Consider the following 55,263-nt stretch of genomic DNA (forward strand, 5'->3'; position numbering starts at 1 on the left):
CACCTGATGTCCCATCTCCTGAAGCTGAACTTTCAGGTGATGACGTAGCAATGCGTTATCCTCAACAACCAGTACGCGCATCATCTCTTCTCCCTAAATATTTGGTATGAATAGTTTAACGCTGATTATGTAGTTTGAAACCAGCGTCATGAAATTAAATGACTTTTTTAATGCTACCAATGCCTTGGGGGCGTCTTGGGGGCATTGCAGTCGGCATCTGATTATTCAGCATGTTGACCTGATCCTGGTTCATATCTCCGATCCACTTCGAATAAACCTCGTACACCATACGAGCATCCTCATGGCCCATCTGGCTGGCGATAAAGGAAGGGTTAGCACCGGCCATTAGCGTCCAGCAGGCGTATGTGTGACGGGACTGATAGGGATTTCTTTCACGTATCCCGGATAGTTTAGTGCCCCGTTTCCACCCATACGAAATCGAGTTCTTCGAAAAATATCGGTTCTTGCCCGACGTGCACCTCTCAGGAGAAAAAACGAAACGTAGATTTTGCGTTTCGGTTTTGCCAAGCTCCCGATGATGGAAGATGATTTGCTGTCTGGGATTATTGCCGGTGATTTCGTACTGCTCTTTCAACGCATCAAGGGCAGGCTTCAGCAGAGTGATCGTTCTTATCCCGGCATCAGTTTTAGGCGGCACAAACAACCCTTTATTCGTCAGGCTTCTGGATACGTGAATTTCACCTTTCTTCAGGTCGATATCCTCCCATGCCAGAGCACAAACCTCACCTGGTCTCATTCCTGTATGGACAGACACAATAATGATTAAAATCCACTTGCGAGGGAGGAGAGCAATTAACGCATGATACTCATGAAGTAAAAGCGGATCAGGATCTGCCTTTGATAGCTTGAGCCTCGATACTCCCTCATAAGGGGCGTGTAATATAAACTGGCTTCTGTTCGCAAGCTTCAGCATTTCTGATAAAACAGCCATCTGTTTATTGACTGTTGAAGGCGCGCGACCTTTTTTGCTCCGATTGGGCATCGAAGGATTAACAACCTCCCCGGTCAGCAGCTCTTTACGGTAATTCAGTACATCAGCGTGCTGAATATCAACCAGGCGAGTGTTTTCGCCCACGACACGCTTAAGGGTATTAACAACAGAGACAATAGAATGCAATGTAGCCTCTGAGACCTCCAGAGCCTTAGTATCTATAAAAAATTCACATAGATCGTTGAACGTGCCGATTCGTTTAGTTGATGAGAATTTTTTAAGAGCCTTTGACTCAGGGAAGCGCGCCGCGTAATCGAACTGGCCGAACTGGATCTCACTCACGATGACGGCGCGAAGGTTTCCCGCCTTCTTGATGTTGCTGCTGTTAACCACCCAGCCACGGAGAACTTCGCGGCAGCGAATGCCGCGATAGGTAAACGTGATCCTGATTTTTCCGTTATGAAGTTCAACGCCGGTTGGAAAGTTCATCATGCTTCCTGAATAAATCTATTAATCAGCGGAAAGTTGTACCAGACCAAAGCGCGTTTGCTTTCTCCACCGGGTACCGCGGGTACTCGCTTAAAATGAACCCCTTCAATCCAGCATCCGAGGCGATAAGCTTTTATTTGCCTGTCATCCAGCCCCGTTTTTTCAGTTAGCTTTCCCGCCACCATCCACTCTTCATCAAAAATGATTTGCGCCATGCTTAACTCCATGACGCCGCCACGATACCGCAGCGGCAGATAGTATATTGATTGTCAAAAATCACCGACCAAGGCCAGGGAGGCACCGGAGATGCCTGGCACCGATCATTGCCGTGGCCACGTAACTACGGGGGCGGTTAACAACCTCAACCGTAATTTTTCTCCCTTGGAACTTGATGGTGTAAAAAGTCTGTTTGTCGCTGCGACCATGCTCGCCATATTTCTCAAAATGGCATTTAAGCGCGGCGGCGCATGCTGGCCCGCCGATGCTGTCTCCCTTGCTTCGGTTAATCAGACGCACAGGAGCCTTCCTGATGGTTGATAACGCTACGGGCAAGCCCGGCGGCCATAGCCGGTAAGTCCTCATATTGATTGCAATAAGCCGGGTTGGAACATAAGCCCTGTAGTGCTGCAATGGTCAGCTGTTGCAGATAGGTGACAGACGAAAGCGGCGCGTTTGCATCAGGTGATGGTTCAGGCTCTATCTTCGGCTTTACGGTAAGTACTGGCGGATCAATCACTACCGCTTTCGGCAGCTCCGGGCGGCGGTACTCAACGATCGCTTCAAGGGCAATTTTCAGACGCACGCTGATATCGTCGGACCAGCTATCCAGCATGGTTGTTGCTACATCGTGGATCTCTTCCTCGGTGAAGTCAGGAGACAGGCTATATTCTGTGGTGATGATATCTGCCATTAGTAGCGGGATAACATCGGAAATGAGGTGGCCGGTGCATGCCACCACGCCCTCGGCCTCTTCTTTTGCCATGAAGCCGGAGCGGCCAGAAATCAGGTCATTCAGTGCATGCAAAATTGAAATTTCGCGTTCGCCTGGTGCTGGTGGCAATTCCTGTTTTTCACCTCCATTTGAGGCTGTGGGGGTTAACAGCGTATCGACAGAGAAGACTCCGCCGCCCAGGTTCTCCACCCGCGGCTGATCACTGGCTTGGTTTTCTGGTGTTGGGCTCTGAGCGAATGCCTCGTTGAGTTCTTTGTCGAGTTGCGCAGCTTTGCTAGGGCAAACTGCTGGTGGCAGAGTTTCGCCAGATACAGGCGGTTTGGCTTCATCATTTTCGATTTCCTCAGGGTTAGCGCGAGGTTTTGGGCGGCAAGCCGTATCAACCGTTTTCTGATCAGGGTGCGCGTGGTCAGCTTCAACCAACTCGCGATTGATGTACTCACGCAAGGCAACAGGATCCATCCAGAGGTCTTCCGGAGCGGATTTAATCAGAGCGATAATGGCTGCACGGGAATAGTCCAGAATGCCCGGGGTGCCGCGCAGCTTTTTCCACCAGGCTGTGAAGCGGGTGTCCTGATCAGCTTCGGCCATGGCTTTTGCGGGAATGAAAAACTTGTTTGGAATTGAGTAAATATCGATTTCGTCGAAGGTGCTCAGAATCGCAACAGCAACCTCTATCTTGAGCGTAGACAGGTTGTGTACCAGATCCGGGCTACGGTCTGTTTTGTTGCCACCTCCCAAGCTTGAGCCGGTGTCTGTAAGATTTTCTTCGGTAGTGGTGGCAGCCTGCGGTCGCTTGCCTGAAGGAGTGTCAATCCATTTGGCGATCTGCTTTTTAATGTCAGGCCATTGTGCAGAATCTTTCGTGTTCTCACGTACCCACGCGAGCAACTGCTCCTGCCGTTCTGGCGCCAATGCCAGCGCTCGGGTTTCTTTCGCCAGTGCTTCTGCCAGCTCGCGGGTAAAGCTGCCAGCATCATCGTTAACCAGGTCAACGATTTGGCCGTATTGGGCCGTAGTGATGCCAGGGACCGGGCCGAACAGTGCCAGGCAAGCAGCTCGGGATGACTGGTCGAGCTGCGCAACAGTTTTAATTTCTTCCTGTGCCTTGTTTTCGTCCCATTCCATCTTCTCTTCAGATTCAGGCTGTGGTGCCGCAGCTGGTTCGCCAGCATTCACATTCCATACTGCCACACTGTCGAAAAACTCAGGTGAGAAAACATCAAGATCAGGGCAGGGAATACCTTCGCGGTGCTCCCAGATTTTCACCTTAAAGAAATCATCAATATGTTCAGGATGTTCAGCCGCCAGTTTGCCGAAAATAACGGCTTCAGCGATGGCTTTCGTGGCCGCATTAACTGCGGTTGCAAGCGGTTTTAAATCTGGGTGTTTTTTTAATGCTTTATCTTTTGGAAAATAAGCTCCGCCAAACACTTTTAACTCAACAGACATAAGAACCTCTATTAATATTTGAAAGATGATTTTGAATGAAACGGTTTGCGCTTGGCGCGCCTTATCATTTTTAAAGCGTCTCGCCTTTCTCTTTTTTCATTGCATTGCTCACACAAATAAATCGTGCGCTTATACGGATATACCTCCGTTTTCCTTTCATGCATTTCCGATTTTTTATATTCGTGACTGCAAACAGCGCAATGACAGATGATGTGATCCATCTCAGTTAAGATGTTGGCGTTTGTGGTCGTAATAGGACATGCCACAGGCGTTCTGTGCTTCGGCAAAATTAACAGCCAGCAAGCTTATGTCCTTAACAGCACAAACCGGGCAATGAAACTCGCCGAGAACGTAGCCACCATCAAGCACGACGGTGACAGGGCCTGGTGATGGCAAATGAACCACACCTGAAATGGCACCGTTAATATTAAATGTCGCGATTTCTTTATTTACGATTACCAGACCCATTTCAACGGTTGTTACTTCTACTTTCATATCAAATTCCTTATTTTCAGGGTGAGAGAATCCCTGCCACTTAAGGCATCGATTCTTAACAAGAATGAATTAAATAACTTTTAAACTATTTCGCCATTCCTGGTGAGGTTGGCGATGCACAACGAAATTTCTGTATTTCCGTAATACTTTCCATGCTGCATTACATCCGGCAACATCACGAAGAAATACTGAAGTAACGAGTTTTCCCTGTGCCCAGGCAATTTGTTGTTCCGGTGTTAATTGCGTTTTATCCATTTCTGAATACCCCACTATAAACTCAGCCTAAAAAGGGTGGTATATGCATGGACCACGGGAAACGCATATACCACCAAAACTACACTCAGCCTAATGTTGCGATTACCCACAACTGGAAGCGCACTCAATCAATTTTGACTTAACGACAAAGCTTAAATTGAAGAGGCGAGTGCGCTCTCATGTTGTGGACGATTCATCTGCCCTGGTCCGGCGGCGCCACCTCGCCAGGGCAGATGTAAAGGGCAGTTACGCTGCCATTCGGCTTATTGGTCTGTGCAGGTATTTCAAGCCCTGCATTGCGGGGTTTGCTCTCCGCCCCAGGTTCTCCCCGCTATGCTTTAGCGCGCAACCTGAGAAAACCGCCTTCAAGTCTTTCGGCTTTCGCCATGTTCAAGATACTGCCTGGGCGAATTCGGCAAAGCTCAGTGCTTCTTCACGCTCCGCCAGACTGTTGAAATACTCTTCGTATGCTTTTTCCATCTCGAACCCCTGTTTGCTGCATTGCTTGGTTAATCACCCTTATCGCCGGGTAGGCGGAACGTTTACCTGTCGCACCTGTTGTGCTTCGATGAGTAGAGAATACAACATAAAGTAGATGTGTCAACGCTAAAAGTAGAAAATCAAGAGGGGTGAGCTACTTATGGTAGTGATGAAAGGCGTAAAAAAACCCGGCATGTGCCGGGCTCTTTGGGATTTTTTTACTTCTGCGGGGTGTTGGCGTACTTCAGAAAGAAATCATAAAGCTGTTTATACCGCATTTCGAAAGCCAGTAGCATGTTTTTGGCTTCAACACTTGGGAACTGTCGATACACTCGAACCAGTCGCTTTTCGTCTTCACTTAAATCACTGAATTCTGCATCACTGCCAGCGTCTGATTCTGTCGCAGCGAAGCCCGGCAACTCCGTTTCCGGAAGCTTAACTGGCGCGCTTTCCCCTTCGCCGTAATCCAGCCATGCCGCTTGGACATTTAGCCAGTCAGCTATCTTTTGTAGTTTCTCATCGCGTGGTTTGGCCGTGCCCAACGTATAACGACGAGCCATTTCGTAAGTGACATCGCAAGCCTGACTTAAATCCTTTACAGAACGGCGCTGTCTGCGCATTTCCTCGGTCAGTCGGTTGGCGAAATCTTGATGTTTATTCGCTTTTTCTACCATAGGTAGAAGAGTAAGGCACGGCGCGTTTATAGTCATTTCTATTTTTCGTAGTTGTGTATTCTACTTTATGTAGTATATTGCAGTCGTTGGCTCATTCAGGAGAACACGATGACTGCTTCATACAAGAACATAACTGAAAAGGCTGTGAGGTCGATTGGTACGGTTTCGGCCGTCGCCCGTAAATTCAACTTTAAGTCCTCACAGTCAGTTGCAAACTGGATCATCCGAAACCGAGTTCCAAGTGAGCGAGTGATAAAGCTCTGTGAATTTGGCGGCTGGAGTGTCACCCCGCATGAATTACGTCCGGATTTGCATCCAACCCCTACCAGCGGAATTCCTGTTCAGGATATCCCACACGCGCAAAAGGGGTCTGACTGATGGAAATCAAAAAATTGGCATGTGAGCTGGAGTCCTGGGCACAGGAAAGGGGCTGGAAGACGGTGACGCAGCTGATAACCCCACATCACTTTGGCGATCTGCTTCTTCCACTGGATAACGTAACGGATCCGGACGAGTACGCGCGCCGACTGCACAACAACAAGCAGATTATTCAGCGGGCATTTCGCAACGATACGCCTAACTACCTGAAACAGGCTGAAGCGCTGAGCTATGCCATCCGTACCGCCATTGATAACGAACTCGCGCAGAAGGACTGCCTGCACTACCGGGCGGCCAGGGTTAACAAGGAGTGTATCGAAGCCACCAACGCGGTATTCACCGGCAAACCGCAACCGGTAATCCGGCGCGAGACTCTGGAAGCGATCGACGCGCTGGCGCAGATGGTGGGCGTCAAAGTGAAGCTGATTTCGACTTGTTCGAACGCAGCCTAGTTCAGTTGTATCGAGGTGTTCTATGAGCATGGAACTGATGGTTCAGGCGATGAAGGTCAAGGTGGGAAACCCGCTTCGTAAGCTGGTCCTGCTTAAGCTGGCCGATAACGCAAGTGACCAGGGCGAGTGCTGGCCGAGCTATCAGCATATCGCTGATCAGTGTGAGATCAGCCGTCGTTCAGTCATGAATCATGTTGCCGCGCTTTGCGAGTCTGGACTGATGCGGAAAGAGACCAGATCGGGGCCGAAAGGCAATGGCAGCAATTTTTACCGACTCACTCTAAGCGGCGCAAATACCAGCGTCGTGGTAGTGCAGGAGATTCACCAGGATGGTGAAGCAAATTCACTAGGGGATGGTGCAGGAGATTCACCAGATGGTGCACCACATTCACCAGGGGATAGTGAAGGAGATTCACCCAGAATCAGTCACTCTTCTGAACCAGTCAAAGAACCAGAAAATACTTCTTGTCCGGACGCTTCGCTGTCCGACGGGAAGATTTCAAAAGATGAATTTTTAAAACGTCATCCGGAGGCTGTGGTAGCCCATGCAGGAAAACGGCAGTGGGGCAGCAAAGAAGATCTTACCTGCGCCCAGTGGATGTGGAATCGCATCGTCAAGCTCTACGAGAAAGCCGCAGAAACCGACGGGGAGCTGGTGCGACCAAAAGAGCCGAACTGGGCATTGTGGTCCAACGAAATCCGCCTGATGTGTGCCATTGACGGCAGAACGCATAAGCAAATTTGTGAATTGTTTTCGCGTGTACAGCGTGATCCGTTCTGGTGCCGGAACGTGATGTCACCGTCCAAACTACGCGAAAAATGGGATGACCTGGTTCTTCGTCTTCCGTCGCAGGGGGCTGCGCATTACCAGGCTGGTGGTCGGGATATAAATCAAATTTCCCGCCCGGATAACACTGTACCGCCAGGATTCAGGGGGTAAGCATGCAAAACGCAGGTTCGATTCTTGATCGCCTTCGCCGTGTGATTCCGGCAGGCATTGAACCCAAATTCAACAGTGCAGCTGAGCTGATGGCTTGGCAGCGCGAAGAAGGGCAAAAGCGCGCGGCTGAGATTGACAAGATCAACCAGCAGGCGCGGGCAGAGAAAATTTTCGGGCGATCCGGGATCCAGAACCTGCACCGCAGCTGCAGCTTCGCAAATTACGCGGTGGAAAGCGACGGCCAGCGCCATGCGCTGAGTATGGCAAAGAGCTACGCGCAAAATTTTGGTACCGGGTTTGCCAGCTTCGTCTTCACCGGGAAGCCGGGCACCGGCAAAAACCACCTTTCAGCGGCCATCGGCAATTATCTGCTGAAGCAGGGGCGAACGGTTCTGATCGTGACGGTGCCCGATCTTACCCTCCGCGCCCGGGCCTGCTACGACGAAGGGCAGTCTGAAGCTGCGCTGCTGGATGACCTCTGCAAGGTTGATCTGCTGGTGCTCGACGAAGTTGGCATTCAGCGTGACAGCCGCGGCGAGAAAGTTTTGTTGAACCAGATTATCGATCGCCGCCTGGCCGCAATGCGCCCGGTTGGCGTTCTGACCAACCTGAATTACGGCGCGCTGGTAGAAACCCTGGGTGAAAGGGTTGTTGACCGCCTGCGTATGGATAACGGCATTTGGGTGAACTTTGACTGGGAGAGCTATCGCGGAAATGTTAGCCACCTGAGACCTGTTAAGTAAATTATGAGGAGAAAATTATGGAAACCGTACTGGATGCACTGAAAGCCATGAAAAAAGCGACATATCGCGAAGTTGCTGCCCGTCTGGATATCGAGCCCGTTGAAGCGCTTAATATGCTGCGCGAGCAGAAAGAACAGGGTTTATGTGATTTTTACGATGGAGCATGGTCTCTCGGTACCGCGAAAGAGCAAAAGCCGAAGCGTATCAGACCCAAGCAGCCATCGCCGCTGGTGGAGAGGGTGTTATCAGCAATGCAGGGGCAGGGATATATGAGCGCCAACCAGGTCGCTGAAAAGCTGGGTAAAAGCCCGCGAGCCCTGAATGCATCGCTGGGCGCAATGTGCAAGGACGGTCTGGTCCTGCGCCATGTGGACGGGAAAAACATCACCTGGAGCCTGGCAGGCGAACCGGCAATACAGGAGGAGCCGCAGGAGCCAGCGCCAGAGGTTAGCGAGCAAGCAGCAGCGCCAGCCAGCAAATCCACCGCCGAAATTATTCAGGATATCCCGGCTTTCGCCAGCCGTCCGGATGATCTGATTATTCCGTCATCGCGTTTTATCTCGACTGAAATCCGCCGCACGAAAGCGAAGCTGTCGAATCTGCAACGTCTTCAGGCTGCCGTTCGCGAGCTGCGTCGCCACAAGCATCTGCTGCAGGGGTTGGGAAATGACTGATTTACCAAAATGCCCTGACTGCGGCTTGGCTCCTTCACTGAGGGTTCGTAGCAGGGGAATGAACTGGGGTTCGGCAGAGGTGCGCTGTTCGAACGGATGTCCCGGCCGCCGCGCGGGCTTTTCATTCCCGTCTGGCGGTGAGGATGCAGCCCGTCAAACTCTGAAAGAAAAATGGAAGAAACTGGTGGAGGAGAAAGCCCAATGAGCAACATCGACGGACGTGCATTATTAGGCGTGCCGAAACACGCGAACCAGCACCGCCTTTCACGCCTGACTATGGAAGTGCATACCGATGAGCTTCGTATTATGGTGTCAGCAGTAGAGAGCTATACCAACGAGCTGATAGCAGCGCTGGAAACTGCAGAGAAGCGTAACGAACGCGCATTGGCACTCCTGAACGATGCCAACACTGAAAACATCTGGGAAATCATTGGTCGACTGAAGGTTGTTATTAGTGGCGATTATAGCAGTGAAGCTGAAATAGCCTCCGGCGCGCCATGTTTCAGGATGCCAAACCTTCCAGAATGAGCGGCATCATGCCTGACTACGAAGGTGGCACTCTGACTCAGCGTGAATTATTCCAGGCGGGATGGGAAGCTCATCATACTGCAATGCTGCAGTCAGGTGCTCCGGTGCAGTTTGGGTGGTCAAAAGGGCATTTCGGCTACAACGCCCTTTTCAACGCAATATCTAAGGCAGTGAACATTCAGGGTAGCGCGCTATCAATCTCGGTGAATGCGTTCGAAGATGCCATGCTCGCAGCAGCACCGCAGCAAAAGATAGAAACGTGTACCTGATGGAGCTGTTATCAGCGGTAGCTTGGCTGGTGGTTTTAATCCTGCTGGTGGTGCTGGCTGTGAGAAGAATTGATTACTGATTAAGCACTTACCCGCCTCGGCGGGTTTTTTGTGCCCAAAATCTTGACCCTCATTTTTTTGGTGTTACTGTATAAATATACAGTTAATTGGCGGGGGCATAATGGGTTTTCCATCACCAGCAGCAGACTACGCAGATCAGGCGCTCACTATCACCAGCCTTTGCGGCTATGACGGTAACTGCCGCACCATCGAAATATCAGCCGGGTACGCGATTATCAACGTTGCCAGACAACCCGAAATTGGTGACAACGTTCTGATCTCATTCTGCGGGGGGCTGGACTTTGCATCTTTCCAGGGTAAGGCTCTCATCACACAGGATGGGGAGGCGATAGAGGGGGATGCTTTGGACGATGCGATGGTGATGGGTGTAGTAACGCATTTACTGAGCCGCGTAACTGATACTGATAACAGGCCAGTGATATAAGCGCCATGATTCCTGTGCATTAAGGACCGTTCGGTTACACAGATCAATTACAGTTAATTGATCTATCTAACCTATTAGACGTTCGATGGAAGGGCTGGCTTAAGTTACATTCAGCGCGCAGGGAGAAAAGGGACGGCCCCGATTTATCGGGGGAAGCTGATTTGAATAGGATTTTTGGTTATGAATGAGCAAGAGTTGATCGCTGCCGTTCGCCCTGCTGGACGTTATGAGGTAGTGAGCCAGGAGGATGGCTCATTTGTTGTTGTCCCGGTACCTGCCGAAGCAATACTCATCACCAGGGAAGCACTCAGACAATGCCTTGAGCGCTTCCGCAACCCTGACAACTGATTTATAATAATCAAGCTGGCCTGAACAACCAGCACCTGTCGCACCATCACCGGAGAAAAGTGATGGCGCAAAGAACCACCCCGAATTACCCACACCGCCCGTTAATGCGCGGGGTTTCTGCTTGTGCTGGTGGTCCAGCATGAAGAAAGCAGATAACCTCCATCTTTCGCGTGTGGCCGCACTTGGCTGCATCGTGTGCAGAAATCAGAACCTGGGCGAAACGCCTGCGGAAATCCACCACATCCGGACCGGGCAGGGCACAAGCCAGCGCGCTGACCATCGGAAATCAATTCCCCTGTGCCATTTGCACCATCGCAACGGCGGTTATGGTGTGGCGATTCATGCTGGCCGTAAGCAATGGGAGAGAAACTTCGGTACCGAGTTGCAGCTGCTGGAGCAGATCCAGTTAGAGCTGGGGGTGTTCTATGCCTAAATACATCATCACCCCAGTCGGCAAACCCCGCATGACACGCCGCGATAAGTGGAAGCAGCGCCCGCCGGTGATGCGCTATCGCATGTTCTGCGATGAAGCTAGGCTGCATGGAATCCAAGTACCGGAGAGCGGCGCCCATATAACTTTCGTTTTGCCGATGCCAAAGAGCTGGAGCAAGAAAAAGCGCGCAGCTATGGACGGCCAACCCCATCAGCAAAAGCCCGATCTGGACAACTTAAAAAAATCTCTGTTGGACGCCTTGTTTGAGGATGATTCCCACATTTGGGACGCCCGGACATCAAAAGTATGGGGCGAAACCGGAATGATAATCATCGAAAACATTGGAGAGAAAAATGCGTGACATGTACGAGGTAATGGACCGCTGGGGAGCCTGGGCGGCGGCTGATTGTAGTGGCGTTGACTGGCAACCTATTGCAGCCGGGTTTAAAGGTCTGTTACCACACGGGAAAAAGTCGCGCCTGCAATGTGATGATGATCAAGGGATCTTGATTGATGGTTGTGTAGCTCGTCTGAAGAAATATAAGCCGGAAGAGTATGAGCTAATTATCTCTCACTTCGTTATTGGAATTTCACTTCGTTGTATCGCTAAAAAGCGGAAATGCTCTGACGGTACAATACGAAGAAAGTTGCAAGCAACTTTAGGTTACATAGATGGTGTCATGTCTATGCTAAATTAAAAAAGGGGGCTCCCCCCCTTTTATGTTAACGACTAAAGAAACTCTGTTGAAGATATTTATTACTGGTTTTATCTACAGTGGTGCGCTTCGCCGTAGGAGTTATAGTCTTAACAGGTTGAGAAGGGTTAAATTTTTTCTGCCATTCTCTTAACTCAAGGTTGGATTGGAGCAGCGTAGCCATGATTTTCCTCATTAGTTTCTTTTAAAGTACTGATAGTTAAGCTCTTTATCAAAATAATGCTTTCGTTTCACCCAAACAAAGCCATCTCCTTTTGATATTATAGCAACATCTATCGGACCACCAACAGTTTCACTGTCATTTGAGATCTTTCTCTTGAAAGCTGTTAGGTTAACTAAGGATTCAGCCATGTAGCCCAAGTCCTGTTTTGGTAAAAACTCAATCATTTCAACAACCTTACCTACATGGTTGTTAATTATATATTCACGGATGTCACTAGTAGTAGTCGACCAGTTAGACTCAGCAAAATCATAAATACTCGTTATTAACGCCTCGCATTCTTTAGGAGGTAATGAGGATGCTTTTATTTTTTCTGCCACATCACTCAATATTTTTTCCGCGCCCTTTTCAATTTGTGGAAACATATACTCTTGAAGCTCTCCACTGATGCCAGTCATGAATGCACTTACTTCATCTTCTTGTGCATAGGCAGTGACACCGCTTTCGCCTCCACTAGTACTTTTGTCCATATTTGGCGAATATCTTAACTTCTCACCGAAAAAACCTATTACATCATAAGCTAAAATACTTGGGAAATATTCCTTGTCACCATAACCTGCTATAACTAGTCCGGTATTTGTTCCGAAGGGGGATTTTCTACATATAATATGGGCAAACATCGTTGAAAGTGCGTCAATCAAAGTATTTGGAATGACTATGCCTTCTTCACGATATAAAATTGACTCGCATGCTTCGTTGGCAATTGGTTTTGAAAATGCTATGGCTTTACTAAGGTCACTATCATCAAACCCTTTGTAGAATTCGCTTCCATTAAAGTTATTAACGAACTCCTTACAAGCAACTTCAATAATGTTATAGGTCTCGAGTGTGTTAGGATGACGCTGATTTTCTTCAATAAACATTTTCACCGGATAATCTTGAATGTGCTGCATCAACCCGGGTAGGACATTATAAAGAAGTATTTCCTCTAAGTGATTATTTTTAATGTCGTCTGGTATTATGTGATTACTGTCGCACAAGAAATTCCAAAATTTCTCTGCATACTGCTCAACAGTATCGTAACAGACATCACCTAGCTGCCTTCTATATTCCTTTATAATCATTTCCCAAGGTACGCCACACAAACTACCTGCACCGTAAACCATTAGGCCAACAGGATGGTGTTTACTTAAGGCAAATAATTTCTCAGCGCCATTGTTGATTTTAACAGTATTACCGCCTGTAATGGTCACAGCGGAATCGGCTGCTAACGATACTGCAAGTTTATTATAAACCGCGATTTCTGCCGTCATAGTCTCATTCTTCAATAAAAAGATTGCATTATTTTTATGCATTATTATAAAAATAAAATCAATAAAAAATGTTAACGCGTACGCAAAAAACACCGTACTCTGTTAAGAGTGCTAACTTCGTCACACCGCTTAAACATCGAAATCCTGCCTGAAGAGGTGGGATTATAGTCTTGAGGCTGCCTACGTGAAGTGAACCCCATATATTGGACACTTTCTTAACTGGCGGCTGACATAGCCTGAGTTCGGTATTGTACTGGACTCAGGCCGTTTAGTTTTAGCTTGATTCGTTCGTTGTTGTAATAATGGATGTACTCTTCCACTACTTTTCGTAGATGGTCCGTATTTTCATACTCTTCGTGGTACCAACATTCTGTCTTCAACAGACCAAAAAAGTTTTCTATCACTGCATTGTCCAGACAGTTTCCTTTGCGCGACATGCTTTGCTCTATACCTTTAACCTTAAGCTTTTCCTGATACCGTGCCATCTGATATTGCCAGCCCTGATCAGAGTGCAGTATCGGTCTTTCATCTGGCTTTAGCCGCTGTATGGCCTTGCTGAGCATGTTGTCGACCAGGTTCATTCCCGGATGCGTCGTCATATGCCAGGCTATTATCTCGCTGTTATACAGATCCAGCACTGGTGACAAATATAGCTTTGTCCCTTTTACGTTGAACTCGGTCACGTCTGTAACCCATTTCTGGTTTGGACTGCTGGCCTTAAAATTACGAGACAGGATGTTTGGTGCGATTTTACCGTAGGTACCTTTGTATGACTGATACTTCTTGCTTCTCAGGCATGAGGCCAGCCCCATCTTACGCATCAGTTTTCGTACTGTTTTATGATTTATGCCGTAGCCTTCATTGCGCAACGCCAGGGTAATGCGGCGGTAACCATATCGTCCTTTATGATAATGAAACAGTGCGGCTATTCTTTGCTGTTCGCCCTCATAGCGCTCTCCACTGTCCTCCGCCCTAACGTGCCAGTAGTAAGTGCTGCGAGGCAATCCTGCTATATGAAGCAGCATCCTCAGGTTATGGTTTTGCCTCAATTCGGTAATTATTTTTGCTTTGTCTTCTGCTTTTCCCGAATCAAGGCCTGAAGCTTTTTTAGGTAGGCATTTTCCGCCCTCAAGTATTCAAGCTCTTCTTCAACGCTCTGAAACGCTGGAGGGGAATTTTTAAGTTTTTTATCTGACGTTTCGTTCTTACCAGACTTCACCGGACGCCCTCTGGGTTTATCTTGTAAGGCAATAACACCGCCTTCACGGTAAAGGCGCTCCCACTTGCTGACAGTATAAGCGGTTGCGATGCAAAACTCCGCCGCAGCTTTCCGGGATGACTTGTTATGTTGCTGCATCCAGAGCACAACAGACTCTTTGAACTCAGCAGAGTAAGCTCTGGTAGGAATGGAAAAACCGTTCACCCCGTTCACTTTCCAGTGTTCAGTCCAGCGTCTGACCGCTCCGTGATCGACGCCGAACAGCCTGGCCGTTTTCTTTGCACCGTCACCACTGTTCAGATAGTGGAGAACAACTTGTTGCTTGAATTCAGATGAATATTTTTTTCTGCCCATTGAAACGCAAAACCCCTAATCGTTGGATGTCCAACTTTCGGGGTTCACTTCATACGGGCGGCCTTTTTTATTTCCCCTCAAACATTCTGAGAGGATCAATAGCAATAAGAGGGGGCTGAATGTCCGCAGAACCAATAACTGCAACGATAACGGCGGGCGTGGCTGCTGGTACAACCGGAATCACCTTCGCCACGCTTTTTCCAGAGGCTACGCCAGCAGTGATGGTCTGCTCCCTCGCAGGGGCTGCGCTATATATCCTCAGCTCTGAGGACCACAAAATCTGGAAGCAGATTCTTTTTGCGCTCATTTCGTTTATCGGTGGCATTTACTGTGCCGGTACTGCTTCAGAAATTATCGCCGCCCTTATCAACGCCGGCCTGAATCAGCTTAGCCCGCCAGTCACTATCAAGGTTTCGCCAGCGATTGGCGCACTGGCGGCTTCAACGGTTTCCGTGACAATTCTGCTGCGCATTCTTGCCCGCTCAAAAACAGGCAATCTGCCCGGCGTGAAGGGGGAAGAATGACGTGGCTGCTGCTGAACTTTCCATGGCTGTTGCTTCACCTTAATGCACTGGCCTGCATCATGATTTCGTTCCGCCTGATGTTTTTCCGTAAGCGCAGTATGCGGCGCCGCCGGGTAATGGAGTTTCTGGCGTATGGGCTGATTCTGGCTCCTGCATACACGGCTTTCCGCATCTGGCACGGCGATTATGTGCAGGTCGATTACGGTGAAATCCTCATTAATCTTGTTGTCTGCGTGGCTGTCTGGCGTGCGGGCGGCAATATCGCTCGCATTACGGGAGAGAGCACAACGTGAACCAAACACAATTTCAAAAGGCGGCAGGTATCAGCGCCGGGCTAGCCGTGCGCTGGTTTCATTACATCGATGCTGCAATGAAAGAATTCGGCATTACCGCACCGCTTGACCAGGCCATGTTCATCGCACAGATAGGGCATGAGTCCGGAGGGTTCACCCAGTTGGTGGAAAACCTGAACTATGCGGCGGAAAAACTGGTTCCGACGTTCGGCAGCCACCGCATTACCCCCCAGCAGGCCGCCGCACTCGGCAGAACGGCAACTCAACCGGCCAACCAGAAAGCGATCGCCAATCTGGTTTACGGCGGTGAGTGGGGTAAAAAAAACCTGGGCAACCAGACCGCTGGTGATGGCTGGAAATATCGCGGACAGGGACTAAAGCAAATCACCGGTCTGAACAACTATCGCAGCTGCGGCCAGTCGCTAAAGCTTGACTTGGTGTCGCACCCCGAATTGCTGCAGGTGGATGAGCACGCCGTCCGTTCTGCTGCGTGGTTTTATGTGTCCCGTGGTTGCCTGCTTCACTCCGGCGATGTTGAGCGCGTAACGCTGCTTATCAATGGCGGTAGTAACGGGCTGGATAAACGCCGCGCGCTGTTTAACCTGGCGAAATCCGTAATGGTGTGAGGTGGAATGTCCCGTGAAATTGGCTCCTTTCCCAATAGCAGTAGTAATTATTGCGGTTCTCTCAATAGCGCTCGTTAAAAGTTGCTCATACGCCAGCAGCATACAGAGTGATAACGATGTTCTACGGAGTGACAACTCTTTGCAGGGGCAGGTGATTGCCACTCAGGCCTTCAACTTCAATCGGTTCAATCAGATCGTAGAACACGCCAACAGGTTGAATTCACTTATTGACGTCAGCACTGAAAAAACTGTCATCGAATACCGGGAGATTCTCCGCCGTGAAAAAACCTGTGATCTGCCTGTTCCTGCTGATATTGCTGGTGGGCTGTACGAATACGCGTACCGTTTACGTTCAAGCGCAATGCACGCCGATACCGACACAGTTGACGAAGCCGATGATCGTGCCGCTGCCACCAGCGCAATGACATATTGCCAGGCTGTTCTCTGGATTAAGCCTCTGTTGGCCGTTATTGAGAAGGGTAACAATAACCTGGCGGGTATACGAGAGATTGAGAAGTTACGAAAATGAATAATGTCCGTTGACATTGTTAGCGTGATTCTCATTAAACAACCTCAACTGCTACATTACAGTGCTTCATCATGCAATTAGCTTTTTCACCAATGGCTTAGATCCAGAGAAAGTTACTGACGTTATCTAATGACAAGATGAACGTAGCTTTTGTGTAGTTTTTCAGCGAATAGGATTATCTGAATTTAGCATTTTTGGCTTGTATAAACTGTGGGTAAGTAGCTATAGTCACGTCATAGATAGTATTTTTGCATCTTTTTCAAGCCTCTTTTGAGGCTTTTTGCACATTTAAATATGACAACAATGGCACATATAGTATGTCCCCCTTGGCACAGGCACTATATGTAGCGCTATAAAAGGAGCTATCATTATGACCCCAGCTGAGTTCTACGATGTTTACAATATCAAGCCGGCAGAAATGTTGACTGGTGAAACTGTTAACAACTTCGCTTCTCGTGTAATGGCACAGCAAACTAGTACGAGTGGAAACACAGGTGTTTGGTACTCACAAGGTACCGCTACACAATCGAAGCAAAACCAAACTACAAGTCATCAACTTTACACGTACTAATTTATGCCTAATTGGAGCGACGTACTGGGCGAGATAACGGCTCTCGCCCATAAAAGTCCTATGGATGAGGTTCGCCGTAAATACTTATCTCAACTTTCGAATCATACTGGAAGAAATGTAATCACATATTACTCAGGGTGGTTACAGCATGGTGGTGCAGAAGTACGCCATCTTACTCAGATGACTGATGATGATAAGAACGGGTTGATGACAGCCATCAATGGTTTAGATGTATCAAAAGGGTTGGATTTGATACTTCATACTCCTGGTGGTGATATTGCCGCTTTGGAATCAATCGGGCATTACTTAAGGTCGAAGTTTGGAACTAACATCAGAGCAATTGTTCCTATGATTTCAATGTCCTGCGGAACTATGCTTGCATGTTGTGCCAATGAAATCATCATGGGTAAACAGTCCAACATTGGCCCAATTGATCCTCAGTTCAACGGTTTCTCTACCCATGCCATCATTGAAGAATGGAATCGTGCGCAGACGGAAATTTTTCAAAATCCCGCAGCTGTTCAGATGTGGCAGTTCATTCTTCAAAAGCTGAACCCGACGATAATCGGCGAGTGTGAGAAAGCAATAAAATGGGCAAATGAGATTGTTAAGCATTGGCTTATGACAGGCATGTTTGATAATGATCCTGAGGCAGAATCAAAAGCAACACATGTTTGTTCAGAGTTAAACAACCATCACACAACCTATACCCACTCGCGTCATATTCATTTTGATAAGGCGCAGAAAATTGGGTTGAATGTTACCGAACTTGAAAGTGATCAAGTACTTCAAGATTTGGTTTTGACTATACATCACAGCTACATGCATTCTTTTGGTGGAGCACCACTGGCAAAAATCATTGAAAATCATAACGGTAACGCAATGATTTGGAATATCCAGTCTTAATCCCCCTGTCTGATTCCAGCCTCGCCTATGCGGGGCTTTTTTATGCGTATTGCATACTCAAATCAAACTAGAGTCGTTTAGCAGAGAATTCAAAACGGCGGTCGGACCTGTGTTTTCTTATGGGTCCTCCCGAAGGAGGTGTCTGCCACGGGGCGGCGACCTCGTAGTCTCTCGCTATTCATGAAGTTCTGACGGCAATCTTTGCTTCCTTTCGTATTGTGACTTTGTCTGATCCCTTACTGCGGTTATCTCATCAATTGTCCCCTCTGGCGGATATAGCGAGTCTCGCTGGAGTCGACACATATGAACAAACTTAAACATAAGGTTGGTTGTTAGTTATGCCCCCACGTATCAAAAGGCCATGCAGGCACAAAGGCTGTGTTGCCCTGACAAATGACTCAAGCGGCTACTGCGATGAACATCGGCAGCAGCATGCCGGTGAAGGATGGCGCAACTATCAGAATGGCAAAAGTCGACACGAACGTGGATACGGGCGTCCCTGGGAAGTCAGGCGTGCACGTATTCTCCAGCGAGATAAACACATCTGCCAGGCGTGCCGACGCGTTGGCATAGCAACACGTGCGAGTACCGTCGACCATGTCCTCGCTAAGGCTCACGGCGGAACGGATGATGATTTCAATCTGGAAGCATTGTGCTGGCCATGCCACAGAGCCAAGACCGCAAGAGAACGTCTCAGGTGAAACTCGGTCGCTCAGCGCATGGGGAGGGGGGATAAAATCCCAAAACCCTTTCGCTTTTAAGGACTGCCACTCCCGGTAGTTTTTTGCGCGTGAGAAATAAGAATTTTTTTTTGATGATTTTTGAGGTGTTTCGCTATGAGTACCGGAGTGAGATCGCCGGGGGGAGGTCGTAAGCCGAAGAAGACCGGAACGCAGGTAAGTTCTCTGACTCGTGCAGTTTCACCGCCAGATGAACTGCTGGGTGAGATGGCGATCGATGCCTGGAAACGAACCTGCAAAATTCTGATTAACCGTGGTTCGTTTGAAATGGAGGACTGCTATCTGCTGATGGAATATTGCAATACGGTGCAGCTCCTTTACGACGCGAACCAGGAAATAAAAGCTGATGGGATTGGGGATGAAACTGCTGCCGGTGGGCAGAAAATGGGAGCTGCAGTAAAGGCGCGGGATAAGTATATCTCACAGCTTATCCGTCTTAGCGTAGTTCTGAAACTTGATCCCAACAGCAGAGCCAGAAAACGCGCGCCGGGCGAAGAAAGTAAATCCGGCAATGAATTTGACGAATTTTGATTGGGGCGATGGTCCCAAGTTTTAGGGACATATTATGGCCGCGTACCCGAGCGTCAATATGGCGAACCAGTATGCGCGGGATGTGCTGAACGGGAAAATACTCACCTGCAAGAGCATCCAGCTGGCATGCCAGCGCCATTTTAATGACCTGAAAATTTCTCTCGATAAGGGTTATCCCTACCGATTCGACCGCGAACTGGCCGAACGCGCCTGCCGTTTCGTTCAGCTTTTACCGCATTCCAGCGGTGATTTAGCCGGTCAAAAACTGAAGCTGGAACCCTGGCAGGCGTTTGCATTCAGCTCAATTTTCGGCTGGGTCACGAAAAAGACCAAAAAGCGCCGATTTCGCGAAGCGTATATCCGGGTAGCCAGGAAAAACGGGAAATCGTTTTTCGCGGCAGGCATAGGCACGTACATGTTCTGCGCTGACGGTGAAAACAGCGCGGAAGTGTACTGCGGGGCCACCACGATGGCGCAGGCGAAAAAGGTCTTCACCCCAGCCAGGCAGATGGCAGATCGCCTTCCGTCGCTCCGTTCAAAATTCAATATTTCGGTCTGGGTTGACAGCCTGACCCGTCCGGACGGTTCGCTGTTCGCGCCCATCGCCGGGAAGCCTGGCGACGGTGACAGCCCTCACTGCGCGATCATTGATGAATATCATGAGCACGATACGGATCACATGTATGAAGCCATGACGCTGGGCATGGGCGCACGTTCGCAGCCACTGACGCTTATCATCACCACGGCGGGTACGTCGCTGGAATCGCCATGCTACGACAAGGATAAGCAGGTCAAGGAGATGCTCAACGGGCATGTGCCTAACGACCGCCTGTTTGGCCTGGTTTATGAGCTCGATGAAGGGGACGACTGGACCGACCCGACCAACTTCATTAAAGCGAACCCTAACCTCAACGTGTCGATATCGTATGACGATCTGCTGGCGGAGATGGAGGTCGCTAAACAGGTTCCGCGCAAGGTCAACGCCTTTAAAACGAAGCGTCTGAATATCTGGGTATCCGGTAAAGCCGCGTTCTACAACATGACGCAATGGCATGCCGCCGCCGATAAATCCCTGCGCTACGAGGACTTTGCAGGCGAGGATTATTACCTCGGTCTGGACCTCGCCCAGCGTCTTGATCTTAACGCGGGTGTTGGCGTTTTCGTCCGCGAAATTGAGGGTAAGAAACACTACTACTGCATCAGGCCGAAATTCTGGGTACCGGAGGACACGGTCCGGAGCACGGACCCGAAAATTGCCAAAACTGCAGACCGGTATGTGAAGTTCGTCGAAATGGGGGCGCTTGAAGCGACAGATGGGGCAGAAGCGGATTATCGCGAAATCCTGGCCAGCATTATCGACCTTCAGGAAATTGATAAGGTCCGCGTCAGCGAAATCCCCATTGACCCCAGCGGGGCTACGGCACTCAGCCACGAGCTGCAGGACCACGGGTTTGAGCCCATTTCTATCCGGCAGGACTACACCAACATGTCGCCGCCGATGAAGGAGCTGGAAGCGGCGCTCGCTGGCGGTCGGTTCCACCATGACGGAAACCCGGTCCTGTCATGGTGTATCAGCAACGTTATCGGAAAAAATGTCCCTGGAAGCGACGATATCGTCCGGCCTACGAAGGGCGACAAGCAGTCAAAAATCGATGGCGCGACAGCGCTGTTTATGGCTATAGGCCGCGCAATGCTGAACGGTCGGGCCAGCAATCAATCCGTTTATGATGAGGAAGACGTCGCATGTTAACGGCAATTATTACCTTTATGATCGGCCTGTTCGGCGCGGCGCTTATCTCGTTTGGCGCGTGGATGGTGTTTCCGCCTGCAGGCGTTATTGCTGCAGGCGTGTTTTGCCTGCTGGCATCCTATTTTGCTGCCAGAGCCGCTGCGCCTGCGAATGATTCTCTAGGGGGTAACTGATGTTCATTCCTCAGTTCTTCCGGGGTAGGTCGCGTCCGGGAGGGAGTAACTGGACAACGGTTCTCGGGAGCGTCAGCGCCAGCAAGAGCTCATCGGGCATGCTGGTTACGCCGGAAACGGCAATGGGGATTGGGGCCATACGCGCCTGCGTAACGCTCCTTGCCGAATCCATCGCCCAGCTGCCCGTCGAGCTTTATCAGCGCGACGAAAAAGGCGGTCGGCGCAGGGCAACGGATCATCCCCTGTACGATGTGATTCATTCGCAGCCAAACAGAAAGGACACCAGCTTTGAATATTACGAACAGCAGCAGGGCGTGCTGGGGCTTGAGGGGAACAGCTATTCCCTGATTGACCGGCACGGCAACGGCGATATCGCTGAACTGATACCGATTAACCCCAAAAAGGTCATCGTCCTGAAAGGGCCGGACGGGATGCCGTATTACGAGCTGCCTGAGCTGGGTGAAACGGTGCCGATGCGCATGATGCACCACATCAAGTATTTCTCGCTCGACGGGTACATCGGCACCTCACCGATTCAGACGAACGCGGACGTTCTCGGGCTGGGTATGGCGGTTGAGCAGCACGCCGCGCAGGTGTTCGCCCGTGGCACCACGATGTCCGGCGTGATTGAGCGCCCCAAAGAGGCGGGAGCCATCAAGAGCCAGGCGTCAATTGACAAGCTTCTGGCCAAATGGACGGACCGGTATTCCGGAGTGCGAAACGCCTTCAGCGTGGCGTTGCTGCAGGAGGGCATGAGCTATAAGCAGCTGTCGCAGGACAATGAAAAAGCGCAGCTGCTGCAGTCTCGCCAGTGGACGGTAAACGAGGTGTGTCGGCTTTACAAAATCCCGCCGCACATGATTCAGCTTCTCGACAAATCGACCAACAACAACATCGAGCACCAGGGGCTTCAGTACGTGATGTACACGCTGCTGGCCTGGCTGAAGCGCCATGAAGCGGCGATGATGCGCGATTTGTTGTTACCCAGCGAGCGTCGCGACTTTTACATCGAGTTCAACGTCTCGTCGCTGCTGCGCGGCGATCAGAAATCGCGTTATGAGTCTTACGCGCTGGGCCGCCAGTGGGGCTGGCTGTCGGTAAACGATATCCGGCGCATGGAGAACATGGCCCCGGTAGAGGGCGGCGACAAGTATCTGACGCCGCTGAACATGGTCGATACCAGCACCGTTCTCGGGCTGGATAAAGCCACCCCTGCGCAGATAAGCGAAATCAGCGCAATCCTGCAGCGAACTGCATAAAACCTGATTATCAGGCTCTCACAGGTATACACAATGTCGAAATTAATCAACCTGCCGCACCTGGCTGACCAGGTGTTCGGGGTGCCTCACTACGCTACGCGGCAAATCATGGACTCGGTGAAGTCAATCCTTGTCCCCCGCCTGCAGGGCATGAATGTGGCCCCGCTTGAAATGGCGCTGGGACCGGACGACTCACCGGACACGAACGAACCTCAGCAAAGCGGCGGCGTGGGCGTTATTCCTGTCCACGGCATCCTGGTCCCCCGGCGTGGCCAGATCGTGAATATGTGTACGGAGCTGAACAGCTACGAGCGTATTCGCGGCCAACTGGCTTCCCTTCTGAACGACCCGGGCATTAAAGAAGTTGTGCTCGATATTAACTCGGGCGGCGGCGCGGTATCGGGCTGTAAGGAGCTGGCTGACTACATTTACCAGTCGCGCAGCGTGAAGCCCATTACGGCCATCGTGAACTTCAGCGCGTTCTCTGCGGCGTACTTTATCGCGTCGGCCTGCAGCAAAATCATCGTCAGCGAAACCAGCGGCGTGGGCTCCATCGGGGTCATCCTGGAGCACATGGAAGCATCGAAATGGGAGGAGAGCGTGGGGCTGAAATTTACCACGTTCTCGCGCGGCGATAACAAGAACAACGGCTCCCCGCATGAACCGCTGACGGAGCTGGCCACGACCCAGATACAGGCGATGATCGACGGCGCGTACCAGACGTTCACGTCCTCCGTCGCGCAGTATCGCGGTATTGATATTGACGCCGTTATTGGCACCCAGGCCGCGCTGTATTTCGGGCAGAACGCCGTCGCGGCAGGGCTGGCAGATGAGATGTCCGATCCTCAGTCAGCCATCAACGCGATTGCCGCGAAATACAAACCCTCGCCCCAGCAATCCAGTATCCAGTTACGCGCCGCTGTAATGGATCAGCAGGCCCGTATGTAACCCGACGCGAAGCGTCACCGTAAGCAGCCAGATAGCTGCTTTTTTTATGCGTAAAAGAGAGAAAAACGATGAACAAAATCGAAGAACTGCGTCGCCAGCGTGCGGGTATTAACACTCAGGTTCAGGCCCTGGCACAGATTGAAATGAACGGCGGCACGCTGAGCGCGGAGCAGCTGGAGCAATTCACAGGCCTGCAGGCTCAGTTTGATGAGCTTTCGGCGTCCATTGAGCGTCTGGAAGCGGCAGAACGCCTCGCCGCCGCCACGGCGGTTCCGGTGAAGGCTGCGCAGAACGGTCGTAATGCACCGGCAGTGCATGTGAAAGCCGAACCGCCACAGTATAAAGGTGCAGGCATGACCCGCATGGTGATGGCCATCGCGGCAGGTAAGGGCGACCTGCAGCAGGCCGCCGCGTTCGCTGCGGAAGACCTGAACGATCAGGGGCTGTCGATGGCGATCAGCACAGCTGCCAATTCCGGCGGCGCGCTCGTTCCGCAGAACATGCACAACGAGGTGATTGAGCTCCTGCGCGACCGCACCATCGTGCGTAAGCTCGGGGCGCGAAGCATCCCGCTGCCGAACGGTAATCTGGCGATCCCGCGACTGGCCAGCGGCTCAACGGCAAGCTATGTCGGTGAAGGCAAGGATGTGAAGGCGAGCGGTGCGACCTTCGATGACGTCAAACTGAACGCCAAAACGCTGATCACCATGGTGCCAATTTCCAACCAGCTGATTGGTCGCGGCGGCTTCAACGTCGAGCAGCTGATTTTAGACGACATCATCAGCGGCATTTCCACCCGTGAAGATAAGGCGTTCCTCCGCGATGACGGCACCAACGACACCCCGAAAGGGATGAAGGCCGTGGCCACGGCGGGTAGCCGCACGCATGCGTGGGTTGCAGATGACGAAGTGAACCTGCAGACCATCGATACCTACCTTGATGCGCTGATCCTCATGGCGATGGACGGTAACAGCAACATGCTGAAGTGCGGCTGGGGTATGTCCAACCGCACCTACATGAAGCTCTTCGGCCTGCGCGACGGGAACGGCAACAAGGTTTATCCGGAAATGGCAGCGGGTATGCTGAAAGGCTATCCGATTGAGCGCACCTCGGCTATTCCAGCGAACCTGGGCACGGGCGGCAAGGAGTCTGAGATTTACTTTGCTGACTTCAACGATGTCCTGATTGGTGAAGACGGCGCAATGGTGGTCGATTTCTCCCGCGAGGCGACCTACATCGATGCAGACGGGAACACCGTTTCCGCGTTCGCGCGTAACCAGTCCCTGATCCGCGTCATCATGGAGCACGATATCGGCTTCCGCCATATCGAAGGCCTGGCGCTGGGTACCGGCGTTACCTGGTAATACTCCGACAATCGTGATTAACAGCCCGCCCCGCGCGGGCTTTTTTACAGGTGAACATCATGGCTCCTAAAACCAAAAACACTCAGAAAGACGATACCGCCACCGACACCAACGCCGAGCCAGCGGTAACGACTGCAGCTGCAGCTGATACCTCAGCACCTGCACCAGACGTTAACACCGGTTCTGCAGGCGAAACCGGTGGTGACGGTGATGGTACCGAACCCGGTCCGGACGGCGACGATACGGATTCAGGTGGTGATGCGAAACAGGATGAACCCCCAGAGGAACGCATGTCAAAACTGACTGGAAAAGTCGCTTCGGTACAAAACGGGCGCGTCGCGGTGACGTTCCTTGGTCCGTTCAGCCGCTACAGCCGTGGCGATGTGGCCTGCTTTGACAGCGCCGTCGCTCAGGACATGGTGGACCGAAATATCGCCGTCTGGGCAAAAGATGCAGAACGCGCCCTTCAACCGAATAAGGACGATGACGCGCATGATACTGACATTGGCTGAAGCCAAAACCCAGCTGCGCCTCGAGCTGGATTTTGATGAGCACGACAGCTTGCTGACCAGCCTGATTGGCGCGGCTCAGCGCAGCATCGAGCGCAGCTACTACTGCAGGCTGGTAGAGAACCAGGCGCAGCTTGACGCACTGCCTGACGGTGAGACGGGTTACATCATTGATGAAGATATCAAGCTGGCCGCGAAGATGATGGTCTCGCAGTGGTATCTGAATCCCACCGGCACGGCAGAAGGTTCGCCGTCCGATTTGGGCGTTGAGTACCTGCTGTTCCCGCTAATGGAGCATACCGTATGAGTGACCCCCTGCGCCCCGGCGAGCTGAACTGCCGGATAACACTTAGCTACATGGAAACAGAACGCGGCGAGCTCGGCGAGACGCTTCCGGCCCGTGAGGTGAGCGTCGGAAAGGCCTGGTCCAAAAAGGAGCTGGTCTCCGGGCGGAAGGTCCGGACGCTGGACCAGCAGCAGGTCGTCGAAACGTGCCTCTTCACGCTGTACCCGCGCAAGGTTGACGTGGACTGGAAGGTATCGACAGCGGACCGGGTATATACCGTTCGCAACGTCGAGCGCCTGACGGATCGGATAATCATCACCGGAGAGGCGGATTCACGCCATGATCGAGTCAGCAATTAAAAACGCCGTCGAGCGGATTACCGGGCTGGATACGTACCCGCTGCTGCTTCCGGATACGGTGCAAGAAGGCGCGACGTTCCAGCGTATTTCCGACCCGCAGGTCGGTGACGGACTGAGGCGGACCGGGCTGTCCGAGGTCCGGATACAGATTTCGCTTTATGTTGTCGACCGGTACACGTCGCTGCTTCAATTCGACGGGGCGCTCTGGGCTGAATGGAAGCAAATTGTTCATGGCCAGATGGAAGGTCAGCCCGTCCAGTACGTTGAGCGCGGAGGCATACAGCAGGGGAAAACCACGCTTCCCAACAACCGCATCCAGTACCAGCTGGTTCGCGACTTCATCTTCACTGTTCCGGAGTAAACGCCATGCAGATGGACATTAAATTCCCCACCGGGAAGGAGTTTGACCGGCTGCTGGAAAGCATCGACAAGAAAGTCGGGGTGAAACTTCTGCGCGATGCCGGACGCGCTGCGCTTGCGGTCGTTGAGCAGGATATGCGGCAGCACGCCGGTTTTGATGAGGAAAGCATCGGGCCGCACATGCGCGACTCCATCAAAATCCGCAGCACTAACGTGGCAGAGACCTCGCGCTATAACACCATCGTTACGCTGCGCGTCGGTCCCAGCAAAATTCACCACATGAAAGCGGTGGCGCAGGAGTTTGGCACCGTCAAACAGGTCGCCGACCCCTTCATTCGTCCGGCGATGGACTACAACGTTCAAAAAATCCTTAAAGTGCTGGTCGCAGAAATCCGGCTGGGCCTCGAAGGGCGTTAGTAATCAGGAGAGAGTAAATGGCAGATCCAGAAATCAAATCCCCGTCAGAGTACGCGGTACTCCCTGCGGGTACAGAGGTTCGCTACGGTCAGAAGGGCGCAACCATTACCACCGCCGCGCTTCTGCAGAGCGCGATGGGGATTGGGGCCACGGGGAAAAAAGGCACCTTCCTCGAAGTGACACGCCTCATCGACAAAGAGCCAAAATACATGGCCGACATGGGTGAGGGCGAGGATAAAACGCTCGTCTTCATTGATGATCCATCCGATACCGTGCAGGAAGCGCTGCTGAGTGACGCCGATGCGAAAAAAACGGTGGTCTTCTTCATGAAGTTCCCCAACAAGCGCATTTCAGAAGTTGAACTGGTGCTGGCTGGCTGGAGCCTGCAGGCCGTTGACACGCCGAAAGGCAAAGTGCTGCAGGTTGAGGTCTACGGCAAGCAGAACAGCGTTAAATGGTCCGTTGAGCAGCCAGCCGGTGGCGGCGAGTAACCTTCTATTTCCCCGCGCCGGACGCGGGGCTTTTTACTGATGAAACAGGATAAAAAACATGAACTACAAATCCCTTATCAACCCACTGAATACCACCGTTGAAAAAACGCTCCTCGGCCAGAAGGTGTATCTTCGCCGCCTGACCAGCGCCGAGCTGGATGACTATAACGACAAAGTTGAAGCCGGACGCCAGGCCAAGCTTCCGTCGCGAGAGCTGTCGGCGATGGGGGTAAACCTGTTTCTGGCAGCGCTGGTCAATGAAGACGGCAGCAAGCCCAAAGCCAGCGAACTGCCCACCGCAGACCAACTGATGGCCGCCCACGCGAACGCCGATCTTCTCGACGCGGTCACGCTCGTTCAGCGCCATTCTTACGGCACGCTGGAGGAAGCCACAAAAAACTAACCGACTCGTCCCATCTCAGGCTGCTATTCATGCTGGCAGACCGATGGGACGAGCCGGACCCCCGTAAAATAGCCGAACTCCCGGCGAACATACTGACCCACTGGCAGGCCTATTTCGATCTCCTGAGAACGGAGGCCGAAACGTCAGCGCCGGTGCATTCTCCTCCGGTGACTGCTGCGCAATCTGAAAGCGACCAGCAGTTCGCTGACTGCTTCAGGATATTAGGACATGGCTGCTGACGTTGCGTCGTTGGCTGTCGCGCTGCATCTCAACTCCGCCAGCTTTAAATCACAGTTTGCTGATGCTATGCGAACGGCGGACAGCAGCGCCCAGCAATTTAACAGGAAAGTCCAGACGGACAATCAGAAAACCCGGCAGTCGTTTGAAGGGCTGGGAAAGGGGATTACCGGGCTGGACGCCGACTTTAACAAGCTTGGCAAAACGGTCGACAAGCGCCTGACCGGGCTGGATGAAATGCGCGGTCTGCTGGCCAACATTTCAGCTGGCAGCACGGTTGCCGGAAGTTCTATCACGACGGCGCTGGTTTCGGCCCTCAGCGAGGGTATGAGCACCGCGCTGGATAACAGTATTACGGGCCTGAAATTACAGCGACAGGCCCAGATTGAGTTTACCCAGGCGCAGATAAGCGCCGCGCAGGGCTCGATAGAGAACGCCAGGCAGCTGCGTGCTGAAGCTATCGAGAAGCAGAACATCGCGGTTAAGACTATTGAAGCCGCCCGTGCCGACCGCGAGCGCGCCTTTGCGCTCGATGAGCATTTTGCCAAACAGGCCGAGGTGAACAAGCAGTACGGGCTGGCCGTCAGCTATGAGGCCGAGCACGTTAAAAATGCCAGAACCATTCAGGAGGCGAATCTTGCTGAAGCGAAGGCGAAGGGTAGCCTTGCAGAAGCGACGAAAACGGTGCTGGCAGCTGATATCGCCGAGTCTGCCGGGAAGCAGCAGCTGGCCACCTCAACGCGCCAGCTCGCCGTGGCCAGCCAGGAGTTATCTCTTGGCCAGCGAGCTGCTGCAGCCAGTGCAGGCCTGCTGCGCGGCGCAATGGCGATGGTCGGCGGTCCTGTCGGGCTGGCCGTTATTGCCGTCGCCGGTGCGGTGACAGCGATTTACTCGGCCTACTCCAACAGCGAAGCGGTCATTAAAGGGTATACGCAGGCGTTACAGAAATCCGGCCAGCAGTCCGTTATGTCGGTGATGTATCTGCAGAACCTGACCTCCAGCCTCGGTGATTCAGATCGCGCCGTTAAGGCGGTTACGGCATCCGTGTCGGCGGGTTTCGGCGGCAATATGCTGGAGCAGGTCGCCAGCCTCGGCACGCGAATGGAGGAAATCGGGCAGAGCTCCGACGATCTCGTGTCGCTGCTGTCGAGCCTGAAAGGCGATCCGCTGCAGGCGCTTCAAAAGCTGACCGACCAGGGAATTTTGCTCAACGGCAGCATGATAGACCAGATAGTCACGCTCGAGCGCCAGGGGAAAACCTCTGAAGCAACGGCGCTGCTGCAGCAGGCGGCGATGAATGACCTTGATACCAAACTCAAGGAGCAGGAATCGAACGTAGGTGGGCTGAAAAGCGCGTGGAAATCGCTGAAAGATTTTGTCGCAGATGCGTTCAAAACGATGGGAGACGCGCACATAGCCACCGCGCAGGCGATGGCTGCGGGTGCAGGCGTTGATCTCGATACCACTCCTGACCCGGCAATCAAGCAGCGTGAAGAGGCGGAAAAGCAATATCAGGCGCAGAAAAAGCAGCGTGAAGAAATTTCGAAGCGTCTGAAGGACGAAAACACGCTTTCAGGGCTGCTAAAAGCCGGGACATCGCGTGAAAAAGAGCGGGCCGATGCCGTTGCGCTTGTTAATGCCAATTTCACCAAAGGAACGGCTGAATACACGCAGGCAATGCGTGGCATCGACAAAATGTATGCTGAGCAGAAAAAATCCCGCGAGAAGGCGTACAGCGACGATGCTGCGACCACGCGCCTGAATCAGCTTCGCCAGGAAGAGGCCGCGCTGCGGTCCGAGAACGAACAGACCGAGACGCTGACGCAGTCGGAAAAGAAACTGGCGCAGTTCAACCAGGAAATCGCTGACCTCAAGGAGAAGCGTATCCTGACCGCTGGCCAGCGCAGCATTCTGGCGCAGGAAACGGAGCTGCGTCACCAGCTGGAGATTAACGCCAGCCTGGATAAAGCCAACCAGCAGCGCAAACTCGGCCTTCAGATTCAGGAGCAGAACCAGGAGCTTTATCGCTCAACGCTGCAGCTGCAGCAGGAATATGCTAACAGTGTCGCCCAGATGACCATGAGCTCCGATGCCTATGACCAGATGGTAGCAGAGCAGCAGGTCCGGGAGCGTTTTGCAAAGCTCCGGGAAGAGCAGGATAAAACGATTTCCGATCACAGTTCCGAACTGTACCGAAAACAAACTGAGGTGCTGAGGGATGAAGAGCAGAAGCAGCTGGAAATTGTCCGTAGCGGTGCAGAGCGGAAAAAGCAGGTAGAAGGGTCATCGTTTGACGGGATGAAAAAAGGGCTGACGGACTGGCGAGTTAACGCTGAAAACCAGTTCACCCAGGTTCGCGACATTGCCATAAACGCGATGGATGGCATGGGTACTGCCCTCTGGAATGTTGCGTCGAAGGGAAAGGGAGAGTTCAAATCGCTGGCCGTATCTGTTATCGACGATATTGGTAAGATGATCACGAAGATGCTGATGCTGAACGCTATCAAATCCGGTGCTTCAGCGCTGGGTGTGAGCAGCTGGTTCGGTTGGGCTGACGGGGGTTATACCGGCGACGGCGGCAAGCATGACGTCGCCGGTGTGGTTCACCGTGGCGAATGGGTGGTTCCGCAATCTGTGGTCAAGAAGCCTGGCATGCTCAGTTTCCTGAATCAGCTTACTTACGGCAACGGCTACGCCGAAGGTGGGCTGGTCGGTGGCGGCGTGGCAAAACCATCCGGAGACTCGTATTCGCAGCCCTCTGCTGGCCAGGGCAACCTCCATTTCTCTTTAACTATTCCGCTGCAGGTCATTCAGCAGGGCGGAGCGAGTCAGGAACCTTCCTCAAAAAGTCAGGAGCTTCTGACCAGCGAGACCAAAGCCCGACTTAAGCAGTTTGTTATTGAAACGCTTGATCGCGAACTGGCCAACGGAGGCATGATTGACACCAAAATGAGGACGGCCTGATGGCATTGCAGACGTTTACCTGGTCTCCGCGTAATGGCCCTGTGGGAGACTTTAAGTACCGAACCAGCAGCGTACAATACGGCGATGGCTATGAGGCAGTAACCGGTGATGGCATTAACCCGGAGACGCAGTCATGGCCATTAATGTTCACCGGTATGAATGAGGATATGAAGCCGGTGCTCAAGTTTTTGCGCGAGCATGGCGAAGTCAAAGCATTCAAATGGACCAACCCGTTGGATGAACTTGGTCTCTACCGCGCAACGCAACTGAAGGTCACGGCCCTTGATTTTGCACGAATGACAATTACAGTCACATTTGCGACGGCATATCGGGCCGAGCCAATATAAATCTGAGGGATATTAATATCATTTTGCTATGATGATTTCTTTGAAATAAGGGAATGTTGTCATGCTTAGAATATGTGGTTTTGTCGTTCTGGCTCTAGGTGTTATATGCATCATCATGGGCCTCGATATGGATGTCACGGTGAGCTCAGGCGCTCAGATGAACGTATATAATACGGGGCTGATTGCCTCCAGACAGATGACTGTCTCTATCGGGTGCTCACTTCTGGTCACCGGTGCAATTCTTTTGTCTGGTGGTGTGTTAAAAGAGGCGATTATCAAGAGTGCCTTACCACACGTGAAAGCAGACACTGAATCTCCTGTTCAAGAATCCAAATTTGTAGAGAAAAGGGCCGATGGTAGTTTTATTCTTAATGAGGATGCGGTTCGTCATTATGCGGAAAAATTGCATAAAGAAATGCCAGATAATACCGCGCTTTCCGTTATGGTCACTAACGCACCACATATTGAAAGAATAAAATCGGGAATGCCTTCTGAATTAGCTAAGATATTTGAAAGGCTACTTGAGACAAATTTGCAAGCCATTAAATAACGTCTAAAAGGCACCTTTGAAACCCCGCACTGCGGGGTTTTTTGTTATGGGGCCGCGCTCCTAATGAGAGGTTTTTATGGGGATAACCGCTGACGATCAAAAACTCGAGCCCGGCAACAAGATCGTCCTGTTTGAAGTTGACGGTACCGCGTTTGGGGCCGATGTTCTCTATTTCCACAACCACGCAGTAGCGTACACGGAAGAAGAAATCCTCGCTGCCGGTGATGATGAATCGGAACTACCAGGTAAGCCGATTTACTGGCAGGGCATCCGATACGATTCCTGGCCATGTCAGATTGAGGATATCGAAGCCAACGGTGACGGAACGCCGGTTTCGCCAAAATTATCCGTTGGTAATCTGGACGGTTCGATCTCCGCGCTGTGCCACCTTTTTCAGGATATGAAGCAGGCAAAGGTCACCATTCACCGAACGTATGCACATTACCTCGATGCCAGTAACTTTCCTGATGGCAACACGCAAGCCGATCCGACAGCCGAGGAGCTGGAGGTGTTTTACATCGACAGCAAAACGGCAGATAACGAAACGGACGTTCAGTTCAAGCTGAGCTCACCTGTCGACGTGACCGGGCAGAAGGTTCCGGGAAGGCAAATGACCAGCCGGTGCGCCTGGTGCCAGCAGGGCCAGTATCGGGGTGCGGACTGCGGTTACACCGGTACGAAGTACTTCGACAAGTTCGGCAACCCTGTTGATAACCCTGCAGATGACGTCTGCTCCGGAACGGTCGCAGGCTGCAAGCTGCGCTGGGGGGAAGATGAGCAGCTGCCGTTTGGCGGTTTTCCGGCAATTGCGATCACGAGGATTTAATCATGCTGAGCCAGCGACTTATTACCGCCATTGAAAAACACGCTGCTGCAGCCTATCCCCATGAATGCTGTGGCCTGATTATTCGTGCCACGCGCCAGCGCCGGTACATCCCCTGCAGTAATTCACACGAAAATCCCAGAGAGCACTTCATGATATCTGCGCAGGCCTGGGCTGATGCTGAGGATATGGGGGAGGTACTGGCCATCGTTCATTCACATCCGGATGCGGGGCCGCACGCTTCCTCCGACGATCTGAAGTCGTGCCACGACTCCGGATTGCCCTGGGTAATTATGTCGTGGCCAGGCGGTGAGTACACGGTGACCACACCGGCAGATACACCACCGATCCTCAAGCGGCCCTTTATACACGGCAGCTGGGATTGCTACGGGCTCATCCGGGACTGGTATAAGCAGGAGCGGGGCATCGAATTGCCTGATTTTCACCGTGACGACAACTGGTGGACGCGCGGCGAAAACCTTTACGTAAAACACTATGCCGAAGCGGGATTTTATTCTCACGCCGACGAGTTGCAGGTAGGGGATGTGATCCTGATGCAGTACAAGGCAGAAGAAATCAACCATGCAGGCATCTATCTGGGCGACGGGAAAATGCTGCACCACATGTACGGCAAGCTGAGCGAAGTCGTTCCCTACGGCGGCATGTGGCGCGAGAGAACAATGTTGACACTGAGGTACCAGAATAACGATGAACACAGTTGAGAAAATCGTGCTTGTGCGGCTCTATGGCAAGCTCGGCACTTTATTTGGACGTGAGCACCGCCTTTCAGTTTCCTCGGTGCGGGAGGCTATCAGGGCGCTTTGTATCATGCTCCCCGGCTTTGAGCGCTGGCTCGATACGAGTGAAGGACGCGGCGTGACCTACAGCGTGTTTAACGGCTCCCGCAACGTGACTGCAGAAGAGCTGCGCCTGAGCGGCGTGCATGACGTTATCAGGATTGCGCCGGTCATTATCGGCAGTAAAAAGGCTGGTGTGTTCCAGACCATCTTCGGCGCTGTGCTTGTAGCGGTAGGCTTTGCGCTGAGCTTTACGCCAGCAGCAGTGGCCTCGCCGTTCCTCTACAAAATGGGGGCGGCGATGATGCTTGGGGGCGTTGTCCAGATGCTCACGCCCAGCGGCACTCAGGGCATGACGATGGACTCTGGCGATACCCGGAAAAGCTATTCGTTTGGCTCCCCAATCAACCAGTCTGCAGCGGGGAACGGCGTCAATCTTCTCTACGGTAAGCGTCTTGTCGCCGGTGTTCTTATCAGCGGCGGCATCTACGCAGAAGAACAGCAATAACGCTTATCTCGCAACATGTTTAATTCTCCCGCTCAGGCGGGATTTTTTTGCCCGGAGTTTGCATATGGCAGTAATCAGGGGTTCGAAAGGGGGCGGCGGCGGCGGTGATAAAGGCGGCAATCGCGGTACCGAGATCGCCTCCGTAGCATACATGAAAATTCTGCTGGCGCTGACCGAGGGGGAAGCTGCAGGAGACTTTACCGGAAAAGATATTTATCTCGATGGCACGCCACTGCTTGATGATGCTGGCAACGAAAACTTTCCAGGCGTGACGTGGGAGTGGCGCAGCGGCACGGTGGATCAGGATTATATTGCTGGTTTCCCGGCAGTAGAGAATGAAATCAGCGTTGGCACGGAGCTGAAATACGGGACGCCGTGGGTTAAATCCATTAACAACACCCAGCTTTCTGCAGTACGCCTGCGGCTTAAATTTCCGAACGGGGTTTATAAACTGCGCGACAGCGGAGGGAAGGATGGCTACCGGATAGCGTTCGCTATCGATATTTCAACCGATGGCGGTTCATACGTTGAATACGGCACGGATGAAGCGGACGGCATCGCCGATGCCGGGTATGAGCGGAGCTATCGAATTGACCTGCCTGCAGCGACATCCGGCTGGCAAATCCGCGTCCGACGCCTGACGGAAAATACCAGCGACGGTCGACATGCGGATACTTCGCGTATTGAATCAATGACCGATATTGTCGATGCCAAGCTGCGCTATCCGCACACGTCGCTGCTGTTCATCCAGTTTGATTCGAAGCTGTTTGACGGCAGAACGCCAAACGTCACCGTGGAAATGAAGGGGATAATCGTTCGCGTACCGGCGAACTATGATCCTGTTTCCCGCACCTACAGTGGCACCTGGGACGGAACGTTTAAGTGGGCCTGGACAAACAATCCCGCCTGGATTTTTTACGATCTGGTGTTGAACAAACGATACGGTCTTGGAAAACGGATCACCGCAGATTTAGTGGATAAGTGGACCCTGTACCAGATTGCACAGTACTGCGATGCGCCGGTCTCGGATGGAGCAGGCGGGAAAGAGGCGCGGTATCTTTGCGATTTATACATCGCCCAGCGAACTGATGCCTGGACCGTGCTGATGGATTTGGCGAACATCTTCAGGGGGATGATCAGCTGGTCCAACAATCTCCTGTCGGTTGATGCCGATATGCCCCGCGAGCTGGACCCTGATTTCGTGTTCAACAAGTCGAATATTGCGGGCGCGTTTAACTTTTCCAGCACATCGGAGAAGACGAACTACTCATCAGCAATCGTTACCTACAGCAATCCGGCTAACGGCTATCAGGACGATCAGGCCAGCGCCTGGGTACCGGAAGTCTCGAACCGGTTCGGCTTTAACACCATAGAGCTGTCCCGCATCGGGTGTACGCGGGAATCAGAAGCGCAGCGGCACGGGCTTTACGCTATTGAAACCAACCGCGATGACAATGGCGTGGAGTTCAAAACAGGGTTGGAAGGGCGTATCCCACGTATCGGTAAGGTGATCGGCATCAATAACGCCCCGCTGGCCGGTCGCGAGAATGGCGGTCGCGTGGCTGCAGCCTCCGGAACGAAAGTCACGCTTGACCGTATTACGACTGCTAAAGCGGGGGACACGCTTATCGTTAACCTTCCCACCGGCAAATCCGAAGGCAGGAAGGTGAAAAGCGTCTCCGGACGCGCTGTTACCGTTGAGACAGCGTACAGCGTTACCCCAAATGCTGAATCAGCGTGGGTGCTTGATCAGCCTGATTTAGCTATTCAACTGTTCCGAGTTAAGCGGCTTATGGTTAATTCGGATAACACGGTCACCATTAACGGCCTGCCTTACAATCCGAACAAGTTTCCGCGCGTTGATGACGGTGCGGTGATTGAAGACAGGCCCGTCAGCGTTGTGCCGCCACGCGGACAGGGGATGCCGGAAAATATCACTCTCTCAAGCGTGTACCGCGTTGAACAGGGGATAGGCATCACCACGATGGTTGTTACGTGGGAAACCGTCAAAAATGCCGTTGCCTATGAGGCGCAGTGGCGTCAGAACAACGGCGACTGGATTAACGTTCCGCGCACCGGCAACACGCGCTTTGAGGTTGATGGAATTTACTCCGGGCGCTACGTGGTCCGAATCCGCGCGGTTAACGCGCTCGATATCGCATCCCTATGGGCAACGTCAGCTGAGACGGAGCTTACGGGTAAGGTCGGAAAACCGCCGATGCCCGTGAACCTCGCAACGCAGCCTTTAGTATTTGGGATCGGCATTTCCTGGGGATTTCCGTCCGGGGCGCAGGACACGCAGAAGACAGAAATCCACTACAGCGCCACGGCGAACGGTGATTCTCCGTTACTGCTGGCAGACGTGCCTTATCCCTCATCGACCTACCAGCAAATGGGATTGCTGGCTGGAAAATCGTTCTGGTACCGGGCAAGGCTCGTTGATCGCCTGGGCAATCAGAGCGACTGGACCGAGTGGGTCTTTGGTCAGTCGAGCACAGACGTATCTGATATCACCGATTCCATTCTCAAGGAGATGGAGGAAACGGGTCTACTGAAGGATGTGGTTGAGAATGCCGTCGACAGCAATGAAAAAATTGCTGGCATGGTTAATGACATCAAACAGGCCAATGACGAACTGGAGCTGCAGGCGAAGGATATCGCCCAAAACGCCCAGAACATTGGGAAGGTACAGACCAGCGTTAATGAGCTTTCCAGCACTGTCGGGGATGTTTCGTCTTCACTCAGCCAGCTTGAGCAAACGGTGGCAACAGAAGATGCCGCCCTGGGCCAGCGAATCGACAGCATCAGCGTATCCATGGACGGCATGACGGGTGGAGTGAAGAACTCAGCCATCGCCATTATCCAGAACGGGCTGGCGCAGGTGGCCACACGCAAAAGGTTATCTGCAACGGTCGCCGGTAACAGCGCTCAGCTGGACCGTATTGACGAGGTCATCGTTAACGAGAAAGAGGCGACGGCGCGCTCGCTGCTAAGCCTGCAGACGGACGTGAACGGCAACAAGGCTTCCATCAACAGCCTGAACCAGACGTTCTCCGATTACCAGCAGGCTATGGCCACGCAGGTAAACAGCATTACTGCGACCGTCAATGGACACACTTCTACGATCACCACCAATGCGCAGGCCATTGCGAACGTCAACGGCGACCTGAAGGCGATGTACAGCATTAAGGTCGGGTTATCCAGCAACGGCCAGTATTACGCGGCGGGGATGGGGATCGGCGTGGAGAATACGCCATCCGGGATGCAGTCGCAGGTTATCTTCCTGGCTGACCGCTTCGCGGTAACGCACCAGGCAGGAGCGACCGTTACGCTTCCGTTCGTGATTCAGAACGGGCAGACCTTTATCCGAAATACTGTGATTGGCGAAGGGACTATCGACAACACCAAAATCGGCAGCTACATCCAGTCCACAACCTGGGACGGCACGGGGAACGTTGGCTGGCACATCAACAAGTCAGGCTACGCGACGTTCAACAACGTGACCGTTCGCGGCTCGATTTACGCCACAAACGGTAATTTTTCTTTCAATGGCTCCGGCAACACAACAGTGATTAATGGCAACGGTTTAACCGTCAACATTCCTGGTGGTGGCCGGATTGTACTGGGGACATGGACATAAGATGCCGACAGGATTATTGATAGAACTTAATGACGGCGGAAAGCGCATGGAGATAACGGCGGGTCTGAGATGCCCGTCTTTTGGTGGCAGCTTTGATACTGGCTACCAGAAAGCAAAGTATGTGGACATCACTGGTTATGTTTCAGGAGCGCAGGTGCTGTTTATACCGCATGCGACTGCCTATGTTGATTCAGGGCTGTGGCATAAAATGAATTCCGTCACTATCTCTGGTGGGAGGGTTACGCAAAATTCGAGAATGCAGGCGCTGGGTATAAGTGAGAGGGACAGTACTTATACCTTTCCCGGTAGTGTCTGGCAGATATTCCCGACAGGTCAGCGAAGTGGGGTTGGCCTGCTTATTGGTGACAGCACCGACTTCCTGGCGATCACTAACGCCACACAGTCAGGCCAGTGTATCTGGAAGGGTACCGTTAATGTTCCGACCGGGGGTTGGGCGGTTCCCACGATAGCAGGATACGACAAGTCGAAGTACGTCGTTTTCGGGCGCTGTAACAGTGGTAACACGATTGATTTCGACGGTAATACTGTCAGGTTCTTCAGCCCTCCGTCCACGAACGATGATGCTCCCGCAACCGGCACGATAGATATCGTCATCTTTGCCAGCGGTGTAGCACCGCAGCCAGGTACTGGCCTCAATATTTTTAATGCTGCAGGGGCTTGTACGTTTTCAACAACAAGACGGCCTTTCGTATACCTCAACCAACTCTGGACCCCTTCGACAAGTGCCGTGAGCATCGGTAACGGATATGTTCCGCTGGGCAGGTTTGGGCTTATGGTGCATACGGTAAATGGCATGTATGTATATCGAATGTTCGGAATAAAAATACAGAACGGCAGCGCTTCAGTTCAGGGCGGTAAATATCTTGGTCGCGAGCAGTATGCCATTTTCGGTAATAACACGGTAACGTCGCTCAGCCTTCCTGTTTTGCCCGACATGTACGTCTGAATTAACTGTCTATTTAAATCAACCTCGCTTCGGCGGGGTTTTTTATTGCCTGGAGAAAATATGATTTATAACACTGGCACCATCGCCGTTAACGGAAATACCGCCACTGGCACCGGCACAAACTGGACGGCACCCGCCAGTCAGGTTCGCGCTGGCCAGACTATTATCGTGATGTCTAACCCGGTGCAGCTGTTCCAGATTTCATCCGTGAACAGCGCCACGTCAATGACGGTAACGCCTGCCGCTTCCCCGGCGTTGAGCGGCCAGAAGTATGGAATTCTTGTGTCGGACAATATCTCGGTCGATGGACTCGCTCAGGCGATGTCTCAACTCATCAACGATTACGACGAGAATATTGGCGCGTGGGAAACGTTCGCCACCACTTCAGCAAACCAGAGCATCACCGTTACCATCAACGGCATCCCTGTAACGATCCCTGGCATCGGTAAACTGGCGCAGAAAGGGAGTAACGGAGCCATTCCGATTGCACAGGGCGGGACCGGTGCAACGAACGAAGAAGACGCTCGCACAAACCTCGGTTTAGGAATATCGGATACAGTGATGCTTGCAGGTGTTACCGCAACGACCGGGGATTTGAATGTACAGTCAACCACAGGGAGTGTGCGTTACAACGCAGCGGCAGGCGGAGAACATGTTTTTAACTCTGCTGCGCAGCGCGCTCTTTTTAACTGCCCTGTTGCTCTCGCCGCTGGCTCAATTACTATCCCAAACACTGCATCAGCGACCGCACCTTCTGGCCCCGGTATACGTGGTATTTATGCAGGCGCAGACACAGCCAACTTTGACAATGCATCTAACATCAACCTTTATTCATGGTACGGGATTGGTTTCTGCACCGCGTACACATCACCAACTAATGGTGTTCAGGAAGGCAAGCCCGCCGTGTACATCAATACACGAAATGGAACAATTAACGCGAAAGGGGCGGTTCAGGCCAACGGCGTTACTCTTACGTCAGACTGGAACGCAAAAGAGGAAGTGAACATCATCGAACCTGCGGAGGCTCTGGAAAAGATAGCCGCGCTTGATGGTTACACGTTCCGCTATAAGAATGCAGATTCAAAGAGATTAACCGCTGGCGCGCTTGCGCAAGATCTCGATTTAGTGATTCCCGACCTGGTAATTCATGATGAAGCTACTGATTATCTTGTTGCCGATTATATGGGGCTGATCGGCTATCTGATTGCTGCTTTAAAAGGGTTGAAACTGCAAATCGACGAGATTACCAACGGAGAGAATTTAAACAATAACAAAGGGACAAATGCAGAGGGGGAGCTGACCGAGCAGAACGGCGCGTGAAAAATTTAAAAGGTCGGTTTGGGAGATAGCGTCACAGCCAACTTCGGAAGCCTCGAAATTGGAGCGAAAAAAGCCTCTTCTGCAAGCTTTGTCGATTTTCATTTTCTTGGCACCAACGACTATGACGCGCGCATCCTGTGCGGTGGAAATTCTAATGGCGCCATGGGGAAAGGAGACTTCACATTTTACGCAGGGAAATACGTTTTTATCGGTGATAGCTTTGAATTCCGTAATCCAGTTACCTGCCAGAACAGCATCAGCGCATCCGCAAAAATCGCGACCAGTGCTGATATGGAATGCAAAACTAAAATTGCTGTTTTGGCCCCAGCTGACAATCAGAATGCCCACGTGTGGTTCTATGGCACAGGTGGGGCATCCAGGGGGGTAATTTATTCCGGGCAAACAGGAATTATTCAGATCCGCCCTGACAATAATGATAACGGCGGCTCCAACGGATACTCTTTTGCATTTGGGGCTGATGGTAAGTTCACCTGCGTCACGATGAATCAGACTTCGGATGAACGAGTTAAATTCGACAAAGAACCCGTCAGTAATGCTCTTGAGAAGGTCTGCTCTCTTACGGGTTATACATTCGGTATTCAACTGACTGAATCGGAATCCGTTCGAAGCGCAGGCATTATCGCCCAGGAACTGGAGCAGGTATTGCCCGTTGCTGTCAGCTCAGGTGGCACCGGCACAACGCCCGGTGGAGACGAAATTAGCGATCTTAAAACAGTGGACTACAGCGCGATGAGCGCGCTGTATGTTGAGGCAATCAAAGAGCTGGCCGAACGGTTAAAGACCATCGAAAAAGAACTGGCCGAACTACGCGGCCCGGTAGTTGCCTAACCTTCGTTATCACCTTGCAGTCGCTGTTGTTCATGATTGAAAACTGAATCAGTGGGCATATTCAGGCGAACATCGATCCAGCTGTTCACCGGCACGTCCATCGGTTCACCTTTAGTTTTGATGATCTCACCTTCATCGCTCAGGATGTATTTTCGCTTGAAAAGACGGATTGTCAGGCCTCCGCTTTCCGTCTGCTCAGCCTCAACCACGCCAAGTTCTCCCATGCCGCCGGGGTCCATCGGTGGCAGTAGCTGCCATCCCTCAGACGCCAGGCCTACCGAACCAGCCAGCACGTAAACGCCCACCTCGAGGCGAGAAATGGTTATTCCCTCCGCCTCAGCGTTCGCCGTCCCACAGCCGCACCAGGAGAAGCCATCCTCCGCTATATCGGCACGCTGGCAGGCTTCCTGGCTCGCTACGATACGGGCAACCGGAGACGCAGCCTTTAGGGTGCCATCGCTGGCCTTTGTGGTATTGCCCGTGGTGTAAGCCTCCTGGTATGACCAAGACGAGCCACCGTAATACGAAAACCACGTTCTCCTCAGAATGTAAGCCTGATGAATGCGTGTCGGTCGGCTTCCCCGGTTGACGACTATTGACGTAATACCCGTATTTGCAGTTAACCCAAGCTGGGTAAGACCATCATTGGAGTGAGAGGTGAAACAGGTAGGTGTGAATGCATCCATAGCGTCCAGTAGTGCTCCGTCGCCGTGGATAGACCCAATACCGAATGCGCCTACCTGCATCACGTTATTTGCGGCGGTTCCGACGTCCTTTGTCGCGCTACTTCCTAAACCGACGTTTTATAGATTGCTCTCAAGCAGCCTGGCCGATAACTTCACCTGATTTTTTTGCTGAAATAACTGGGTGGAAAATATGCAAATTGGCTATGTAAGGGTGTCAACAAATGACCAAAATACGGATCTTCAGCGGCAAGCGCTCGAACGCGCAGGATGTGAACAGATTTTCGAAGAAAAAATGAGCGGAACAGTGGCGAACCGGCCAGCGCTCAAAAAGCTTCTTAGGACATTGAATGAGGGGGATTCGCTGGTGGTCTGGAAGCTGGATCGCCTTGGGCGCAGCATGCGAAATCTGGTGCTGCTGGTGGACGAACTCCGGCAGCGCGGTATCCACTTTAAGAGCCTCACAGACAGTATCGATACATCAAGCCCGATGGGGCGCTTTATCTTTCATATCATGTCAGCCCTGGCGGAAATGGAGAGGGAGTTGATTGTAGAGCGCACCCGGGCAGGTCTGGCTGCAGCTCGTGAGAAGGGGCGAATCGGTGGCAGGCGTCCGAAACTTACCCAGGAACAATGGGACCAGGCGGGCCGACTGATTGCGAACGGCCTGGACAGGAAGCAGGTAGCGATAATTTATGACGTTGCCGTATGCACGCTTTATAAAAAATTTCCCGCCTCAAAGTCGGCTTAATTTTGCTCACATAGAATTGCGGCCATAAAATTTACAAAACTCATAATTCGAAGCGACATATAAACTTAGAAACGAAACGGCGAAGCTTTAGTCAGTCATGGCCGACCTTCTGTCTTGTGTGCATACCCAAATGAAACTACTGTATATAAAAACAGTGTTGAGGTGTGCGTTATGGAATTTATCAGGCCTGCGGAACTGCGAGAAATCATTGCTCTCCCGCTTTTCAGTGACTTAGTACAGTGTGGTTTCCCAAGCCCCGCGGCTGATTACGTTGAACAGCGCATCGATCTCAATGAGTTACTTGTTGCTCACCCGAGTTCGACATATTTCGTCAAAGCCGCGGGTGATTCTATGATCGAAGCCGGTATCAGCGACGGTGATCTGCTTGTGATCGACAGCTCGCGCACTGCTGATCACGGTGACATTGTCATCGCCGCGGTGGAAGGGGAGTTCACTGTTAAACGCCTGCAGTTGCGCCCGACCGTGCAGCTTAATCCTATGAACAGCGCCTACAGTCCGATTGTTGTTGGCAGCGAAGACACGCTGGATGTTTTCGGCGTTGTTACTTTCATCGTTAAATCTGCGAGCTGAACATGTTTGCTCTCTGTGATGTGAATTCGTTCTACGCATCGTGCGAGACAGTGTTTCGGCCCGATTTGAGGGGGCGGCCGGTTGTCGTTCTCTCAAATAATGATGGCTGTGTAATCGCACGCAGCGCAGAAGCAAAAGCAGCCGGAATAACCATGGGGGAGCCATTCTTCAAGCAAAAGGAGCTTTTCCGGCGCGCTGGCGTTGTTTGCTTCAGCAGCAACTATGAGCTCTATGCTGATATGTCTAACCGGGTAATGACGACGCTTGAGGAGATGAGCCCCCGCGTTGAAATTTACAGTATCGATGAAGCATTTTGTGACCTGACGGGCGTAAGGAACTGCCGGGACCTGACTGACTTCGGCAAAGAGATCCGCGCAACAGTTCTTAAGCGTACGCACCTGACTGTCGGGGTTGGCATTGCTCAGACCAAAACACTGGCAAAGCTGGCAAACCACGCCGCTAAGAAATGGCAGCGCCAGACTGGCGGGGTGGTTGATTTGTCCAATATCGATCGCCAGCGCCGACTCCTTGCCCTGGTACCCGTTGAGGACGTATGGGGCGTCGGCAGGCGTATCAGTAAGAAGCTGAACGCCATGGGCATCAAAACAGCTCTGGACCTCTCAGAACAAAGCACATGGATTATCCGTAAACACTTTAACGTGGTACTTGAGCGAACGGTCCGGGAGCTGCGCGGCGAGCCTTGTCTTGATCTGGAAGAGTTTGCACCAGCTAAGCAGGAAATCGTCTGCAGTCGGTCATTCGGCGAACGCGTTACTGAGTATGAACAGATGCGCCAGGCTATCTGCAGTTATGCGGCTCGTGGTGCTGAAAAGCTACGCGGCGAGCATCAGTATTGCCGTTTTATCTCGGCGTTCGTTAAGACCTCTCCCTTTGCGCTTAGCGAGCCCTATTACGGAAATAGTGCGTCAATGAAGCTTCTTACCCCTACACAGGATTCCCGCGACATCATTAATGCCGCAGTAAACTGCCTGGGTAAAATTTGGAAGGATGGTCACCGGTACCAGAAAGCAGGGATCATGCTCGGTGACTTCTTCAGCCAGGGCGTGGCCCAGCTAAACTTGTTCGACGAAAACGCGCCGCGGGCCGGAAGCGATAAGTTGATGGAGGTGCTTGATCACTTAAACGCGAAAGACGGAAAAGGCACGCTCTACTTCGCCGGGCAGGGCATTCAGCAGCAGTGGCAGATGAAGCGAGAAATGCTTTCGCCGCGTTATACGACGAGATACTCAGATTTGCTTAGAGTCCGATAAATTTTCCTGATGTCTTGGTCCGCTTTGTGCCAGGAGCGGAAGTGGCTAACAGCTCTTAGTGTTGATTAATGAGGGGCAGGTCACTATCGCAAAATCCGCTTGCTGATGTATGGAAAGTACTGATAACCTTAATTTATGGTACTTAGTTTATACATCATATTATGGATGATCATTATGTCGCGTAGCTTATACCCAACCACCTTATTTCATTTTACTGAAAAGTTAGATACCTTATTTGAGATACTTGACTCAAGTGATTTTCGGATTTCTTTCGCTAGAGAATTTATACAAGGCCAGAGCACGAATAGGAATTTCGGTATACCGATGGTTTCATTTTGTGATATCAGGCTAACACAGCTTACCCAGCATACTGAAAGTTATGGCCATTATGGCATCGGATTATCAAAAGATTGGGCAAACGAAAATGGACTTAATCCAGTAATTTACATGTCCAAGCACTCTTCTGTTTTTGATAATTATAATCTAGAGATTAGGCGTTTAAAAGCAGAAGTTAATAAGTTATTAAAGCATTTGGACGAAATAAAATCTTCAGGAACAAAATCTCAATTAACTAATGCAAAGCGGAAATATGAGTCGGCGATTCTTAGTTACAAGAAAATTGTAGATCCTTTGCGATATATGAAAAATTACCAGGCAACTTTGAAACGACGCAATGGTCAGGAGAAACCTAACTATATTTTTGCAGATGAGAGGGAGTGGCGATTTGTTCCAGATATAGAAAAATCAATTGGAAAACCAGTGATCGCCGCTTCGAAAAACATATCAACTCAAGATGGCAAGAGAAAATATAACGAATATTATGATGATGACAGGTTGCCCTTTTCACATAAGGATATTAAATATGTCATTGTAGAGCATGAAAGTGATGTTGAAAAGATGATGGACTTTCTGCATATAAAGTATGGTTCAAAAAGTAGCTTGATTCCAAGGGTTCTCTCAACCGAATTGATAGCGAATGATATGTAATTTAAGCTCGGTTTTTGCCTAAATTATCTATGCAATGCTTCCTTTTTGATACTTCATCGTGCTCTTATTGTGTTTAACGCTAAAACTAACCTACTCCCCGTGTTTCACATAGACCGCTATTAGCAATGTCCGCTGCCTGCGAAGAGCGGACATTACTAACATAGTGCCCAGAAGCTTTAAGGGAAGTAAGTCAAGTCCAAAAGTGCGGTTAAAGTAATGCTATTCTTTCCATTGAATGAGTGGATTGGGTATTAGAATTATATCCCCATAGCTACTTAAGCGGATTATTTAAAATTTTAATTAAGAGGTTCTAATTATGGATAGATTTGAAATAAAACTTAATGAAATCAATGAAATTCTTTCAAAGAATCAATTGGGGCTTATCTATGATTTTATAAATGATAGAGATAATGGTCTCGTACTGCCGTTTTTTAGTAAATACATGGACTCTGTTCAAAAATTAGATCTGGATTTTTGCATTACAACCAACTCACATTTTCAATGCGGCATTATTTATGATGAAAAATTGATATTTATGTCTTATGGCACATTTGATAGACTATGTAAGTTATCTGACTTAATTTTTCGGTCAGGGATGATAACCGGGAAAAGTACTAATTTAAACTTTTATGACTTGCATCTCGTTACTAATCCATTTGTTGGGTTTAACAATGAGATAAGAGAGGAAAGTGAGTCCGAATCACACTTATTTATGTTTATTCTTGATTGTCTAATGCTGTTTATAGTTAGTCACGAAGTAGGCCATTTCATTAATAAACATGGCGACCGAGCAAAAAAGCAATCTATTGACACTATCTTTGATGATGTTTTAGGACATAAAAAAATCAATAGCGCAGAGCTAATATCAAGCCACGCTAGAGAATTAGTTGCAGATGGTTTTGCTCTTAATATTGTTAAAAAACATGTACAGTCTGCATTTGATCAGAAGGTATCTTATCTTGATAACTTGCTTGATTTTTATAGCAGCAAGGAAGGCGGAATTGCATTTTCATTGCTATTAATACTGTGCTACTTCAAACTTTCTGATGGCTTATCACCTCATGAACATTTTCAATCGACACATCCCTCAACGGCGGCACGAGTTCGATTCATTCTCAGTTGTCATATTGAATCATTAGTCAATGAGGATGAAGAAAAAACTTTTGGATTTTACTATGGTTTAATCATAACTCAATTGAAATCAATATTTGCATCTATGGGAGATGACTTTGAGTTAACTTGGATAAAGGATACGAACTCACCTGAAATGACCGAGTGGTTTAATGATGTTTATAAAGAGCATCCAAAATGGTTAGCATAATACCTCTTATATAATGCTGATGGTATATTAATATTGAATTGATAAGCCTGAATGTCGCTGACTTTGATAAAGCATTGAAATTAGAAAAAGTGAAGTTTTATAATGCTCTTTGATAATTCATGTCACTCAACAGCGAAAAGCGTGAAGGTCTGCTCCTCGCTCACAGCGGACCTTCGCCCCAGTTATCTCGTCCACTGAATGCCAGGAGCGGAAGTGTACGAAAGGGGATTTTGCTTAAACGCAGCGAAGTTTCTCTAATCTAATATCGGATTCGTTTACATTTTCTTTCTCAATCCAGCCCAGCCGCCTGTAAAATTCTGCCGCACGACTGTTTTTGTCGGTTTCAAGCCAGGCTGCATCGTGATGTTTGAATAATTCCTGCTCTGCGAGTCCAACAAGGCTGCGACCTACACCCCCGCCTTCATATTCAGGAAGAACAAATGCCGCAAAAAGGCACGCTTCATAAGGCAGAATCATTGAAAAACCAATTACTTTTCCGTCATCTTCAGCAACCCACGCGCAACGACTTTTTTCAATCATCTCGATGACAATTTTCTCGGTAATTCCCATCTGCTCCATTTCTTCTCGACTGAGATGATTTTCTTTAACCGAAGTCCTGACGTCAAAAATACCCTTTATATCAGAAGATAGAGCTAATCTTGTACTGATGTTCATTTTTAACACTCCATGCATGAGAAAGTGTAATTTTGATGGTTAATGAGAGGTTTTTCTATGGATCTGGAATCTTTTGCGATATTGCCGAAAATTTATGCTCCTCGCTCATATCGGGCATTATTCATTATTCCATTTAGTTTACTCACTACCGGAACAAGCACTTCAGAGGATTAGTAAATTTTTAACAGACTGATTAGTCAGAAGTAAGACCTCGGATTGCTTCGAGCCCAACTTGTTGTCCATAAGAAAGCTCCAGAGTATTACCATCAGGGTCAGCGAAGAAAACGTAATATCCCACAGGTTCTCCGACATCTACAGGCTCTTTCCGTAACACGCCCTCAGCTCGAGCCATATCTGTTTTCCTGTCAATTTCTTCGCGGTCGGCACAGGCAACGCCCAGATGGCCGAAATGACCCAACGGGGTGTCCGTCACTTTGTCCGCCTGAACTAAAACCAGCGCAAATGGGCGAGTGTGATCACTTAGCCATGCCACTTTACGTGCATCCGGAACATCAGGTTCGCGCCGGTGGACAACAGACATACCAGCATAGCGCTCATAAAACGCAATACTTTTATCTAATTCTCTTACGACAAAAGCGACGTGCGTAAAACCAACATCTATCTCTTTCATATTTATGATTTACCTATCCGGAGCCAATAGCTTTACTCTAAAACCTTAAGTACACTTCAGGTCAAGATATTAAACTGTCCCTCATCTACCAGATTTTTAATGTCCACTTTTCGCTCTAAGCGGATCCCCAGGCCAGTTAACTAGTCCGCTTCGTGCCAATAACAGACATTGCGGGATATGTATGAGACTGGCCGCCATTCCCGATGGCACAGCTCTGATGCTACACTGTTTTCAGTCCTTATAACCTCATCAAATAAATTTATGACTACCGCTGATTTCAAACGCCCTAAACTAGAACTCCCAAACGGGGCAGATAAACTCCTGCTGCACTCGTGCTGCGCTCCGTGTTCTGGTGAGGTAATGGAGGCGATCCAGGCCTCAGGAATCGACTACACCATCTTCTTCTACAACCCGAACATTCATCCGCAGAAAGAGTATCTGATTCGTAAGGATGAGAACATTCGCTTTGCCGAACAGCACGGCGTACCGTTTATCGATGCGGATTACGACACGGATAACTGGTTTGAGCGCGCCAAAGGCATGGAATGGGAGCCCGAACGCGGCATTCGCTGCACCATGTGTTTTGACATGCGCTTTGAGCGGACGGCGCTTTATGCTGCTGAAAATGGCTTCAACGTGATCAGCAGCTCACTGGGCATCTCTCGCTGGAAAAATATGCAGCAAATCAACGACTGTGGACAGCGAGCCGCCGCGCACTATCCGGGTATGATTTACTGGGACTATAACTGGCGGAAACAGGGCGGTTCGTCGCGCATGATTGAAATCAGCAAGCGCGAGCAGTTCTACCAGCAGGAATACTGCGGATGCGTTTATTCACTGCGTGACAGCAACCTGCACCGCAAATCCCAGGGCCGTCCTCTCATTCAGCTCGGTAAGCTCTACTACGGTAAAGAAGACGAGCAGGCATGATTTCATGTTACGCCCTCTGCAGCGTGACAACCTTCCATTGCTTTCCTTTAACAATGCATGCGCCAACCGGCAAGGAGCAGTAGTTTTGAGTCATGATATAGCTGAAAGTCGATCTTGCACTGAAATGTCTGCCGATCGCTTTCAGTGGCCCATCAGCTCAGTTGGCTCGTCCGCTTCGTGCCAGGAGCGGACATTACTGACACAAACACAACCAGCAAATGGATTATCTGGCAGCCCGGGGGCGACATTTCTGGGAGACAATCAATTGGAAACATTTTAATGTGAGAGCTTAGGCAGGCCACAGCGTATGTATTACCTCATGCCATCGGAAGAATGATACATGCTACCTGTGAGTGTGGAATAACCAGAAGCCTACTGCACCGGAGGATGTCTTGCCATGTTTACCGATCTCAGCAGAGATGAAAGTAAAAGACTTGCGGCAATCGACTTGTTGAAAAATCCTGACAAGGGCCGGGATGATGCGTTAAAAAAATATACTCATCTAATATGCCACTTGCTGAACATGCCGATGGGCTTTGTTTCTGTTCTCGATGAAGAAAAGCAATACATCAAATCCGCCCAAAATGTTGCCGTCACGGAAACCAGCCTGAGCGAGGCATTTTGCGTACAGACCCAGGAACAGAGTAAGACATTCATTTGTCGTGACACTCATCAGCACCCTACCTTTCGTGACTATCACGCGGTAAAAGAAGCTCCATTCATTCGCTTTTATGCAGGGTGCCCACTTAAAACCCAGGATGGAGTATCCGTAGGTACCTTGTGTATCCTCGATACTCAGCCCAGGGAACTTTCAGACGAGCAGCTCGATCTTTTTGAAAAGATGGCAGGACTTATATCGGATTTTCTGGCCTCGTGGCACTCCGTCGGCTACCTCGATATAGTCACGCTATTACCAAACCGGCAGCGACTACTGAAGGATATAGAGGTTTCAACTGAAGGCGCATTCAGGCTCGTCATTATTGATTGTATTGATATGCCGTTAGCCTACGAAATGGCTCGCTCACTCGGTATGATTGCCGTTGAAAATCTACTTCGTAGTATGGTCGCAGAACTGCAGACCCGCCTACCTTTAGAAGGGCCGCTCTACGCCGTGGCAGTTGGACGATTTGCCTTTTTTACCCATAAGGAAAAAACTCGGACATTAGAAGATATCTCTCAAAGCCTTCAGGGGATCCAGGCCAGGATCACCCCTGAAGTTCCCCTTGATCTGGATATTCACATGGGTGACTCCGGGCTTTGCGATAAATCTCTGACATCGAATGAAATTCTGCGCCGTGCAGTGAGTGCATTGCATGAAGGGATAAGTCAGGGGCGCCGGTTTACAGTCTATGATGACGCCCTGGATAGCAGTAAGAAGACTGATTTCAGCCTTCTTACTGAAGTTAGACAAGCGCTACAAGAAAACCAGGGCTTATATCTGGTTTATCAGCCGAAAATCTCACTGGTGACAGGACGTGTGACGGGAGCCGAAGCTTTGCTTAGATGGCAACATCCTAAAAACGGCGAAGTGTTGCCGGGTGTGTTTATTCCTCTGGTCGAAAAGACCAGCCTGATGCGTGAACTCACAGCGTGGGTTATCGATCACACTATTGTGCAACTGAGTGCCTGGCAAAGCCGTGGACTTTCTTTACCCGTGTCGATTAATTTGGCTGCCAGTGATTTTTCAAGACCAGATTTCTGCGATGAGCTGGAACAGAAAATGCTGGATGCGCGTCTGGATCCCGCCCTGCTGGGGGTGGAGTGTCTGGAAACCGAGAAGATGCTGGAAAGCCCCGCTGCACTTATCGGCCTGGACATGCTCAAACTACGCGGATTTAAAATATCTCTGGATGATTTTGGTTCCGGATACAGCAACATTAATTACCTGCGACAAATCCCGATGGACATCATCAAGCTTGACCGCTCTATTGTAAGTAAGGTTGCTCGCGACAAGGCCAGCCGCATCATTGTTCGCAACGTTATCACACTCCTCAAGCAACTCGACTATATCGTTCTGGCCGAAGGAGTCGAGGATGCCAGGACCGTTGATATTTTAAGAAGGCTGGGCTGCGATGAAGTTCAGGGCTATTTTTTTGCCAAACCGATGACCCCCGATGCTTTTGAAACTTGGTATCACGGCAGAGACGAAGCCCTAAAGTGAACGAGATTAAGTAAATACGTATGCTCGCCTGCCCGTAATATATAAATAAGAAGGGAACTGGTCACCCTGACCTACTCTCCATTGATTATCGGAGGTCGATGTTAGTCCTGCATTCAGGTAATCATGACAAATTCTCACTTCCGCTTCACGCTCTAAGCGGACCTCCAGGCCAGTTAACTATTCCGCTTCGTGCCATAAGCGGACGTTCCAGGCGATATTACCCCTGCAATGAGCTGAAACTTACAGGGGATGTTATTGAAATGAACCTGCAGCTTTAGTTTCCGATAGCATGAATTTTAGCGATAAGAAGCCAAACCCTCATATCTTCACCGGCTGTAGTCTTGCCCCAGTTCGTTCAAGCCATTCAATCATCAGTTCTGGATTGATCTTTTGCGAAGTCAGATAAAGCCCTGTCTCTCCTGCATTCATCAGCATTGACTCAATACCTGCGGCCACTCCGAGGGCCGTCAGATAAGACTGGCCCTTCGGGTGGGTCAATTGAAATGACACGCTCTCATATTGGCCGTTGACAAGGGTGCCGTCAATCTCATACAGGATTTCTACCGACGGATTATCTCCCTTCAGGCTTCCAGGAGACTGACCGACAACCAGATCGACCCTGACGGAAAGTGCTTTCGTCATCTGAGCCAATTCTGCGGCATCAAATCCTGGCAGGCTTGAAGCTATAAAACTTGAACCATCATTCAGAATATATTTCCGTTGCTCATCGCCGTTACGGGGTACTTTCCACTGCGAGCATTCCAGCACCAGGCCCGCCTCTTTCTGGGAAAAATCATCAAAATCAGCCATGCTGGCAGGGCCACCGAGGTCATTTTCATCCATCAGCACGCCTACTCTGATTTGTTTCACTGAACTGAAATCTTTAGTGCAGTAAATTCCTGCAGAAATTAGCGCACCGGCAAAGCTGGTATCCTGAATGAGAACACGACAGGTCGAAAGGTGGTTCAGGTACAATGCCAGTTTTGGTGCGATGTGGTTCAGTTGAGTGGCAATGCTAGTGTACGGTATGCCCTGTCTAATAGCGTATTCTGCAGGGTGAGTGGATAAGTCATTGGTTAGCAAGGCAATACCGCTGAACTGAGCCTGTGGATCTAACCCCAGGTCAGCCCGTTGTGTATCAACGGCGATGCCGGTCGCATTGCTGAAGCGGGATGCCGCCTCGCTGGCTTTTTGCGCATTTCGTCCAGCGATTACAACAGGCAGTTCCGGAAGAAACTGGTTCAGTATAGACACAAGATGGGAACCTACTGTGCCGTATCCCCCGATAATAAGAAATGGATGGGTCATATGTTACTCCTGATTGAATAAAGTTGGTTCTAGGGTAAGGACGCCATCTGGCGCAGTGTAACGATGAGATTTTCCGGATCGCCCTGCGCTATCTGCATGCCGAGGCTAAGGCATAAACCATCAGCGGCCAGTCTTACCAGGGTAAGTTGTGGGTTGTCCTCGAGGTCGCCGCGTTTTTCAAGCATTCCCTGATACCAGTCACGCCAGCGGAAACAGATGTATTCATCATCCATGGCTGATTTCCATAACGTCATAAGACCGGCATTTTTCAGGGTTGCGCACCCCTGCTCCAGATAGGCTCGAGTAAATGCACCTTTCTCATAGGGGTCGGCAGATATAAGCCGGTCAATTTCTTCTGAATAATCTGTGATCATCTGTTCAAAGACGCACTTCAGCAGCGCGTCCTTATTCTCAAAGTGATGAAAAAAAGCTCCTTTTGTTACACCAGCCTGATCGCATAACGCCTGTACGCTGATAGCGGACAGACCGCTCCTGACTGCCAGAGTTTTCGCACATCTGAGCAAGGTTGCCCTTACGATTTCGGGCTGTTTTTTACGTTTATTGTTGATAGTCATTCATGAAACATACCGTCCGGTATGTTTCATGTCAATCTGTCCCGGATGCAGGAAGAGATAATTTGTGACGTGGCAGTAGTACCCCTTATAAAAAATTTCCCGTGGTAGTAAAAATGGATACGGAAAGAGAAAGGGGCGTTTTTCTGGTGAAAATTTGGGGGCAAATTTGGGGGCAAATTTGCGCCGGGGGCGTGTTTTGGGGCACTAAATCGGCCGTTATTGTCCGATAATGTCCGAATGGGAAATTCTTTAAGTCTATGAAATATAACTAACTAATTGTTATTAAGGCCGTTGTGATTTTCGCTGTGCAGTCTAACGCTGATTATGTTGTTGTGGTGATAAACATTGACTAAACCGGGGAAAAGCATCCCCCTTTTCGGGCGAAAAGGGGGAGAGGGGGGTTACTTCAGCTCGTCAACCATAGTGACGGCGCGACCAATATAGTTCGCCGGGGTCATCGCTTTGAGGCGCGTTTTCTCGTCTTCCGGCAGTGCCAGACCGTCGATAAACTGCTTCATACCTTCAGCGTCCACGCGTTTGCCGCGGGTCAACTCTTTCAGCTTCTCGTACGGTTTTTCAATGCCGTAACGGCGCATCACGGTCTGAATTGGCTCCGCCAGCACTTCCCAGTTGTGATCCAGTTCGTCCAGCAGACGATCGCGGTTCACTTCCAGTTTGCTCACGCCTTTCAGGGTGGACTGATACGCGATCAGCGCGTAGCCAATGCCCACGCCCAGGTTACGCAGTACGGTGGAGTCGGTCAGGTCACGCTGCCAGCGGGAAACCGGTAGTTTGCTCGCCATATGCTGCAGCATGGCGTTCGCCAGGCCCAGGTTGCCTTCGGAGTTTTCGAAGTCAATCGGGTTCACTTTGTGCGGCATGGTGGACGAACCGATTTCACCGGCGATGGTTTTCTGTTTGAAGTGGTTCAGCGCGATGTAGCCCCACACGTCACGATCGAAGTCGATCAGGATGGTGTTGAAGCGGGCGATGCAGTCAAACAGTTCCGCGATGTAATCGTGCGGCTCAATCTGGGTGGTGTATGGGTTCCACTGAATGCCCAGAGAGGTCACGAACTCTTCGCTGAACTGATGCCAGTCCACTTCCGGGTAGGCGGCGATGTGGGCGTTATAGTTGCCAACGGCACCGTTGATTTTGCCGAGGATTTCAACCTGCTCCAGTTGACGATACTGACGCTCCATACGGTATGCCACGTTCGCCATCTCTTTCCCCATCGTGGAGGGGGTAGCTGGCTGGCCGTGGGTACGGGAAAGCAGCGGAATGTCGCGATATTCCACAGACAGCGCTTTCACCGCGTCGATGATTTTACGCCAGTATGGCAGCACCACCTCTTTGCGCGCGGTGGAGAGCATCAGCGCGTGCGACAGGTTGTTGATGTCTTCAGAGGTACAGGCAAAGTGAATGAATTCAGACACGGCGTGCAGGGCAGGAACGCTTTCCACTTTCTCTTTCAGGAAATACTCAACCGCCTTCACATCGTGGTTGGTGGTGCGTTCAATGGTCTTAATGCGCGCAGCATCTTCTTCATTGAAGTCAGCAACGATTTTATCAAGGTAATCGTTTGCCTTTTCGTCAAAAGCAGGAACTTCCTTGATTGCTGCCTGGGCGGCCAGCTTCTGCAGCCAGCGTACTTCAACCTGAACACGGAACTTCAGCAAACCATATTCGCTGAAGATCCCGCGCAGCGCGCTGACTTTATCGCCGTAGCGTCCATCGACAGGGGATACGGCGGTCAGTGAGGATAATTCCATAATTCGCAACTCCGGGAGGTTAACAATGAGCAAGAATTTGTTTTGCCTGAGTGGTCAGGCGATTACGAGAAAACATTAACTGCAGGCGGCCGCCGCCGACCTGATGCCACAGCACGGCGGCGCGGATGCCCGCCAGCAGCGAGGCGCGAACCTTCGCCTGAACCTGTGGGCTTTGCAGTACCGCAGGAGAGCCGGTGACCTGAATGCGCGGGCCTAGCGGGCTGATGACGTCGACATAAATCCCCGCCATCGCGCTCAGCAGCGTTTCCGACTGCAGGTCAAAATGATCGAGCTGACGCTGCAGCCCGGCAATGCGATCGCCCAGCGTATTCATTGCGCCTTTTGCGGCGTTCAGCTTACGTTCCAGTACCATCAGGCTTAAGGTGTAACGGGTCAATTCTGCGTTTAAACCCTGGCGGTTGCTGGCATTGAGCACGCCGAGCAGGGTTTCAAGACCGAGACGAAGATTGGCTTCACTGCCGCCGAAAACACCCAGCGTGGAGCCGGGGTTAAGATCGATAACGCTGTTCAGCGAAACGTGCAGGGCGTCAGCGTCGCAATGACCCTGATGCGCCAGCTGTTGCACCAGACGGGCTGACTGGCAAATTCCCGCCAGCGCCAGGGTGATGTCATAGTAGTTCTTCGCCACACGGTCTCCTTTATGTGTGCAATCGTATTAAACAGCAGGCAGCGGCAGGCGCTGTTCAATGATCCCGCCGCCCAGGCAAATTTCGCCGCTGTAAAAAACAGCAGACTGACCCGGCGTAACGGCGGAAACCGGCTCG

Annotated in this window: 67 protein-coding genes (2 of these 67 only partly in view); 48 read left to right on the plus strand and 19 right to left on the minus strand. The window is 51.0% G+C overall.

Translation table 11 applies throughout. The annotated features are described in order from the left end of the window. The 8 genes from phoP to N2K86_RS08430 form a co-directional block, all read right to left on the minus strand. A protein-coding gene (phoP, locus tag N2K86_RS08395; RefSeq protein ID WP_042718899.1) for a two-component system response regulator PhoP crosses the window boundary here: on the minus strand, positions 1-81 show its start. It extends 591 nt beyond the left edge of the window; 81 of the gene's 672 nt are visible here — the first part of the coding sequence; the start codon lies at positions 79-81; the stop codon falls past the left edge of the window. Between the two features lie 73 nt (positions 82-154). Next, positions 155-1,441 carry a site-specific integrase gene (locus N2K86_RS08400; RefSeq protein ID WP_260661648.1) on the minus strand — a complete coding sequence of 429 codons (1,287 nt, stop codon included), beginning with the start codon at positions 1,439-1,441 and terminating at the stop codon, positions 155-157. Further along, positions 1,441-1,656: an excisionase family protein gene (gene xisR, locus N2K86_RS08405; protein ID WP_010429804.1), complete on the minus strand. Its 216-nt coding sequence runs from the start codon at positions 1,654-1,656 to the stop codon at positions 1,441-1,443. Before xisR ends, N2K86_RS08400 begins: the two co-directional genes overlap by 1 nt. A gap of 61 nt (positions 1,657-1,717) precedes the next feature. Further along, positions 1,718-2,023: a DUF4060 family protein gene (locus N2K86_RS08410; RefSeq protein WP_313771641.1), complete on the minus strand. Its 306-nt coding sequence runs from the start codon at positions 2,021-2,023 to the stop codon at positions 1,718-1,720. Then, on the minus strand, positions 1,944-3,845 hold the full coding sequence (locus N2K86_RS08415) for an exodeoxyribonuclease VIII (protein ID WP_260661127.1): 1,902 nt from the start codon (positions 3,843-3,845) through the stop codon (positions 1,944-1,946). Before N2K86_RS08415 ends, N2K86_RS08410 begins: the two co-directional genes overlap by 80 nt. A gap of 222 nt (positions 3,846-4,067) precedes the next feature. Continuing rightward, positions 4,068-4,340, minus strand: coding sequence for a hypothetical protein (locus tag N2K86_RS08420; protein ID WP_260661128.1), 273 nt, complete (start codon positions 4,338-4,340; stop codon positions 4,068-4,070). A gap of 69 nt (positions 4,341-4,409) precedes the next feature. Beyond that, positions 4,410-4,595: a hypothetical protein gene (locus tag N2K86_RS08425; protein ID WP_260661129.1), complete on the minus strand. Its 186-nt coding sequence runs from the start codon at positions 4,593-4,595 to the stop codon at positions 4,410-4,412. A 698-nt stretch (positions 4,596-5,293) separates the two neighbouring features. Beyond that, on the minus strand, positions 5,294-5,785 hold the full coding sequence (locus tag N2K86_RS08430; protein ID WP_238461014.1) for a helix-turn-helix domain-containing protein: 492 nt from the start codon (positions 5,783-5,785) through the stop codon (positions 5,294-5,296). Between the two features lie 72 nt (positions 5,786-5,857). On the opposite strand from N2K86_RS08430, the gene N2K86_RS08435 reads away from it, so the two are divergent. From N2K86_RS08435 to N2K86_RS08485, 11 genes are all read left to right on the plus strand, one after another. After that, a complete protein-coding gene (locus tag N2K86_RS08435; RefSeq protein ID WP_238461032.1) occupies positions 5,858-6,127 on the plus strand; it encodes a transcriptional regulator in 270 nt (89 codons plus the stop codon). Further along, positions 6,127-6,579, plus strand: a complete 453-nt coding sequence (locus N2K86_RS08440; RefSeq protein WP_260661131.1) for a toxin YdaT family protein — start codon at positions 6,127-6,129, stop codon at positions 6,577-6,579. The genes N2K86_RS08435 and N2K86_RS08440 overlap by 1 nt, the downstream gene beginning before the upstream one ends. A 22-nt stretch (positions 6,580-6,601) precedes the next feature. Continuing rightward, positions 6,602-7,519, plus strand: a complete 918-nt coding sequence (locus N2K86_RS08445; RefSeq protein ID WP_260661132.1) for a helix-turn-helix domain-containing protein — start codon at positions 6,602-6,604, stop codon at positions 7,517-7,519. Between the two features lie 2 nt (positions 7,520-7,521). Then, the gene (locus N2K86_RS08450) at positions 7,522-8,262 is read left to right on the plus strand and encodes an ATP-binding protein (RefSeq protein ID WP_260661133.1); all 741 of its coding nucleotides are present in this window, start codon (positions 7,522-7,524) and stop codon (positions 8,260-8,262) included. Between the two features lie 17 nt (positions 8,263-8,279). Beyond that, the gene (locus N2K86_RS08455; RefSeq protein WP_260661134.1) at positions 8,280-8,936 is read left to right on the plus strand and encodes a DUF1627 domain-containing protein; all 657 of its coding nucleotides are present in this window, start codon (positions 8,280-8,282) and stop codon (positions 8,934-8,936) included. Positions 8,937-9,137: 201 nt separating this feature from the next. Continuing rightward, positions 9,138-9,464 (plus strand): hypothetical protein, encoded by a 327-nt coding sequence (locus N2K86_RS08460; RefSeq protein WP_260661135.1) that lies wholly within the window; start codon positions 9,138-9,140, stop codon positions 9,462-9,464. Between the two features lie 8 nt (positions 9,465-9,472). Then, a complete protein-coding gene (locus N2K86_RS08465; RefSeq protein WP_260661136.1) occupies positions 9,473-9,733 on the plus strand; it encodes a hypothetical protein in 261 nt (86 codons plus the stop codon). 181 nt (positions 9,734-9,914) lie between these two features. Continuing rightward, complete coding sequence (locus N2K86_RS08470; protein WP_260661137.1) at positions 9,915-10,238, plus strand: hypothetical protein; 324 nt, start codon at positions 9,915-9,917, stop codon at positions 10,236-10,238. Positions 10,239-10,725: 487 nt separating this feature from the next. After that, positions 10,726-11,019: a Ref family recombination enhancement nuclease gene (locus N2K86_RS08475; RefSeq protein ID WP_238461025.1), complete on the plus strand. Its 294-nt coding sequence runs from the start codon at positions 10,726-10,728 to the stop codon at positions 11,017-11,019. After that, positions 11,012-11,380: a RusA family crossover junction endodeoxyribonuclease gene (locus tag N2K86_RS08480; protein WP_238461024.1), complete on the plus strand. Its 369-nt coding sequence runs from the start codon at positions 11,012-11,014 to the stop codon at positions 11,378-11,380. Before N2K86_RS08475 ends, N2K86_RS08480 begins: the two co-directional genes overlap by 8 nt. After that, positions 11,373-11,717, plus strand: a complete 345-nt coding sequence (locus tag N2K86_RS08485; RefSeq protein WP_260661138.1) for an antiterminator Q family protein — start codon at positions 11,373-11,375, stop codon at positions 11,715-11,717. Before N2K86_RS08480 ends, N2K86_RS08485 begins: the two co-directional genes overlap by 8 nt. Before the next feature lie 25 nt (positions 11,718-11,742). Here N2K86_RS08485 and N2K86_RS08490 read toward each other — a convergent pair whose 3' ends face one another. From N2K86_RS08490 to N2K86_RS08500, 3 genes are all read right to left on the minus strand, one after another. Continuing rightward, a complete protein-coding gene (locus N2K86_RS08490; protein WP_260661139.1) occupies positions 11,743-11,898 on the minus strand; it encodes a hypothetical protein in 156 nt (51 codons plus the stop codon). Between the two features lie 11 nt (positions 11,899-11,909). After that, positions 11,910-13,208 carry a hypothetical protein gene (locus N2K86_RS08495; protein WP_260661140.1) on the minus strand — a complete coding sequence of 433 codons (1,299 nt, stop codon included), beginning with the start codon at positions 13,206-13,208 and terminating at the stop codon, positions 11,910-11,912. 215 nt (positions 13,209-13,423) lie between these two features. Beyond that, positions 13,424-14,781 (minus strand): IS3 family transposase gene (locus tag N2K86_RS08500; RefSeq protein WP_260661141.1). Its coding sequence is split into 2 segments (ribosomal slippage): positions 13,424-14,319 and positions 14,319-14,781, totalling 1,359 coding nucleotides; the frame shifts between segments, so codons are not numbered across the junction. A gap of 119 nt (positions 14,782-14,900) precedes the next feature. Between N2K86_RS08500 and N2K86_RS08505 the strand changes: the two genes are divergently transcribed. The 30 genes from N2K86_RS08505 to N2K86_RS08650 all read left to right on the plus strand — a co-directional run bounded on the left by N2K86_RS08505 (position 14,901) and on the right by N2K86_RS08650 (position 40,822). Beyond that, entirely contained in the window at positions 14,901-15,305 is a 405-nt protein-coding gene (locus tag N2K86_RS08505) for a phage holin family protein (protein ID WP_260661143.1), read from the plus strand. After that, on the plus strand, positions 15,302-15,598 hold the full coding sequence (locus N2K86_RS08510; RefSeq protein WP_213788039.1) for a phage holin family protein: 297 nt from the start codon (positions 15,302-15,304) through the stop codon (positions 15,596-15,598). The genes N2K86_RS08505 and N2K86_RS08510 overlap by 4 nt, the downstream gene beginning before the upstream one ends. Next, complete coding sequence (locus N2K86_RS08515) at positions 15,595-16,224, plus strand: glycoside hydrolase family 19 protein (protein WP_260661144.1); 630 nt, start codon at positions 15,595-15,597, stop codon at positions 16,222-16,224. Before N2K86_RS08510 ends, N2K86_RS08515 begins: the two co-directional genes overlap by 4 nt. 13 nt (positions 16,225-16,237) lie before the next feature. Next, positions 16,238-16,753 carry a hypothetical protein gene (locus N2K86_RS08520; protein ID WP_260661146.1) on the plus strand — a complete coding sequence of 172 codons (516 nt, stop codon included), beginning with the start codon at positions 16,238-16,240 and terminating at the stop codon, positions 16,751-16,753. Between the two features lie 631 nt (positions 16,754-17,384). After that, a complete protein-coding gene (locus N2K86_RS08525; RefSeq protein WP_223610852.1) occupies positions 17,385-18,230 on the plus strand; it encodes an SDH family Clp fold serine proteinase in 846 nt (281 codons plus the stop codon). A 338-nt stretch (positions 18,231-18,568) separates the two neighbouring features. Then, complete coding sequence (locus N2K86_RS08530) at positions 18,569-18,931, plus strand: HNH endonuclease (protein ID WP_260661147.1); 363 nt, start codon at positions 18,569-18,571, stop codon at positions 18,929-18,931. Between the two features lie 135 nt (positions 18,932-19,066). Next, a complete protein-coding gene (locus N2K86_RS08535) occupies positions 19,067-19,501 on the plus strand; it encodes a P27 family phage terminase small subunit (protein WP_029485139.1) in 435 nt (144 codons plus the stop codon). 34 nt (positions 19,502-19,535) lie between these two features. Then, positions 19,536-21,251 (plus strand): terminase large subunit, encoded by a 1,716-nt coding sequence (locus tag N2K86_RS08540; RefSeq protein WP_260661148.1) that lies wholly within the window; start codon positions 19,536-19,538, stop codon positions 21,249-21,251. Then, entirely contained in the window at positions 21,245-21,424 is a 180-nt protein-coding gene (locus tag N2K86_RS08545; RefSeq protein ID WP_260661149.1) for a hypothetical protein, read from the plus strand. The genes N2K86_RS08540 and N2K86_RS08545 overlap by 7 nt, the downstream gene beginning before the upstream one ends. Next, on the plus strand, positions 21,424-22,683 hold the full coding sequence (locus N2K86_RS08550; RefSeq protein ID WP_256027111.1) for a phage portal protein: 1,260 nt from the start codon (positions 21,424-21,426) through the stop codon (positions 22,681-22,683). Before N2K86_RS08545 ends, N2K86_RS08550 begins: the two co-directional genes overlap by 1 nt. A 33-nt stretch (positions 22,684-22,716) precedes the next feature. After that, on the plus strand, positions 22,717-23,631 hold the full coding sequence (locus N2K86_RS08555; RefSeq protein ID WP_260661150.1) for a S49 family peptidase: 915 nt from the start codon (positions 22,717-22,719) through the stop codon (positions 23,629-23,631). A 68-nt stretch (positions 23,632-23,699) separates the two neighbouring features. Beyond that, a complete protein-coding gene (locus tag N2K86_RS08560) occupies positions 23,700-24,995 on the plus strand; it encodes a phage major capsid protein (protein ID WP_260661152.1) in 1,296 nt (431 codons plus the stop codon). Positions 24,996-25,054: 59 nt separating this feature from the next. After that, the gene (locus N2K86_RS08565) at positions 25,055-25,507 is read left to right on the plus strand and encodes a hypothetical protein (RefSeq protein ID WP_260661153.1); all 453 of its coding nucleotides are present in this window, start codon (positions 25,055-25,057) and stop codon (positions 25,505-25,507) included. Next, entirely contained in the window at positions 25,488-25,811 is a 324-nt protein-coding gene (locus tag N2K86_RS08570) for a head-tail connector protein (protein ID WP_010433118.1), read from the plus strand. Before N2K86_RS08565 ends, N2K86_RS08570 begins: the two co-directional genes overlap by 20 nt. Next, a complete protein-coding gene (locus N2K86_RS08575; protein ID WP_260661154.1) occupies positions 25,808-26,149 on the plus strand; it encodes a phage head completion protein in 342 nt (113 codons plus the stop codon). The genes N2K86_RS08570 and N2K86_RS08575 overlap by 4 nt, the downstream gene beginning before the upstream one ends. Continuing rightward, the gene (locus N2K86_RS08580) at positions 26,130-26,510 is read left to right on the plus strand and encodes a hypothetical protein (RefSeq protein WP_260661155.1); all 381 of its coding nucleotides are present in this window, start codon (positions 26,130-26,132) and stop codon (positions 26,508-26,510) included. The genes N2K86_RS08575 and N2K86_RS08580 overlap by 20 nt, the downstream gene beginning before the upstream one ends. A gap of 5 nt (positions 26,511-26,515) precedes the next feature. Next, on the plus strand, positions 26,516-26,926 hold the full coding sequence (locus N2K86_RS08585) for an HK97-gp10 family putative phage morphogenesis protein (protein ID WP_407065278.1): 411 nt from the start codon (positions 26,516-26,518) through the stop codon (positions 26,924-26,926). A gap of 17 nt (positions 26,927-26,943) precedes the next feature. Then, positions 26,944-27,417, plus strand: coding sequence for a hypothetical protein (locus tag N2K86_RS08590; RefSeq protein WP_042863340.1), 474 nt, complete (start codon positions 26,944-26,946; stop codon positions 27,415-27,417). Between the two features lie 58 nt (positions 27,418-27,475). Next, positions 27,476-27,820: a phage tail protein gene (locus tag N2K86_RS08595; protein WP_068794911.1), complete on the plus strand. Its 345-nt coding sequence runs from the start codon at positions 27,476-27,478 to the stop codon at positions 27,818-27,820. Positions 27,821-27,849: 29 nt separating this feature from the next. Further along, positions 27,850-28,059 (plus strand): hypothetical protein, encoded by a 210-nt coding sequence (locus N2K86_RS08600; RefSeq protein WP_050861122.1) that lies wholly within the window; start codon positions 27,850-27,852, stop codon positions 28,057-28,059. Further along, positions 28,049-31,021 carry a phage tail tape measure C-terminal domain-containing protein gene (locus N2K86_RS08605; RefSeq protein ID WP_260661156.1) on the plus strand — a complete coding sequence of 991 codons (2,973 nt, stop codon included), beginning with the start codon at positions 28,049-28,051 and terminating at the stop codon, positions 31,019-31,021. The genes N2K86_RS08600 and N2K86_RS08605 overlap by 11 nt, the downstream gene beginning before the upstream one ends. After that, complete coding sequence (locus tag N2K86_RS08610; RefSeq protein WP_260661157.1) at positions 31,021-31,368, plus strand: phage tail protein; 348 nt, start codon at positions 31,021-31,023, stop codon at positions 31,366-31,368. Before N2K86_RS08605 ends, N2K86_RS08610 begins: the two co-directional genes overlap by 1 nt. A 61-nt stretch (positions 31,369-31,429) precedes the next feature. Further along, positions 31,430-31,918, plus strand: coding sequence for a hypothetical protein (locus N2K86_RS08615; protein WP_260661158.1), 489 nt, complete (start codon positions 31,430-31,432; stop codon positions 31,916-31,918). A gap of 76 nt (positions 31,919-31,994) precedes the next feature. After that, positions 31,995-32,744, plus strand: coding sequence for a phage minor tail protein L (locus tag N2K86_RS08620; protein WP_260661159.1), 750 nt, complete (start codon positions 31,995-31,997; stop codon positions 32,742-32,744). Between the two features lie 2 nt (positions 32,745-32,746). Continuing rightward, positions 32,747-33,463, plus strand: a complete 717-nt coding sequence (locus N2K86_RS08625) for a C40 family peptidase (RefSeq protein WP_260661161.1) — start codon at positions 32,747-32,749, stop codon at positions 33,461-33,463. Next, positions 33,450-34,046: a tail assembly protein gene (locus N2K86_RS08630; RefSeq protein WP_260661162.1), complete on the plus strand. Its 597-nt coding sequence runs from the start codon at positions 33,450-33,452 to the stop codon at positions 34,044-34,046. The genes N2K86_RS08625 and N2K86_RS08630 overlap by 14 nt, the downstream gene beginning before the upstream one ends. Positions 34,047-34,110: 64 nt before the next feature. Further along, complete coding sequence (locus tag N2K86_RS08635) at positions 34,111-37,686, plus strand: host specificity protein J (RefSeq protein WP_260661163.1); 3,576 nt, start codon at positions 34,111-34,113, stop codon at positions 37,684-37,686. A gap of 1 nt (position 37,687) precedes the next feature. Further along, a complete protein-coding gene (locus N2K86_RS08640) occupies positions 37,688-38,653 on the plus strand; it encodes a DUF6453 family protein (RefSeq protein ID WP_260661164.1) in 966 nt (321 codons plus the stop codon). Positions 38,654-38,713: 60 nt separating this feature from the next. Further along, a complete protein-coding gene (locus N2K86_RS08645) occupies positions 38,714-39,973 on the plus strand; it encodes a tail fiber domain-containing protein (RefSeq protein WP_260661165.1) in 1,260 nt (419 codons plus the stop codon). An 18-nt stretch (positions 39,974-39,991) separates the two neighbouring features. Then, positions 39,992-40,822, plus strand: coding sequence for a tail fiber domain-containing protein (locus tag N2K86_RS08650; RefSeq protein WP_260661166.1), 831 nt, complete (start codon positions 39,992-39,994; stop codon positions 40,820-40,822). On the opposite strand, the gene N2K86_RS08655 is transcribed toward N2K86_RS08650, so the two are convergent. Continuing rightward, on the minus strand, positions 40,819-41,508 hold the full coding sequence (locus N2K86_RS08655) for a phage tail fiber protein (RefSeq protein WP_260661167.1): 690 nt from the start codon (positions 41,506-41,508) through the stop codon (positions 40,819-40,821). The two genes, N2K86_RS08650 and N2K86_RS08655, sit on opposite strands and share 4 nt — an antisense overlap. 190 nt (positions 41,509-41,698) lie before the next feature. On the opposite strand from N2K86_RS08655, the gene N2K86_RS08660 reads away from it, so the two are divergent. From N2K86_RS08660 to N2K86_RS08680, 5 genes are all read left to right on the plus strand, one after another. Continuing rightward, positions 41,699-42,256 (plus strand): recombinase family protein, encoded by a 558-nt coding sequence (locus N2K86_RS08660; protein WP_260661168.1) that lies wholly within the window; start codon positions 41,699-41,701, stop codon positions 42,254-42,256. Positions 42,257-42,427: 171 nt separating this feature from the next. Then, positions 42,428-42,847 carry a translesion error-prone DNA polymerase V autoproteolytic subunit gene (locus tag N2K86_RS08665; RefSeq protein WP_260661169.1) on the plus strand — a complete coding sequence of 140 codons (420 nt, stop codon included), beginning with the start codon at positions 42,428-42,430 and terminating at the stop codon, positions 42,845-42,847. Positions 42,848-42,849: 2 nt separating this feature from the next. Further along, a complete protein-coding gene (locus N2K86_RS08670) occupies positions 42,850-44,118 on the plus strand; it encodes a Y-family DNA polymerase (RefSeq protein WP_260661170.1) in 1,269 nt (422 codons plus the stop codon). Between the two features lie 174 nt (positions 44,119-44,292). Next, positions 44,293-45,105 carry an abortive infection system antitoxin AbiGi family protein gene (locus N2K86_RS08675; RefSeq protein WP_115259908.1) on the plus strand — a complete coding sequence of 271 codons (813 nt, stop codon included), beginning with the start codon at positions 44,293-44,295 and terminating at the stop codon, positions 45,103-45,105. A gap of 316 nt (positions 45,106-45,421) precedes the next feature. Next, positions 45,422-46,426, plus strand: coding sequence for a hypothetical protein (locus N2K86_RS08680; protein WP_229233776.1), 1,005 nt, complete (start codon positions 45,422-45,424; stop codon positions 46,424-46,426). Between the two features lie 234 nt (positions 46,427-46,660). Here N2K86_RS08680 and N2K86_RS08685 read toward each other — a convergent pair whose 3' ends face one another. Both N2K86_RS08685 and N2K86_RS08690 read right to left on the minus strand, forming a co-directional pair. After that, complete coding sequence (locus N2K86_RS08685; protein WP_260661171.1) at positions 46,661-47,101, minus strand: GNAT family N-acetyltransferase; 441 nt, start codon at positions 47,099-47,101, stop codon at positions 46,661-46,663. 193 nt (positions 47,102-47,294) lie between these two features. Next, entirely contained in the window at positions 47,295-47,732 is a 438-nt protein-coding gene (locus N2K86_RS08690; RefSeq protein ID WP_260661172.1) for a VOC family protein, read from the minus strand. 261 nt (positions 47,733-47,993) lie between these two features. Between N2K86_RS08690 and N2K86_RS08695 the strand changes: the two genes are divergently transcribed. Together N2K86_RS08695 and N2K86_RS08700 are read left to right on the plus strand one after the other, a co-directional pair. Beyond that, positions 47,994-48,662, plus strand: a complete 669-nt coding sequence (locus N2K86_RS08695) for an epoxyqueuosine reductase QueH (protein WP_260661173.1) — start codon at positions 47,994-47,996, stop codon at positions 48,660-48,662. A gap of 397 nt (positions 48,663-49,059) precedes the next feature. After that, positions 49,060-50,823 carry a sensor domain-containing phosphodiesterase gene (locus tag N2K86_RS08700; protein ID WP_260661174.1) on the plus strand — a complete coding sequence of 588 codons (1,764 nt, stop codon included), beginning with the start codon at positions 49,060-49,062 and terminating at the stop codon, positions 50,821-50,823. Between the two features lie 318 nt (positions 50,824-51,141). Here N2K86_RS08700 and N2K86_RS08705 read toward each other — a convergent pair whose 3' ends face one another. The 5 genes from N2K86_RS08705 to mnmA all read right to left on the minus strand — a co-directional run. Beyond that, positions 51,142-52,131: a hypothetical protein gene (locus tag N2K86_RS08705; protein ID WP_260661175.1), complete on the minus strand. Its 990-nt coding sequence runs from the start codon at positions 52,129-52,131 to the stop codon at positions 51,142-51,144. Between the two features lie 29 nt (positions 52,132-52,160). Further along, positions 52,161-52,706 (minus strand): TetR/AcrR family transcriptional regulator, encoded by a 546-nt coding sequence (locus N2K86_RS08710; RefSeq protein ID WP_260661176.1) that lies wholly within the window; start codon positions 52,704-52,706, stop codon positions 52,161-52,163. Positions 52,707-53,107: 401 nt separating this feature from the next. Next, on the minus strand, positions 53,108-54,478 hold the full coding sequence (gene purB, locus N2K86_RS08715) for an adenylosuccinate lyase (protein ID WP_260661177.1): 1,371 nt from the start codon (positions 54,476-54,478) through the stop codon (positions 53,108-53,110). Between the two features lie 19 nt (positions 54,479-54,497). Further along, positions 54,498-55,127 (minus strand): high frequency lysogenization protein HflD, encoded by a 630-nt coding sequence (gene hflD, locus N2K86_RS08720; RefSeq protein ID WP_010430005.1) that lies wholly within the window; start codon positions 55,125-55,127, stop codon positions 54,498-54,500. 27 nt (positions 55,128-55,154) lie between these two features. Next, positions 55,155-55,263: the end of a tRNA 2-thiouridine(34) synthase MnmA gene (gene mnmA, locus N2K86_RS08725; RefSeq protein ID WP_260661178.1), read on the minus strand. Its footprint extends 1,004 nt past the window's final position; only the last 109 of its 1,113 coding nucleotides appear in the window; the start codon falls outside the window, past its right edge; the stop codon is at positions 55,155-55,157.

The organism is Enterobacter mori, from assembly GCF_025244905.1.
Lineage (GTDB): Bacteria > Pseudomonadota > Gammaproteobacteria > Enterobacterales > Enterobacteriaceae > Enterobacter > Enterobacter mori_A.

Excerpts from the sequence above, each read along its gene's own strand:
- N2K86_RS08400 (WP_260661648.1), bottom strand. The coding sequence starts at position 1,441 with ATGAACTTTCCAACCGGCGTTGAACTTCATAACGGAAAAATCAGGATC.
- xisR (WP_010429804.1), bottom strand. The coding sequence starts at position 1,656 with ATGGCGCAAATCATTTTTGATGAAGAGTGGATGGTGGCGGGAAAGCTA.
- N2K86_RS08410 (WP_313771641.1), bottom strand. The coding sequence starts at position 2,023 with ATGAGGACTTACCGGCTATGGCCGCCGGGCTTGCCCGTAGCGTTATCA.
- N2K86_RS08415 (WP_260661127.1), bottom strand. The coding sequence starts at position 3,845 with ATGTCTGTTGAGTTAAAAGTGTTTGGCGGAGCTTATTTTCCAAAAGAT.
- N2K86_RS08420 (WP_260661128.1), bottom strand. The coding sequence starts at position 4,340 with ATGAAAGTAGAAGTAACAACCGTTGAAATGGGTCTGGTAATCGTAAAT.
- N2K86_RS08425 (WP_260661129.1), bottom strand. The coding sequence starts at position 4,595 with ATGGATAAAACGCAATTAACACCGGAACAACAAATTGCCTGGGCACAG.
- N2K86_RS08430 (WP_238461014.1), bottom strand. The coding sequence starts at position 5,785 with ATGACTATAAACGCGCCGTGCCTTACTCTTCTACCTATGGTAGAAAAA.
- N2K86_RS08435 (WP_238461032.1), top strand. The coding sequence starts at position 5,858 with ATGACTGCTTCATACAAGAACATAACTGAAAAGGCTGTGAGGTCGATT.
- N2K86_RS08440 (WP_260661131.1), top strand. The coding sequence starts at position 6,127 with ATGGAAATCAAAAAATTGGCATGTGAGCTGGAGTCCTGGGCACAGGAA.
- N2K86_RS08445 (WP_260661132.1), top strand. The coding sequence starts at position 6,602 with ATGAGCATGGAACTGATGGTTCAGGCGATGAAGGTCAAGGTGGGAAAC.
- N2K86_RS08450 (WP_260661133.1), top strand. The coding sequence starts at position 7,522 with ATGCAAAACGCAGGTTCGATTCTTGATCGCCTTCGCCGTGTGATTCCG.
- N2K86_RS08455 (WP_260661134.1), top strand. The coding sequence starts at position 8,280 with ATGGAAACCGTACTGGATGCACTGAAAGCCATGAAAAAAGCGACATAT.
- N2K86_RS08460 (WP_260661135.1), top strand. The coding sequence starts at position 9,138 with ATGAGCAACATCGACGGACGTGCATTATTAGGCGTGCCGAAACACGCG.
- N2K86_RS08465 (WP_260661136.1), top strand. The coding sequence starts at position 9,473 with ATGCCTGACTACGAAGGTGGCACTCTGACTCAGCGTGAATTATTCCAG.
- N2K86_RS08470 (WP_260661137.1), top strand. The coding sequence starts at position 9,915 with ATGGGTTTTCCATCACCAGCAGCAGACTACGCAGATCAGGCGCTCACT.
- N2K86_RS08475 (WP_238461025.1), top strand. The coding sequence starts at position 10,726 with ATGAAGAAAGCAGATAACCTCCATCTTTCGCGTGTGGCCGCACTTGGC.
- N2K86_RS08480 (WP_238461024.1), top strand. The coding sequence starts at position 11,012 with ATGCCTAAATACATCATCACCCCAGTCGGCAAACCCCGCATGACACGC.
- N2K86_RS08485 (WP_260661138.1), top strand. The coding sequence starts at position 11,373 with ATGCGTGACATGTACGAGGTAATGGACCGCTGGGGAGCCTGGGCGGCG.
- N2K86_RS08490 (WP_260661139.1), bottom strand. The coding sequence starts at position 11,898 with ATGGCTACGCTGCTCCAATCCAACCTTGAGTTAAGAGAATGGCAGAAA.
- N2K86_RS08495 (WP_260661140.1), bottom strand. The coding sequence starts at position 13,208 with ATGACGGCAGAAATCGCGGTTTATAATAAACTTGCAGTATCGTTAGCA.
- N2K86_RS08505 (WP_260661143.1), top strand. The coding sequence starts at position 14,901 with ATGTCCGCAGAACCAATAACTGCAACGATAACGGCGGGCGTGGCTGCT.
- N2K86_RS08510 (WP_213788039.1), top strand. The coding sequence starts at position 15,302 with ATGACGTGGCTGCTGCTGAACTTTCCATGGCTGTTGCTTCACCTTAAT.
- N2K86_RS08525 (WP_223610852.1), top strand. The coding sequence starts at position 17,385 with ATGGATGAGGTTCGCCGTAAATACTTATCTCAACTTTCGAATCATACT.
- N2K86_RS08530 (WP_260661147.1), top strand. The coding sequence starts at position 18,569 with ATGCCCCCACGTATCAAAAGGCCATGCAGGCACAAAGGCTGTGTTGCC.
- N2K86_RS08535 (WP_029485139.1), top strand. The coding sequence starts at position 19,067 with ATGAGTACCGGAGTGAGATCGCCGGGGGGAGGTCGTAAGCCGAAGAAG.
- N2K86_RS08540 (WP_260661148.1), top strand. The coding sequence starts at position 19,536 with ATGGCCGCGTACCCGAGCGTCAATATGGCGAACCAGTATGCGCGGGAT.
- N2K86_RS08545 (WP_260661149.1), top strand. The coding sequence starts at position 21,245 with ATGTTAACGGCAATTATTACCTTTATGATCGGCCTGTTCGGCGCGGCG.
- N2K86_RS08550 (WP_256027111.1), top strand. The coding sequence starts at position 21,424 with ATGTTCATTCCTCAGTTCTTCCGGGGTAGGTCGCGTCCGGGAGGGAGT.
- N2K86_RS08555 (WP_260661150.1), top strand. The coding sequence starts at position 22,717 with ATGTCGAAATTAATCAACCTGCCGCACCTGGCTGACCAGGTGTTCGGG.
- N2K86_RS08560 (WP_260661152.1), top strand. The coding sequence starts at position 23,700 with ATGAACAAAATCGAAGAACTGCGTCGCCAGCGTGCGGGTATTAACACT.
- N2K86_RS08565 (WP_260661153.1), top strand. The coding sequence starts at position 25,055 with ATGGCTCCTAAAACCAAAAACACTCAGAAAGACGATACCGCCACCGAC.
- N2K86_RS08570 (WP_010433118.1), top strand. The coding sequence starts at position 25,488 with ATGATACTGACATTGGCTGAAGCCAAAACCCAGCTGCGCCTCGAGCTG.
- N2K86_RS08575 (WP_260661154.1), top strand. The coding sequence starts at position 25,808 with ATGAGTGACCCCCTGCGCCCCGGCGAGCTGAACTGCCGGATAACACTT.
- N2K86_RS08580 (WP_260661155.1), top strand. The coding sequence starts at position 26,130 with ATGATCGAGTCAGCAATTAAAAACGCCGTCGAGCGGATTACCGGGCTG.
- N2K86_RS08585 (WP_407065278.1), top strand. The coding sequence starts at position 26,516 with ATGCAGATGGACATTAAATTCCCCACCGGGAAGGAGTTTGACCGGCTG.
- N2K86_RS08590 (WP_042863340.1), top strand. The coding sequence starts at position 26,944 with ATGGCAGATCCAGAAATCAAATCCCCGTCAGAGTACGCGGTACTCCCT.
- N2K86_RS08595 (WP_068794911.1), top strand. The coding sequence starts at position 27,476 with ATGAACTACAAATCCCTTATCAACCCACTGAATACCACCGTTGAAAAA.
- N2K86_RS08600 (WP_050861122.1), top strand. The coding sequence starts at position 27,850 with ATGCTGGCAGACCGATGGGACGAGCCGGACCCCCGTAAAATAGCCGAA.
- N2K86_RS08605 (WP_260661156.1), top strand. The coding sequence starts at position 28,049 with ATGGCTGCTGACGTTGCGTCGTTGGCTGTCGCGCTGCATCTCAACTCC.
- N2K86_RS08610 (WP_260661157.1), top strand. The coding sequence starts at position 31,021 with ATGGCATTGCAGACGTTTACCTGGTCTCCGCGTAATGGCCCTGTGGGA.
- N2K86_RS08615 (WP_260661158.1), top strand. The coding sequence starts at position 31,430 with ATGCTTAGAATATGTGGTTTTGTCGTTCTGGCTCTAGGTGTTATATGC.
- N2K86_RS08620 (WP_260661159.1), top strand. The coding sequence starts at position 31,995 with ATGGGGATAACCGCTGACGATCAAAAACTCGAGCCCGGCAACAAGATC.
- N2K86_RS08625 (WP_260661161.1), top strand. The coding sequence starts at position 32,747 with ATGCTGAGCCAGCGACTTATTACCGCCATTGAAAAACACGCTGCTGCA.
- N2K86_RS08630 (WP_260661162.1), top strand. The coding sequence starts at position 33,450 with ATGAACACAGTTGAGAAAATCGTGCTTGTGCGGCTCTATGGCAAGCTC.
- N2K86_RS08635 (WP_260661163.1), top strand. The coding sequence starts at position 34,111 with ATGGCAGTAATCAGGGGTTCGAAAGGGGGCGGCGGCGGCGGTGATAAA.
- N2K86_RS08640 (WP_260661164.1), top strand. The coding sequence starts at position 37,688 with ATGCCGACAGGATTATTGATAGAACTTAATGACGGCGGAAAGCGCATG.
- N2K86_RS08645 (WP_260661165.1), top strand. The coding sequence starts at position 38,714 with ATGATTTATAACACTGGCACCATCGCCGTTAACGGAAATACCGCCACT.
- N2K86_RS08655 (WP_260661167.1), bottom strand. The coding sequence starts at position 41,508 with ATGGATGCATTCACACCTACCTGTTTCACCTCTCACTCCAATGATGGT.
- N2K86_RS08660 (WP_260661168.1), top strand. The coding sequence starts at position 41,699 with ATGCAAATTGGCTATGTAAGGGTGTCAACAAATGACCAAAATACGGAT.
- N2K86_RS08665 (WP_260661169.1), top strand. The coding sequence starts at position 42,428 with ATGGAATTTATCAGGCCTGCGGAACTGCGAGAAATCATTGCTCTCCCG.
- N2K86_RS08670 (WP_260661170.1), top strand. The coding sequence starts at position 42,850 with ATGTTTGCTCTCTGTGATGTGAATTCGTTCTACGCATCGTGCGAGACA.
- N2K86_RS08675 (WP_115259908.1), top strand. The coding sequence starts at position 44,293 with ATGTCGCGTAGCTTATACCCAACCACCTTATTTCATTTTACTGAAAAG.
- N2K86_RS08680 (WP_229233776.1), top strand. The coding sequence starts at position 45,422 with ATGGATAGATTTGAAATAAAACTTAATGAAATCAATGAAATTCTTTCA.
- N2K86_RS08685 (WP_260661171.1), bottom strand. The coding sequence starts at position 47,101 with ATGAACATCAGTACAAGATTAGCTCTATCTTCTGATATAAAGGGTATT.
- N2K86_RS08690 (WP_260661172.1), bottom strand. The coding sequence starts at position 47,732 with ATGAAAGAGATAGATGTTGGTTTTACGCACGTCGCTTTTGTCGTAAGA.
- N2K86_RS08695 (WP_260661173.1), top strand. The coding sequence starts at position 47,994 with ATGACTACCGCTGATTTCAAACGCCCTAAACTAGAACTCCCAAACGGG.
- N2K86_RS08700 (WP_260661174.1), top strand. The coding sequence starts at position 49,060 with ATGTTTACCGATCTCAGCAGAGATGAAAGTAAAAGACTTGCGGCAATC.
- N2K86_RS08705 (WP_260661175.1), bottom strand. The coding sequence starts at position 52,131 with ATGACCCATCCATTTCTTATTATCGGGGGATACGGCACAGTAGGTTCC.
- N2K86_RS08710 (WP_260661176.1), bottom strand. The coding sequence starts at position 52,706 with ATGACTATCAACAATAAACGTAAAAAACAGCCCGAAATCGTAAGGGCA.
- purB (WP_260661177.1), bottom strand. The coding sequence starts at position 54,478 with ATGGAATTATCCTCACTGACCGCCGTATCCCCTGTCGATGGACGCTAC.